The organism is Niabella aurantiaca DSM 17617, from assembly GCF_000374125.1.
Taxonomy (GTDB): Bacteria; Bacteroidota; Bacteroidia; order Chitinophagales; family Chitinophagaceae; genus Niabella; species Niabella aurantiaca.
In genome coordinates, this window is record NZ_KB893630.1 from 57,672 (window position 1) to 115,342 (window position 57,671).

The 57,671-nt window shown below is 49.7% G+C and carries 45 protein-coding genes and 1 pseudogene (2 of these 46 cut by a window edge); 21 read left to right on the forward strand and 25 right to left on the reverse strand.

Annotated features, from left to right (window positions below; all coding sequences use genetic code 11):
* The 3 genes from B160_RS0111005 to B160_RS0111015 all read left to right on the forward strand — a co-directional run.
* Nucleotides 1–1,938: the 3' portion of a glycoside hydrolase family 2 protein gene (locus B160_RS0111005; RefSeq protein WP_018627966.1), read on the forward strand. 150 nt of this gene lie to the left of the window's left edge; 1,938 of the gene's 2,088 nt are visible here — the last part of the coding sequence; its start codon lies beyond the left edge, outside the window; the stop codon is at nucleotides 1,936–1,938.
* 184 nt (nucleotides 1,939–2,122) lie between these two features.
* The gene (locus tag B160_RS0111010; protein ID WP_018627967.1) at nucleotides 2,123–3,631 is read left to right on the forward strand and encodes an alpha-L-fucosidase; all 1,509 of its coding nucleotides are present in this window, start codon (nucleotides 2,123–2,125) and stop codon (nucleotides 3,629–3,631) included.
* Nucleotides 3,632–3,720: 89 nt separating this feature from the next.
* The gene (locus B160_RS0111015; protein ID WP_040679774.1) at nucleotides 3,721–5,340 is read left to right on the forward strand and encodes a beta-N-acetylhexosaminidase; all 1,620 of its coding nucleotides are present in this window, start codon (nucleotides 3,721–3,723) and stop codon (nucleotides 5,338–5,340) included.
* 229 nt (nucleotides 5,341–5,569) lie between these two features.
* Here B160_RS0111015 and B160_RS28920 read toward each other — a convergent pair whose 3' ends face one another.
* Nucleotides 5,570–6,310: a DUF1345 domain-containing protein gene (locus tag B160_RS28920; protein WP_342664363.1), complete on the reverse strand. Its 741-nt coding sequence runs from the start codon at nucleotides 6,308–6,310 to the stop codon at nucleotides 5,570–5,572.
* 60 nt (nucleotides 6,311–6,370) lie between these two features.
* On the opposite strand from B160_RS28920, the gene B160_RS31620 reads away from it, so the two are divergent.
* On the forward strand, nucleotides 6,371–6,922 hold the full coding sequence (locus B160_RS31620; protein ID WP_018627971.1) for an MFS transporter: 552 nt from the start codon (nucleotides 6,371–6,373) through the stop codon (nucleotides 6,920–6,922).
* A gap of 14 nt (nucleotides 6,923–6,936) precedes the next feature.
* Here B160_RS31620 and B160_RS0111030 read toward each other — a convergent pair whose 3' ends face one another.
* On the reverse strand, nucleotides 6,937–7,830 hold the full coding sequence (locus B160_RS0111030) for a LysR family transcriptional regulator (RefSeq protein WP_018627972.1): 894 nt from the start codon (nucleotides 7,828–7,830) through the stop codon (nucleotides 6,937–6,939).
* Between the two features lie 419 nt (nucleotides 7,831–8,249).
* Between B160_RS0111030 and nhaA the strand changes: the two genes are divergently transcribed.
* Together nhaA and B160_RS0111045 are read left to right on the forward strand one after the other, a co-directional pair.
* Nucleotides 8,250–9,455 (forward strand): Na+/H+ antiporter NhaA, encoded by a 1,206-nt coding sequence (nhaA, locus tag B160_RS0111040; RefSeq protein WP_018627974.1) that lies wholly within the window; start codon nucleotides 8,250–8,252, stop codon nucleotides 9,453–9,455.
* A 109-nt stretch (nucleotides 9,456–9,564) separates the two neighbouring features.
* Nucleotides 9,565–10,509: a helix-turn-helix transcriptional regulator gene (locus tag B160_RS0111045; RefSeq protein ID WP_040679777.1), complete on the forward strand. Its 945-nt coding sequence runs from the start codon at nucleotides 9,565–9,567 to the stop codon at nucleotides 10,507–10,509.
* Nucleotides 10,510–10,596: 87 nt separating this feature from the next.
* Here the strand turns inward: B160_RS0111045 and B160_RS0111050 are convergent, their stop codons facing one another.
* The 17 genes from B160_RS0111050 to B160_RS28925 all read right to left on the reverse strand — a co-directional run bounded on the left by B160_RS0111050 (nucleotide 10,597) and on the right by B160_RS28925 (nucleotide 27,812).
* Entirely contained in the window at nucleotides 10,597–11,085 is a 489-nt protein-coding gene (locus B160_RS0111050; protein WP_018627976.1) for a DinB family protein, read from the reverse strand.
* Nucleotides 11,086–11,276: 191 nt separating this feature from the next.
* Nucleotides 11,277–12,509, reverse strand: a complete 1,233-nt coding sequence (gene ilvA / locus B160_RS0111055; protein ID WP_040679766.1) for a threonine ammonia-lyase IlvA — start codon at nucleotides 12,507–12,509, stop codon at nucleotides 11,277–11,279.
* Between the two features lie 67 nt (nucleotides 12,510–12,576).
* Nucleotides 12,577–13,392 carry a hypothetical protein gene (locus tag B160_RS0111060; protein ID WP_157558010.1) on the reverse strand — a complete coding sequence of 272 codons (816 nt, stop codon included), beginning with the start codon at nucleotides 13,390–13,392 and terminating at the stop codon, nucleotides 12,577–12,579.
* A gap of 119 nt (nucleotides 13,393–13,511) precedes the next feature.
* Entirely contained in the window at nucleotides 13,512–14,147 is a 636-nt protein-coding gene (locus tag B160_RS0111065; RefSeq protein ID WP_018627979.1) for a hypothetical protein, read from the reverse strand.
* A gap of 317 nt (nucleotides 14,148–14,464) precedes the next feature.
* Nucleotides 14,465–15,904 carry an ATP-binding cassette domain-containing protein gene (locus tag B160_RS0111070; protein ID WP_211218068.1) on the reverse strand — a complete coding sequence of 480 codons (1,440 nt, stop codon included), beginning with the start codon at nucleotides 15,902–15,904 and terminating at the stop codon, nucleotides 14,465–14,467.
* A gap of 222 nt (nucleotides 15,905–16,126) precedes the next feature.
* Entirely contained in the window at nucleotides 16,127–17,608 is a 1,482-nt protein-coding gene (gene ilvC, locus B160_RS0111075; RefSeq protein ID WP_018627981.1) for a ketol-acid reductoisomerase, read from the reverse strand.
* 58 nt (nucleotides 17,609–17,666) lie between these two features.
* Entirely contained in the window at nucleotides 17,667–18,131 is a 465-nt protein-coding gene (locus tag B160_RS0111080) for a DinB family protein (RefSeq protein WP_018627982.1), read from the reverse strand.
* A gap of 3 nt (nucleotides 18,132–18,134) precedes the next feature.
* Nucleotides 18,135–18,512: a glyoxalase superfamily protein gene (locus B160_RS0111085; RefSeq protein WP_018627983.1), complete on the reverse strand. Its 378-nt coding sequence runs from the start codon at nucleotides 18,510–18,512 to the stop codon at nucleotides 18,135–18,137.
* 10 nt (nucleotides 18,513–18,522) lie between these two features.
* Nucleotides 18,523–19,110, reverse strand: a complete 588-nt coding sequence (gene ilvN / locus B160_RS0111090; protein ID WP_018627984.1) for an acetolactate synthase small subunit — start codon at nucleotides 19,108–19,110, stop codon at nucleotides 18,523–18,525.
* A 13-nt stretch (nucleotides 19,111–19,123) separates the two neighbouring features.
* A complete protein-coding gene (locus B160_RS0111095) occupies nucleotides 19,124–19,708 on the reverse strand; it encodes an O-methyltransferase (protein ID WP_018627985.1) in 585 nt (194 codons plus the stop codon).
* A 74-nt stretch (nucleotides 19,709–19,782) separates the two neighbouring features.
* Complete coding sequence (gene ilvB / locus B160_RS0111100) at nucleotides 19,783–21,546, reverse strand: biosynthetic-type acetolactate synthase large subunit (RefSeq protein ID WP_018627986.1); 1,764 nt, start codon at nucleotides 21,544–21,546, stop codon at nucleotides 19,783–19,785.
* 50 nt (nucleotides 21,547–21,596) lie between these two features.
* Entirely contained in the window at nucleotides 21,597–22,085 is a 489-nt protein-coding gene (locus B160_RS0111105) for a DinB family protein (protein ID WP_157558011.1), read from the reverse strand.
* 14 nt (nucleotides 22,086–22,099) lie between these two features.
* A complete protein-coding gene (ilvD, locus tag B160_RS0111110; protein WP_018627988.1) occupies nucleotides 22,100–23,782 on the reverse strand; it encodes a dihydroxy-acid dehydratase in 1,683 nt (560 codons plus the stop codon).
* A gap of 80 nt (nucleotides 23,783–23,862) precedes the next feature.
* Nucleotides 23,863–24,000: a hypothetical protein gene (locus B160_RS31625; RefSeq protein WP_157558012.1), complete on the reverse strand. Its 138-nt coding sequence runs from the start codon at nucleotides 23,998–24,000 to the stop codon at nucleotides 23,863–23,865.
* 71 nt (nucleotides 24,001–24,071) lie between these two features.
* Complete coding sequence (locus B160_RS0111115) at nucleotides 24,072–25,058, reverse strand: isocitrate/isopropylmalate family dehydrogenase (protein ID WP_018627989.1); 987 nt, start codon at nucleotides 25,056–25,058, stop codon at nucleotides 24,072–24,074.
* 7 nt (nucleotides 25,059–25,065) lie between these two features.
* Nucleotides 25,066–26,496, reverse strand: a complete 1,431-nt coding sequence (locus B160_RS0111120; protein ID WP_211218069.1) for an ATP-binding cassette domain-containing protein — start codon at nucleotides 26,494–26,496, stop codon at nucleotides 25,066–25,068.
* A 155-nt stretch (nucleotides 26,497–26,651) separates the two neighbouring features.
* Nucleotides 26,652–27,812: a 2-isopropylmalate synthase gene (locus tag B160_RS28925; RefSeq protein WP_018627992.1), complete on the reverse strand. Its 1,161-nt coding sequence runs from the start codon at nucleotides 27,810–27,812 to the stop codon at nucleotides 26,652–26,654.
* A gap of 199 nt (nucleotides 27,813–28,011) precedes the next feature.
* On the opposite strand from B160_RS28925, the gene B160_RS0111135 reads away from it, so the two are divergent.
* Entirely contained in the window at nucleotides 28,012–29,577 is a 1,566-nt protein-coding gene (locus B160_RS0111135; protein WP_018627993.1) for a hypothetical protein, read from the forward strand.
* A 42-nt stretch (nucleotides 29,578–29,619) separates the two neighbouring features.
* On the opposite strand, the gene B160_RS0111140 is transcribed toward B160_RS0111135, so the two are convergent.
* Nucleotides 29,620–29,979 carry a hypothetical protein gene (locus B160_RS0111140; RefSeq protein WP_018627994.1) on the reverse strand — a complete coding sequence of 120 codons (360 nt, stop codon included), beginning with the start codon at nucleotides 29,977–29,979 and terminating at the stop codon, nucleotides 29,620–29,622.
* 344 nt (nucleotides 29,980–30,323) lie between these two features.
* Here B160_RS0111140 and B160_RS0111145 point away from each other — a divergent pair, with 344 nt between their 5' ends.
* Nucleotides 30,324–31,745: a tetratricopeptide repeat protein gene (locus tag B160_RS0111145; protein WP_018627995.1), complete on the forward strand. Its 1,422-nt coding sequence runs from the start codon at nucleotides 30,324–30,326 to the stop codon at nucleotides 31,743–31,745.
* A 384-nt stretch (nucleotides 31,746–32,129) separates the two neighbouring features.
* Here the strand turns inward: B160_RS0111145 and B160_RS0111150 are convergent, their stop codons facing one another.
* The 3 genes and pseudogenes from B160_RS0111150 to B160_RS28930 form a co-directional block, all read right to left on the reverse strand.
* Nucleotides 32,130–36,026, reverse strand: coding sequence for an AsmA family protein (locus B160_RS0111150; RefSeq protein WP_018627996.1), 3,897 nt, complete (start codon nucleotides 36,024–36,026; stop codon nucleotides 32,130–32,132).
* Between the two features lie 375 nt (nucleotides 36,027–36,401).
* Nucleotides 36,402–38,519, reverse strand: a complete 2,118-nt coding sequence (metG, locus tag B160_RS0111155; protein WP_018627997.1) for a methionine--tRNA ligase — start codon at nucleotides 38,517–38,519, stop codon at nucleotides 36,402–36,404.
* Nucleotides 38,520–38,670: 151 nt separating this feature from the next.
* Nucleotides 38,671–39,526 (reverse strand): annotated as a pseudogene (locus tag B160_RS28930) (AadS family aminoglycoside 6-adenylyltransferase).
* Between the two features lie 479 nt (nucleotides 39,527–40,005).
* Between B160_RS28930 and mraZ the strand changes: the two are divergent.
* The 13 genes from mraZ (at nucleotide 40,006) to ftsZ (ending at nucleotide 56,781) form a co-directional block, all read left to right on the forward strand.
* Nucleotides 40,006–40,455 (forward strand): division/cell wall cluster transcriptional repressor MraZ, encoded by a 450-nt coding sequence (mraZ, locus tag B160_RS0111165; protein WP_018628000.1) that lies wholly within the window; start codon nucleotides 40,006–40,008, stop codon nucleotides 40,453–40,455.
* A 43-nt stretch (nucleotides 40,456–40,498) separates the two neighbouring features.
* Nucleotides 40,499–41,452, forward strand: coding sequence for a 16S rRNA (cytosine(1402)-N(4))-methyltransferase RsmH (gene rsmH, locus B160_RS0111170; protein WP_018628001.1), 954 nt, complete (start codon nucleotides 40,499–40,501; stop codon nucleotides 41,450–41,452).
* A 140-nt stretch (nucleotides 41,453–41,592) separates the two neighbouring features.
* Nucleotides 41,593–41,943, forward strand: a complete 351-nt coding sequence (locus B160_RS0111175) for an FtsL-like putative cell division protein (RefSeq protein ID WP_018628002.1) — start codon at nucleotides 41,593–41,595, stop codon at nucleotides 41,941–41,943.
* A gap of 6 nt (nucleotides 41,944–41,949) precedes the next feature.
* Nucleotides 41,950–44,082, forward strand: a complete 2,133-nt coding sequence (locus B160_RS0111180; protein ID WP_026309700.1) for a penicillin-binding protein — start codon at nucleotides 41,950–41,952, stop codon at nucleotides 44,080–44,082.
* 10 nt (nucleotides 44,083–44,092) lie between these two features.
* Nucleotides 44,093–45,553, forward strand: coding sequence for a UDP-N-acetylmuramoyl-L-alanyl-D-glutamate--2,6-diaminopimelate ligase (locus B160_RS0111185; protein ID WP_018628004.1), 1,461 nt, complete (start codon nucleotides 44,093–44,095; stop codon nucleotides 45,551–45,553).
* A 120-nt stretch (nucleotides 45,554–45,673) separates the two neighbouring features.
* Nucleotides 45,674–46,951 (forward strand): phospho-N-acetylmuramoyl-pentapeptide-transferase, encoded by a 1,278-nt coding sequence (gene mraY, locus B160_RS0111190; RefSeq protein WP_018628005.1) that lies wholly within the window; start codon nucleotides 45,674–45,676, stop codon nucleotides 46,949–46,951.
* A gap of 3 nt (nucleotides 46,952–46,954) precedes the next feature.
* On the forward strand, nucleotides 46,955–48,292 hold the full coding sequence (gene murD, locus B160_RS0111195) for a UDP-N-acetylmuramoyl-L-alanine--D-glutamate ligase (RefSeq protein ID WP_018628006.1): 1,338 nt from the start codon (nucleotides 46,955–46,957) through the stop codon (nucleotides 48,290–48,292).
* A gap of 14 nt (nucleotides 48,293–48,306) precedes the next feature.
* A complete protein-coding gene (locus B160_RS0111200; protein ID WP_018628007.1) occupies nucleotides 48,307–49,638 on the forward strand; it encodes an FtsW/RodA/SpoVE family cell cycle protein in 1,332 nt (443 codons plus the stop codon).
* Nucleotides 49,631–50,719 (forward strand): undecaprenyldiphospho-muramoylpentapeptide beta-N-acetylglucosaminyltransferase, encoded by a 1,089-nt coding sequence (gene murG / locus B160_RS0111205; protein WP_018628008.1) that lies wholly within the window; start codon nucleotides 49,631–49,633, stop codon nucleotides 50,717–50,719. Before B160_RS0111200 ends, murG begins: the two co-directional genes overlap by 8 nt.
* Before the next feature lies 1 nt (nucleotide 50,720).
* Nucleotides 50,721–52,109 (forward strand): UDP-N-acetylmuramate--L-alanine ligase, encoded by a 1,389-nt coding sequence (murC, locus tag B160_RS0111210; protein WP_018628009.1) that lies wholly within the window; start codon nucleotides 50,721–50,723, stop codon nucleotides 52,107–52,109.
* Entirely contained in the window at nucleotides 52,106–53,392 is a 1,287-nt protein-coding gene (locus B160_RS0111215; protein WP_245562193.1) for a cell division protein FtsQ/DivIB, read from the forward strand. Before murC ends, B160_RS0111215 begins: the two co-directional genes overlap by 4 nt.
* An 11-nt stretch (nucleotides 53,393–53,403) precedes the next feature.
* Nucleotides 53,404–54,789: a cell division protein FtsA gene (gene ftsA / locus B160_RS0111220; protein WP_018628011.1), complete on the forward strand. Its 1,386-nt coding sequence runs from the start codon at nucleotides 53,404–53,406 to the stop codon at nucleotides 54,787–54,789.
* A gap of 81 nt (nucleotides 54,790–54,870) precedes the next feature.
* Nucleotides 54,871–56,781 carry a cell division protein FtsZ gene (gene ftsZ, locus B160_RS0111225; protein WP_018628012.1) on the forward strand — a complete coding sequence of 637 codons (1,911 nt, stop codon included), beginning with the start codon at nucleotides 54,871–54,873 and terminating at the stop codon, nucleotides 56,779–56,781.
* Between the two features lie 368 nt (nucleotides 56,782–57,149).
* On the opposite strand, the gene B160_RS0111230 is transcribed toward ftsZ, so the two are convergent.
* Nucleotides 57,150–57,431, reverse strand: coding sequence for a hypothetical protein (locus B160_RS0111230; RefSeq protein ID WP_018628013.1), 282 nt, complete (start codon nucleotides 57,429–57,431; stop codon nucleotides 57,150–57,152).
* Nucleotides 57,432–57,633: 202 nt separating this feature from the next.
* A protein-coding gene (locus B160_RS0111235; protein WP_018628014.1) for an NAD(P)H-dependent glycerol-3-phosphate dehydrogenase crosses the window boundary here: on the reverse strand, nucleotides 57,634–57,671 show its end. It continues 1,003 nt past the right edge of the window; only the last 38 of its 1,041 coding nucleotides appear in the window; its start codon lies off the right edge, out of view; it ends in the stop codon at nucleotides 57,634–57,636.

The following is a 57,671-nucleotide window of genomic DNA, read 5'->3' on the forward strand; positions in this document are numbered from 1 at the left end:
TTTGGAAGAGATACCAGCTACTTAAATCAGGAGTGGGAAAAGATCTCCGTACCGCATACCTATAACCGTACGGATATGCAGCTCAGTAGGGATTTTTATACCGGGGATGCTTTTTATAAAAAGAAGTTCCTGATCGCGGAAGCCTTAAAAGGCAGGCGGATCTTTCTTCGCTTTGAAGGGGTCGGATCGGTGGCCACCATTTATGTAAACGGGCGGTATCTTACTGCGCACAAGGGCAGCTATGCGGCTTTCTCGTTCGAGATCACCCATTCTGTAAAATACGGCGCGGAAAATGTGATCCTGGTCAAAACGAATAACGCGGCCCGTAAAGACGTCATACCGGTAAACCATAACTTATTCCCGATATATGGAGGTATCTACCGGCCGGTGTCCATGATCATTACCGGCCCGGTAAACATTACAGTGACCGACTATGCCTCTCCGGGCATTTATATAACCCAGAAAAATGTATCGGCGCAAAAGGCAGATATTACCATTAAAGCAAAATTGGAAAATCGGCTGCCGGCGGCCCGTACCATCACGCTGCAAACAGTTGTAAAGGATGCCGGCGGAAGGAAGGTTGCCGCCGTTCATGAAAATGTTGTGGTAAGCCCCCAGGGAACTACGTACATCGATCAGTCGCTGGCGATGACCCGTCCGCATTTGTGGAATGGCGTAAAAGATCCCTACCTGTACACGCTTACCACCGCGCTGATCGCGGATGGAAAAGAGCTGGACGCCGTGACACAACCCCTGGGGATCCGGCGTTTTGAGCTGCGGGCAGGGGATGGCATGTACCTGAACGGGGTTAAATACCCCATGTACGGGGTAACGCGCCACCAGGACCGCTGGCAGTACGGGAACGCGCTTACACATGCGCAACATGCAGAGGACATGCAGATCATCAAAGAGATGGGCGCTACCACCATCCGGCTGGCGCATTACCAGCAGGCGGAGGATATCTATGCACTGGCTGATAAAATGGGCTTTTTGATCTGGGCCGAGATCCCGTTTGTAAATGCCACCTCTTATGAAGAAGATGACAATGCGAAGCAGCAAATGACCGAGCTGGTGCGGCAGAACAGGAATCACCCCTCCATTTATATTTGGGGCATGCACAACGAAGTATATTCCAAAACCCCGGATGAGCATGTGCCGGTACTTACAAGAGCGCTGAATGATATCGCCAAAACAAACGACCCGGACCGGTACACGGTATCGGTAAGCGGTTATGGAGAAATGAACCGCCCGGCCAATCTTGCGGCGGATGTACAGGGGATGAACCGGTATTACGGCTGGTACGAAGGCCGGATCGGCGGCCTGGAAAAATGGGCTTCAGGACTGGAAACAAAATATCCGGGTTATGAAGTAATGCTGACAGAATATGGAGCAGATGGCAATATAGACCAGTCTTCAGAAACCCTGCCGGATCCTTCAAAGATCGATCCCATAAACGGAAAATTTTACCCGGAGAACTACCAGACGGAAACCCATATCCAACAATGGGCCATCATCGAAAAGCACCCATATATTCTTGCTTCTTATTTATGGAACACCTTTGAGTTTGCTGTTCCGCTGTGGAACCGGGGAGGAGTGAATGCCCGGAATTTAAAAGGGCTGGTTACCTTTGACCGCAAAAGAAAAAAAGACGGGTTTTTCTGGTACAAGGCCAACTGGAACCCGGAGCCGATGCTTTACCTGGCAAACCGCAGAGACAGTGTCCGCACGCAGGAAGTTACAAAAGTGCAGGTTTTTTCGAACCTGAAACAGGTAAGGCTTTTTGTAAACGGAAAAGAGATCAGGGGGCACAATGGGGTCAACAGCAGGCATTGGGTTTTTGAAAATATAAAATTGAAAAAAGGTGTCAATAAGATAAATGCGATCGGTTCCGCAAATGACAAAATATTAAGGGATACAATGACGTGGTTGCTGAAATAGGAATGCGGAAATTTGCGAATGTGGGAATTTGAAGATTTGAGAATCTGAGAATGTGGAATTGTGGAAGTGTGGAAATGGCGATCCTGGCGCGGGATCCATACCGGAAAGAGCACTGTCGGCAAAATAAATTCCATTTTATGTTATATGTTGGAAACGGATTATACAGAAGGTTAAAAAGGAACAAATGAAACAGAATATTAAAAAAATAGGCATCATTCTTTTTTCAGGACTTGTGGGTTTTACACCTTTCGTAAATGCCCAGTGGACCGGTCCCAAGAAAAAGCCGGATAGTTTGAGAACGATCCAATACGGCCCGATCACGCCGGCCCACCGTACCGATCCGCAAATGACGGCATTCCGCAACTACGGTCTGGGCCAGTTTATTCACTGGGGCTTGTATGCCATACCGGGTAATGAATGGAATGGGGTAAGCGCAAGGGGCGGGGCCGCCGCATCCGAATGGATCCGTTCCTGGGGAGGGCCCACTGCGCCTAAAGACTGGAAAAATATTTACGACAACTTATATAAACAATTTGATCCAAAAGCCTTTGATGCAAAGCGTTGGGCAAAACAGGCGAAGCATATGGGTGCACGCTATGTGATCTTCACTACCAAGCACCATGACGGATTTGCCCTTTGGCCTACGAAATATTCCGGTTACAATATTTCTAAAACGCCGTATAAAAAAGATATTGTTAAACAGGTGGTGGATGCATACACTGCGGAAGGGATCGATGTGTATCTGTATTTTTCTGTACTGGAATGGAACAACCCCGACTATATGTCGCGGGCTCCGAAAACCGGTGATGAAAAAAAGCGTTTTGACCGGTTCCTGCAATACACGCGTAATCAGCTTTTGGAGCTGGTAAATAACTATCCGCAAATAAAAGGATTGTGGTTCGACGGAACCTGGGATGCTTCCTGGAAAAGTGCCTATGCGTTTACTTATAAACTGGAAAAGGAATTGCGGGACAAGCACCCGGGGCTGATCATTGGCTCGAGGTTCCGTAATGACGAGTTTGGCGCCCGGCATTTCGACAGCAACGGGCGTTTGCTGGGCGATTATGAGCAGGGTTGGGAACGGAAGATACCAGGAAGCTTTGAATGGCTGGACGGGAACGATTGGGATTGCGTGATGACCATCCCGCCCAATGGCTGGGGGTATATGAAAGACTGGTCCGGGATCTATACCAAAACAACGGATGATCTCCTGGAAATGCTGATGCGCTGCCGGTCTATGAACGGTAATTTCGTGATCAATTTCGGCCCCGACGGCAATGGGCGGATGCGGCCGGAGGAAGACCGGATCGCAGCGGAAACGGGAGCATGGGTAAAGCAGAATGCGCCTGCGGTTTATGAGGCGCGGCATTCGGCGTTCCCTGCTTCCAATTACGGTTATTTGACACAAAAGGACAGCACCCTGTACCTGACGGTATTTAACAGGCCGGTGAACAATATCCTCCGCATTGCGGTTCCCAAAGCGTTTAAACGGGTTCCGGTTGCGGCCTCTTTGCTGCAGAACGGCAGCAGACTTGAAGTGAAGCGTGCCGACATCGGACTGGACCTGGATAAGAATACCTATTACGATGTAGTGCTGCCCTCCGGTTACGAGGCTACCCGGGCATTTGTGGTGGAGATCCGTTTGGGCGCGCCTGTAAAAAAAGCCGGTAGGCTGATGGATGCAAAGATGTGAACTTCCGGGTGTGCAGGGATACAGGAACCCGGAAGATCTGTAAAGTGGTGCGTATTAAAAAGTCCTATCTTACGGCAAAATATTCTGTAATGAAGAAATTGTATGCTGCTTTTTTATTATCAATGACAGTGATTGGAGCCAGTGCACAGGCGCCCTGCCCGGTGATACCCGCCCCGGTAAAGGCGGTATTAACGGATGGATCTTTCATCCTCAGTAAATATACCCGGATCTATACAGAAAGCCCTTCTTTAAAGGATGCTGCGGCCTACCTGCAGCAGGAACTGGTACAAAAGGAATTGATGCCGCTTGCGCTTACGCAGGAGGAAGCCGCCCCCAATACTATACTGCTTACGCTGGATAAAACACCGGCGGAAGGTGATGAAGGCTATACACTGCATATTACCGGCAAACAGGTTCGGATTACAGGAAACGCTGTTGGCGGGGTGGTGAACGGCATTTCCAGCTTGTTGCAGCTGATCCGCCTGCAAAAAAATAGTGCCGGCAACATCCGGATCGACGGATGGCAGATCACCGATGCGCCCCGTTATCGCTGGCGTGGATTTATGCTGGATGAATCCCGTCATTTTATGGGCAGGGAAAAAGTGCTGCAACTGCTGAACTGGATGGCTTTTTATAAATTGAACCGGTTCCACTGGCACCTGACCGATGAGCCTGCCTGGCGCCTGGAAATTAAAAGGTACCCCCGGCTGACCCTGATCGGCGGCGCCGGCAGCTTTACCAATCCACTGGTGCCCGCGGCGTATTATACCCAGCAGCAGATCGCTGAGATCGTTCATTACGCAGCGCAGCGTAACATTACGGTCATCCCGGAAATTGATATGCCGGGTCATGCCACTGCTGCCAACCGGGCCTACCCGCAATACAGTGGCGGCGGCAATGCACAGCATCCGGACTTTACTTTTGATCCGGGCAATGAGCATACCTATGGGTACCTTACCAATATTCTCCGGGAAGTAAATATGCTGTTTCCTTCGGGTATGATCCATCTTGGCGGGGATGAAGTGAGCTTTGGTACCGACCAATGGCTGAAAAACACGGGCATTAAAAAGCTGATGGAGCAGCATGGACTAAAGGACCTTAAGGCCGTAGAACGCTATTTTATGGAGCGGATGGCAGACTCTGTATATGGTATGGGCGCGAAATTGCTGGCCTGGGATGAAATGGCAGAGGTCAGTCTTCCCAAAGACAAAACCATTATTTTCTGGTGGCGGCATGATAAGCCGGCACAGTTGAAAATGGCGCTGGAAAACGGCTATGATGTAGTGGTATGCCCGCGGCTTCCCTTCTATTTCGATTTTGTCCAGGATAGCCTGCACCGCATGGGCCGGAAATGGGGAAAAGGATACAGCCCGCTCAAAGATGTGTATGCGTTCTCCCTGGCTTCGCTGGTAGCGGAAAAACAGCAGGGGCAGATACAGGGACTGCAGGCAAATTTATGGACGGAGACCGTTACCAATTTTAACCGGATGGATTACCTGACCTTTCCGCGCATCGCCGCACTGGCAGAAGCCGCCTGGTCAAAAGAGGAACGGAAAAACTATGAAGATTTTACCGGACGGCTAAAAAAGCAATTGGCACTTTACAGGGATGAAGACATTTATTTCTACAATCCCTTTAACCCTTCTGAGATCCCGGAACCCGTTTACTTCCGGAAAGATAAACGGAACCTGTCGGCGCAGGAGAATTGAACGATCAGCTATCAGTGCTGTGTTCCAGGTTTAAAGTTTCAGGTTGGTATCTTGTTTCACTCCTCACAGGCCGCTGGATGGTTTCTTGGTTTGCTATTGTTTGAAGACTGCTTCAGCTATTAGGCCTTAGAAGACAGATTTGAGTATCCTCTATTGTTTGTTGTCTAACGTCTCATATCTGTTTTGATATTGATTGTCATTTCCACGTTTTCAAATTCAAATCCGGCCACTAATGGATCAGTCCCGAAACGATATTGATCGTCAGCGCCACTAAAAAAGTGTTCAGTGCAAAGGAAATAAGCCCGTGGTACATGGTTACCTGTCTTAGCTTTTTGGAAGTGGTATCCACATCCGAAACCTGGAACGTGCAACCCATGCAAAGGGAATAATAGGCAAAATCGCGATAGTCCGGCCGTTCCCCACCCGGGAAATGCAGCCCGGAACCCCGTTCCCCGTCCTGGTAGTAAAGATGTGCATAATGAAAAATATAGATCGTATGAACCAGCAGCCAGGAGGCGATCATGGCGGCAATCGATACCGGCAGCCATAAGTACTGGCTGATATTGCTTGCTGCCGCATTGATCACAATGCTCAGAACGGCGCCCAGGCAGGCAAAGCAGGCCAGCACGATAAATATAAAAACGAAGATTCTGCTGCCGTCCTCTATCGCTGCTCTTTTTAAAATGTATTCCAGCGGAGCGGTATAGATCACATTCCAGCAAAGTAAAAGGTAACAAAAACAAAAGGCCAGCCAGCCCGTAAGGATTTCATCATTAGCGGAAGCTGAAGAAAATGAAGCGCAAAACCGGTAATGCTGCCGGCGGCAAGCGATAAATACACCCGGTCGATGGCGCGCAGCCGGTGCACAAATGTAGCCCTGAAGGAAGGTTTGTTTTGCATGCGATGGCAGGGCAGGCGCTGGGAACATGAATTCCGGATCACGGGGAGCCGGGTATTCGCAGAGCGGCATCCTGTTCTTTTGTGTAATTGCTGCTGCTCCGGTTCTTTGCGGTTAAGCACCCTTTACCAAATGTACTGCATTATTCATGTTTTTTGTGGTAGCTTTGCCGCTTTTTCATTTTCGATGGGGATCCTGCGTATCTATATAAATTCATTCAAAGGGCTGTCAAAAGAGGCCTGGATGCTGGCGGTGGTCATGCTGATCAACCGCTCGGGCTCCATGGTATTGCCTTTCCTGGGGGTGTACATGACGGATCATCTTCATTTCGGATTATTCGGTGCACTGGGCACGGCGGTGTCCTATTCCATGCTCATCATCGATCACAATATATGGCTGATCCTGGTGTCCATAACCGTGCTGAGCCTGGCGGAGATCCTGGTACTGCCTTTTATGTCTGCCATAACAGCCGTCCGGTCGGGAAGAGGCAATAAGGGGTCCTATATGGGATTAAACGGAATGGCGGTCGCTATCTCCTTCATCATTACGCCTTTTCTCGGAACAAGGATCGCCAGCGATTTCGGGTTCAGTGTATTGTGGGCAGGAACCGGGGTGGTATTGCTGGCCGTGGCCATTGCCCTTTATATTTCTGTTCGGAAAATGATGCCCGGGCGCGGTCATTAGTATGAGATCTGCTCCTATTTAAAGTTGTAGTGCCGGATAAAATTCATAAAGAATACCGGGATATCCGCGGCACCGCTGTGCAACTGAATGAACTGGAAATAACGTTCAATTTCCAACCCCTGCACGTCAATGATCGCCAGCGCGTTGCTGTTCAGCTCTCCCAGGATAGTGTGGATGGAAAGAAAGGATACGGCCGGTGAATGGGCAATATAGGACTTGATGCTTTCCGAGCTCTCCAGCTGTATCTCCCTGTTGAGCTGCGAAAGTTTGATGTCCTTTGCTTTAAGGTGTTTGGCGATCACCTCTAAAGTTCCGGAGCCGGGCTCCCTGAGAACCATAGGAAGCGCCTGGAGCTCTTTTAAAGTGATCCGTTGTTTTTTGACAACCGGATTCTTGCCCGAAGCTACCAGAACGATCTCGTCCTTTGTGAAAGGGGTATATTTAAACAGGCTGTTCCTGGGCCGCCCTTCGATCATGCCAAAATCGATCTCATTTTTTTGAAGCAGCTGCTCAATATGCTCCGTGTTGCCACCCGACAGGTTGATGGAGATATCCCTGTACCGGTTTTTAAACGCGGCAAGGGCCGGTGGCAACAGATATTCTGCAATGGTAGTGCTTGCGCCGATCCGCAGCGTGCCTTTGTGTTGTTCGGCAAAGGAGTGGATCTCCAGCTCCATTTTCCGGTAAATGCTGAACAGGTCTTCTGTATGCCGCAACAATACTTTACCGGCTGCAGTTAATGCGATCCGGGACCCGTTCCGCTCGAATAACTTGGTTTTGAAATAATGTTCGATCTCCTGCACGTGCTTTGTAGCTGCCGGCTGGGAGATGAACAGTTCCTCCGCCGCACGGGTAAAGTTCAGCCGCCGGGCCACCGTATGAAAAACCTGTAATCTGAAATCAAACATGCTTCAAAGTTAAGATTATGATCAAAGACCTGTAAATGGAATAGCTGGTTTAAAAGCGCATGACCGCAGTGTGTATTTGTAAAAACAGGCTTTAACCCGGTTAAAAAGGTTGATCAAAAGCCGTTTTTATATTGGCGGGGGATGACTAAAAGGTCCTTTCCCCGCCGGTAAGGGGGTGAGACAGCAAGTTTTAAACGACTGATGAATAGGATAAGCAATGACTTTCCGTTTTTCCGGATCCCCCGGCTGATCTTTAGTTTGCCGCCTTTTGGTCAGCCCGGGCAGGCTTTTGATACAATCGCCTATCATCGTATCGCGGCGATACCGCTCTTTATAAAATTTACATGCGTTTTTCCTGGTGAATACAACATCCGTATCCGGAGACAAGAAATAAGAAATGGGAATTGGCGAATTCAAGTATGCAATTCGTACTTTTATGCACTATGCTGAAACGGATCTATTTAGACACATTTAAAAAATATGTCCACTCCAACTCTGTGGGTGGAATTATTCTGATCGGATGTGTGTTGCTTTCACTGATCATTGCCAACCTTCCTGCGGGCCGCTCGTTTGAAAACCTGTTGAATACCCCGTTGGGATGGCAAAATGAAGTCATCGGTCTTCGCTTCCCGGTCCTGCACTGGATCAATGACGGCCTGATGGCGGTTTTCTTTTTACTGGTTGGGCTGGAGATCAAACGGGAATTGGTGGAGGGAGAGCTGTCCTCGCCCCAAAAGGCCATGCTTCCGGTAATTGCCGCATTTGGCGGGGCCGTACTGCCGGCGGTCATTTTTGCGGTGCTGAATAAAGGAACTGCTACGGCTCCGGGCTGGGGCATCCCGATGGCTACGGATATTGCATTTGCGCTGGCCGCCATTACACTGCTTGGTAAAAAAGTACCCGGCAGCCTGAAGATCTTCCTGGCGGCCCTGGCGATCGTGGACGATCTGATCGCGATCCTGGTGATCGCGCTGTTCTATTCGTCCGATATCCATTTTGACTACCTTTTATATGCAGGTGTGCTCTTCGTGCTGCTGGTGGTGTTTAACCGTCTCAAAGTAAAAAGCCTTTGGCTGTATCTTGTTCCCGGAGTTTTTATATGGTATTTTGTGCATCATTCGGGCATCCATGCTACCATTGCGGGCGTGCTGGTGGCTATGACGTTGCCTACAACACCGGATGCAACACCTTCGCCGCTCGAAAAGCTGGAGCATGCCCTCACGAAACCCGTTAATTTTTTTATCCTTCCGCTTTTTGCACTGGCTAACACCAATATCAGGTTTGCACCTTCCATGCTGCAGGGGCTGGCGGAGCCGCTGGGCCTGGGCATCATTATTGGCCTGATCGCAGGCAAAAGCGCCGGCATCTTTTTATCGACCTGGCTGGGCGTTAAGCTGAAGATCGGAAAATTGCCCCGGCAGGCAACCTGGCTGCATATGACGGGGTTGGGGTTGCTGGCCGGCATCGGGTTTACGATGTCTATTTTTATAAGCCTGCTTTCTTTTGATGATCCGCAGATGGTTGCAGAAGCAAAGCTGGCGATCCTTGTGGCTTCGGTGCTGGCCGCCCTGCTGGGATGTATGATGCTGACCAGCATCAGCAAAAAGGCGGCAGGGAGTGCCTGATGGCGACCGGGTGGAGCTGTTTTTCCGGAATGGCCGGTTGTACGGTTTCCTTTTTGGCGCATGAGTTTTATATATAACGATCTATAATTCCAAAAGAATGGTGGAGACCATGAACAAATTCGACCGTATTGTTTCGATCCTGATCCAGTTACAATCACGGCGTATCGTAAAGGCCCAGGACCTGGCAGACCGCTTCGATGTGAGCCTCCGTACCATTTACCGCGATATCCGGAGCCTGCAAACAGCGGGTGTGCCTATTTCCAGCGAAGCTGGTATCGGTTATGAGCTCGTGGAAGGGTACCGGCTGCCCCCGGTCATGTTCACGCGCGAGGAGGCCTCCAGTTTTGTAGCTGCTGAAAAGCTGATGCAGAAATTCATTGATAAGCGGCTGGGCGATCATTTTGCCTCGGCGATCGCAAAAATGAAAGCCGTGCTGCGGATGGCCGATAAGGATTGGATCTCTTCCATTGAAGCCCAGGTGCAGGTACGGCCCGGACAAAGCATTTTTAATGAAAAAGTGCCGGAGGCCATGTCGGTGCTGTTCGACAGTCTTGCGCAGAAAGTGCAGGTAGAGATCCGGTACCAAAAGATCGGATCCAGTGAGCCGGCTATCCGTAAAATTGAGCCGGTGGGCGTATTCCACGAAAATGACTTCTGGTATATTATGGCCTACTGCCACCTGCGGAACGATTATCGGCGTTTTCGCACAGACCGGATCCATGGCATAAAAAAAACGGATGTTCCTTTTATAAAAGAACATCCGGAATTAAATAGCTTCCTAAACCAGTCCACAGATGTTCCCCGTACAAAAGTGCGCATCGCTGTGGATCCCAAGATCGTCCGGTACCTGCAGTGGAACCGGAATCACCACGGCTTTATGGAGGAAAAGAAGACCCCGGAAGGCATCGAAATGACCTTTATGAGCCGGTATCCGGAAAGCGATTTTGCCCGCTGGTTCATGGGGTTTGGCGATTATGCAAAGATCCTGGAACCGGAGTCGTTAAAAGCATGCGTCCGCTCCATCGTAGAAAAACAGCTGGAAAACCTGAAATAATACAATTGAAAAAGGGCACCGGTCACAATGAATTTACAGCGCACGGACCGGGGCCGGTCATCTGCAGTATGTTGAATATCCCGTTGCTTAACGCTCCCAGAAGAACGGAGGCTGGATACCCAGAGCCCTCAGGTACACATATCCCTGTCCCCGGTGGTGGATCTCATTGTCGATAAAATACAGGACGTTCTCATAAATGGGAAATTCGTACTGACCGAACAGGTTAAAGGTTTGGGAAAAATCCTCCTCGGGGATCTGGCTAAAATATTCGTTGATGGTGCTGGTGGCCGTGTCCCACAATGCCAGCAGCTCCTGTTTGGTGGTTGCTGTGATCCCTTCTTCACTGTAAGGTGTATTTTCCCGGCTTGCAATGGCCTTTAGCGCAGGGCCGCCAATGGATAGTAACTCGATGGCCAGCTGGCTGAAGGGGCGCATGCCTCCTACGGAAAAATCAAATAATTCTTTTTCGGGAAAGGCTTCGATGACCCTTCGGGTCAGGTTGCGGTGTCCCTGCCAATGTTTTAATAATTGCGCTTTGCCAATAACGTTGCCTTGTTGGATTGTTGCGGTGGTCATATTGATTTTGTTTTATCTCTCAAAACTATAACCGGGTAGTGACAACCCTCTGTCAGCAGGGATTGAAAGATTTTTATTTTTTTACCGCCGCTCCGTGTTGAGCATGGTCCTACAGCAGGATGGGAGGCGCCGCAGCGCAGATCTGAAGCAAGATAATGTCTTCCCGCCATTAAAGCAATAATAATGGATGATCATACCAGGTAGCTGAACAGGGTATTGTCCTTGTTCAGTTCTGTGAATTCGATCTGCATCTTCTCCAGGTTGCGGATCAGCGGCGGATAGTCTTCCCGGTTCTTCAACTCGATGCCGATGAGGGCAGGCCCGCTTTCTTTGTTGGTCTTTTGCATGTATTCAAAACGGGTGATGTCGTCACCGGGGCCAAGCACATGATTTACGAATTCTTTCAATGCCCCCGGGCGCTGGGCAAAGTTTACAAGAAAATAGTGTTTCAGCCCTTCATATTGCAGGCTGCGCTCTTTTATTTCCTGCATCCGGTCGATATCGTTGTTGCTGCCGCTCACGATGCATACTACATTTTTCCCTTTGATCTCTTCCCGCATAAAATCCAGGGCCGCTATGGACAGCGCCCCTGCGGGTTCGGCAACAATGGCGTCTTTGTTGTACAATTGCAGGATGGTGGTACATATTTTTCCCTCGGGCACCAGGCGCATTTCATCAAGATGCGCTTTGCAGAGCGCATAGGTAAGCTGGCCTACTTTCTTTACAGCCGCCCCGTCTACAAAGCGGTCGATGCTTTTTACCTCAACCGGTCCGCCGCTTTTTAGTGCCAGCGTCATGGATGGAGCACCTTCCGGTTCCACCCCGGTAATTTTTGTTGAAGGGCTTACAGATTTGATATAGGTGCTGACACCTGCACACAATCCGCCGCCGCCGTTGGGAATAATGATGTGATCAATCTTTTTCAGATCGTTCCAGATCTCCACGCCCACGGTACCCTGTCCTTCAATGATCCGCTCATGGTCAAAAGGAGGAATAAAGATCATCCCATTCTGTTCGGTATACGCTTTTGCTGCAGCGGCGCAGTCATCGAATGTATCCCCCGTCAATATGATTTCAATATTGGCTTCTCCAAACATTTTCGTTTGATCGATCTTCTGCTTGGGGGTAATGCTGGGCATAAAAATGACACCTTTCACCCCAAGACGGTGACAGCTGTAGGCCACACCCTGCGCATGGTTGCCGGCGCTGGCGCAAACAACGCCCTTCCGCAGCTCAGATTCCGTCAGACTGCTCATGGCATTGTATGCGCCGCGCAGCTTGTACGAGCGCACGATCTGCAGGTCTTCGCGCTTCAGGTACACATTACAGCTGTATTGTCTGGAAAGGTTCTTATTGTATTGTAACGGCGTTTTGGTAACGACGCCTTTTAATCGCTCCGTAGCTTTTTCAAATTCGATGTGCATGCCCAAAGGTAAAAAGGAATCCACAGTTTGCCACTGCCGCAGGCAGATTTAATTGCGTGCCGCTGCCTTAAAGTTTTAAGCCGGCGCCCACTGTAAGATAGAACAGATTTTTTCCATGCTCTCCGTCTGATAAATTTTGTGGAAGTACATAGGCGGGGATCAGGGTGGCAAAGAATTTTCCGGCTACCATCACCAGCGGCACAGAGGCTTCGCAGGCCAATATATGAAAGCGGTCATAGGTTTCTGTATGGGCCTTTTGGGATACGGGTATGCCCAGCAACTCTTTTTGCTCCATATAGCTCCTGGTAAATCTTTGTGTTCCGGCATACAGGTACAATGAGGGGTCTATAGCAAATGCGGTACGGCTGTCTGGTTTGTGAAGGATAAACAGATGATCGGCTCCAAGCGTGGCGCCGATATCCGTTTGACCTTTGGTGAACTTCAGGTCACCGCCGGCGTTGATCGTAATAATGGGTGTGGTGTACGCTGCGTTAATGCCGGTTTGTCCTTTTAACGCGGACTGGGGCAGGGTGCTGTTGTCGCTGTACAGGACCTGCATATAAAAAATATTACCGCTGAAATGCTCCGAAGGTTTGAAGCGGTAACCGCCTTCGAGGGTCGCTCCTGCGTAGGCGGTGGACGTTTCCTTGTTTTGGGTAAAAATAAAATTGCCCTGTACGTACAGGCCGTTTTTTAACTGGAAGCCGATGTTGGGAATGAGACCGCTGCTTTGCATACTATCCGTTCTACCAAAATAATGCAGCCTTGTCTGGAAGTTAACGCCCACTCCGAACTCGTTTTTTTTTGTGCTGTCTTTCTGACCCGAACAGGAAAACGGGATCAGTAAAGCAAAAAAAAGGAACTGTACGGTTTTTCGCTTCATATTTGCAATGGTTTCAGGATAATCCGGATAAAAGGATTGAGGCTGTATCAGGCTTTCCTTTGGCTGCTGTATTGACCGCCAGGCATTGCTTTGATACAGCCTCAACTGCTGCTGAAAAATTATTTTGCTTTTACACTGCCCGATGCGCTTACATCCGCAGCAGCGGATGGCCGAACGCTTTTGGCTTTACCTGCTCCTTTTTTTGCGCCGGATTTAACAGCCTTTGCCGCTTTTTTCATTTTTGTGGCTGAAGCCTTGGCGCCGGCTTCTGCATCTTCTTTAACAGTGCCGGAAAGGCTGCTTCCTTCCTGTACGGCAGATTGCTCATTGGCGTGCTCTTTTGCCTGCTCATTGGCATGAATGCCCGCCTGTATTTCTCCATTTGAAGTGGCCTCTGCTTGTGCTTTTGAACCTGCCTGTACATTTGCATTGGTACCGGTGGCTACCTGCACCGAGCCGCCCGCATTTTCTACTGCGCCGGCGGTCTTATCAACGGCAACGCTTGTGGCGGTCTTTGTTTTGTTTACTGCGTTGCTTGTCGCTGCCTTTGTTTTGTCAACTGCGGTTGCCGTAGCAACGGATACTTTGTTTGCGGCTTTGGTAGCAGCAGACGCGGCCCTGGCAGCATTTACGGAAGAGGATACAGAACCACCAACGGTAGCCTTAACAGCAGACCCCGCACCAACCTGGGCATTTGCAGTGCTAAAGAACAGTATAGAAAAAGCAGCGATCGAGATTCTCAGATTTTTTTTCATAAAAACGGAATTTAAAATTTTAGGGATAATGACGGGGTTCTAATTCCAATGACTGTGCCAAAAATGTTGAAGGAAAATGAAGAATGAATGAAGAGGACACTATTGGCGGCGCTAATGAATTTATTGCCAGCGGTATAGTTTAGCGGGGGATAGTGCGGTGGAAGAAAAGTTATTTTTCCGTCCCCGTTCTTTCATGAAATCTTCATTGTTGCAAACACTGCGCACATTGAGGTCGGCTCAAAGCTATTTTTGCGCTGGTCATTATTAGGGGCACTGCATTCAATAGCAGGAATCCGTCGTTGTGATACCGATACTATCTATGCAACCGGCTGATTGTACAGGGTTTTTCCGTTTTCTAAAACAAGCTTATGGCTGATGCAGGATGGCAGCTGCGTTTCAAAATGTCCCACATAAATTATGGTAACACCGTTCTTGCTGATGGCATCTACCAGGTCGTTAAAATACCGCGTCTGCTGCTGATCCAATCCCTGGCAAGGCTCATCCAGCACCAGCAGCTGCGGATTTTTGATGATCGTGCGGCCCAGTAATGCCAGGCGTTGTTTGCCCAGCGGCAGCGTGGTCAGCAGCTCATCCCGGACATCGTAAAGCTCCAGGAACTTCAGCAGTTCATCCAGCTGCTGTTTCTGCGCATAACGCAGCTGGCGGTACAGGCCGTTGCTGTCAAAAAAACCGGATGCAAGACTTTGCAGAACCGTAGCACTGGCATCGAAGTACCAGTGCAGCTCCGGGGAGATCAGGCCGATCCGCTTTTTGATGTCCCAGATACTTTCTCCGCCACCGCGTTGCACACCAAAGAGTTTCATGTCATTGGCATAAGCCTGCGGATGATCACCGGTGACCAGGCTTAGCAGGGTCGATTTTCCTGATCCGTTATGTCCCTGCAGTAACCATCGCTCACCGGCGTTCACTTCCCAGTTGATGTCGGACAGTACATACACGCCATCGTACCGGACGGAAGCATTTTTCATGCTGATGAGGTTTTGCGTGGTGTATGACGGCCTTTCTTTTAAAAAGGAGGGGAGTGGTTTTAATGGTTTTTGGGGGATATTGAAGCTTGCTTCGCCGGCGATCAGCTGTCCGTTTGATAAGGTGACAAAATGGTTGATGCAGGCGGGCAGCTCGGTATCATTGCTGAGGAGGATCAAGGTACCACCTTTGGTTGTATAATCATTTAAGAGTTGGTTAAGGCGGGCCCTTGACCGGGTGTCCAGCCCGGTGTAAGGCTGATCGATCATTAATAGTTGCGGGCTTAGCCACAGCGCTTTTATCAGCTGCAGCTTTTTGTGCTCACCGCTGGATATTTCAAAAAGCTGTTCATCCAAAACCCTGGAATAGTCCAGCGCTGCGATCAGCTCGTTTAAGAACCGGGGAGCCAACACATTTTCCCGGCCATACAATTCCAGCTCACGCGCTATGGTGATCGTATCCCTTCGCTGCTGATGATTGTAGCGTTGCTGGTAATAGAAATTCCGGTCGCCTTCCAGGTTGGTAAAGCGGTACCAGCTTTCCACCAGGTGCGTTTTGGGATGCAGGCTGCTGCGGGGGTCAAAACTGATCTCCAGGCTGCCGGTATATGTTGCCTGGCCGGCAATGGCTTTTGCCAGTGTTGTTTTACCGCTTCCGCTTTCGCCTCGGATCACCATGCCTTCACCCTGGTTGACGGTAAAGGACAGGTTGTGCAGAACGGTTTTGGAGCCGTAGTGTACGGAAAGATCTTTTATATTGAGAATGGGCATTGTTTTCATTCTTTTTCATATCGAATGGATCCTCTGAAAGGAGACCGTAGTGGTGGGCCGACCTTCGGCTGCGTTAAAAAATTGCGCGCCGGAGGCGCGCAATTGGTCTCGTTTATAAAGGATGATGTATATGCATCCGTACAGGTGTGCGACGCAACCGGGATGATAGTAGCACCGGGCCGGTTTCATAAAAAATGGCGTCAGACGGAGCTTGCCAAAACCTTATGCGGTTTTGATCGCCTTCATTGCGGTCATTGCTTTGCGCAATACAGTACCTACCTGCTCTACAGGATGCGAACGGAGGGCTTCGTTTACCTCTACCAGCTCCTGGTTGTCCACGGCTCCATCTTTTCCTTCATTGAAGTTCTTGCCCACCAGGTCGGTATCTACGGTTTTCATAAAGCCGGCCAGCAGGGGCTTGCATGCCTGGTCAAACAGGTAACAGCCATACTCAGCGGTATCAGAGATCACCCGGTTCATTTCAAACAGTTTTTTGCGTGCAATGGTGTTGGCGATCAACGGAGTTTCGTGCAGCGACTCATAGTATGCGGATTCCGGTTTGATGCCGGCTTCTACCATGGTTTCAAAAGCCAGTTCCACACCTGCCCGGATGAAGGCAACCATCAGCGTATAGTTATCGAAGTATTCCTGCTCGCCGATTTTTACATCCCCTGCAGGTGTTTTTTCGAAAGCGGTCTCACCGGTTTCGGCTCTCCATTTCAACAGGTTGGCGTCTCCGTTCGCCCAGTCTTCCATCATGGTGCGGCTGAATTCACCGCTCATAATATCGTCCTGGTGCTTCTGGAACAGCGGGCGCATGATCGTTTTTAATTCTTCGGAAACCCTGAATGCTTTGATCTTGGCTGCATTGCTCAGGCGATCCATCATGCCGGTGACGCCTCCATGCTTCAATGCTTCGGTGACCACTTCCACACCATACTGCACCAGTTTAGATGCGTAGCCGGGGTCGATGCCTTTTTCGATCATCTTGTCGAAAGAAAGAATGGAACCGGTTTGCAGCAGGCCGCAGAGAATGGTTTGCTCGCCCATCAGGTCCGATTTTACTTCTGCAACAAAAGATGATTTTAATACGCCCGCACGGTGTCCGCCGGTGCCCGCGCAGTATGCCTTGGCCTGCTCAAAGCCCTTTCCTTCGGGGTCGTTTTCGGGGTGTACGGCGATCAGGGTCGGAACACCAAAGCCGCGTACATATTCGGCCCTTACCTCACTGCCGGGGCATTTGGGAGCCACCATGATCACGGTAATGTCCTTACGGATCTGCATGCCTTCTTCCACAATGTTGAAACCGTGTGAGTAGGAAAGGGTAGCGCCTTGCTTCATCAGCGGCATTACGGCATTCACTACCTGGGTATGTTGTTTGTCCGGTGTCAGGTTGATCACGACGTCGGCAGCCGGGATCAGCTCCTCATAGGTACCCACCGTGAAGTTGTTGTCCGTGGCATTTTTCCAGCTGTCTCTCTTACCTTCGATCGCTGCTTTACGCAGGGCATAAGAAATATCCAGACCACTATCTCTCAGGTTTAAGCCCTGGTTCAGGCCCTGTGCGCCGCAACCGACGATTACGATCTTTTTCCCCTTCAGGGCATCCACCCCGTCTGCAAATTCATCGTTGCTCATGAACTCACAAACGCCTAATTGGTTCAGCTGCTCTCTCAGCGGTAGTGTGTTAAAATAATTCGCCATTGTTATTTGTTATTTAGTATTTACGATTTAGTAATTATTATTTGAGATTTGAAGTTTGTTATTTGTTTTTTAGCATCCGTGCATAGTCCCGCATCGATTGCCAGTGCAGGGTGTCGTGTGCAGCTACGGTGGTGATCATATCTTCGATCGTTGTTACGGGCAGCCCGAAGGTATCCGTTATGTATTCCGTGATCTGATGAAACCGGTCTGCTTCCAATGCCACCTTTACAGTCTGCGTAAAAGTGTTGGACAGGCGGATCAGTTCTTCAACCTCCTCCCGGGTTACAGGCTCACCGGGCCGGCTGCCTTTCCTGTATTTGTCCTGGAGCGGAATGACCAGACCTGGATCCACCTGTGTGGTCTTAAATACAAGACCGTAGCCGCTTACCACAAGGTGGCCAAAGTTCCATATAATATTGTTGTTGAAGCCATCGGGGATCCTGTTGAGCTCCTCCGGCGATGTTTCGTTGATGAGCGCAATGGCCTTTTGCCGGATGCTGTCGATGATGTCTAATGCGTACATGATTTAATTTTTATCCTCCGGTATCTTTTCGTTAAAGGATATCCTGTTGTTGAAGGGGTCATTGACCGTTACGGACCAGGCACCATAAAAGGTCTTTTCCAGCCCGGGGCGGTTATATTTATACTGTTTGCCGGTGAGCACGCCATGGTACGCCTTTAATCCTTTGCACCAGATGAATACGTGGGTGCCAGGTGTGCCATCCCCGTGATGTTCGCTTAAGTGCAGGGTAATGCCTTCTTTTTCTATTTCCATGTAAACGGGCGTGTTTTCTTCAAACCGGTGCTCCCAAACGATGGCAAACCCCAACCAGTTTACGTAAAACTCAATGGCTTTATAGTAGTCAAAGATGCGCAGTACCGGTATGATCTTTTCGGCGGTCATGCTCTTTTCTTTACATGCTGAAAACCTTGTCCTGCTCACTCAGGTACTCGTTTTCCACTACTTCTTCTCCCGGTTCGCGGGCTTCAAATTCTTTGATCTTTTTATGAAAGCCTTCGCTGCTTTTAATGATGGCCACGCGGCCGCCCCGTACAAATTCGATCAGCCCGTACTCTTCAAACAGTTTTACGAGCCGGTCGGTCTCCTCCCGGTGTCCGGTGCATTCAAAAACGGTATAATCACTGTTGATGGATACTACACGGGCGCCATACTCCCGCAGCACGCGCTCTACCACCATTTTTTCGGTTACCTGGCTTGTAGGCACTTTATATAGTGCCAGTTCCTGCCAGATGATCTCATCGTTCAGGTTGTAGTAAGCTTTCAGCACCTCTACCTGTTTTTCTATTTGCTTGCAAAGCTTTTTTACCACTTCCTCGGTTTCATCAATAACGATGTTGAACCGGTGAATGCCGGGTATTTCAGAAGAAGAAGTATTGAGGCTGTCAATATTGATCTTTCTGCGGGAAAAAATGATCGTGATGCGGGCCAGCAACCCGATCTGGTCTTCCGCGTAAACGGTTATGGTATATTGTTGTTTCATTCAACGTTGATGTTTAAAGTTTATTGTTTGATGTCTTTGTAACGATGATGATCCCGGTAGACCAGTTCAGCTTTGTAAGTACCAGGTCTGTTCTGGATTCAAGCATTGTAATAAAAGCCGCTGCCTTTTGGGCATGCCCCTCCGGCCAGTTGGGCTGGGGCAGCATGTCGTCGATAAAATAGATGCCGCCTGTTTTGAGCAATGCAAATGTTTCCTCAAAAAGATCATACTTGCCCGGCATCGCATCGGCGAACAGCAGATCGAACGGCGCTCCGTTATAGCTCCTGATCCATTCGTAGCCATCCGCGCATACGAATTCGATCCGCTCGTCTTTGAGTTGTTCCTGTGCCACGCTGACCAGTAATGCATTATTGTCAACAGAGATCAGCCGGGATTGCGGGTCCATACCGCTCAGAATCCAGGAGGTAGCCAGCCCGGTACCGGTGCCCAGCTCCAGGATCCGGCTACCGGGTTTTGAGGCCGCCAGGGTCTTTAACAGGCTTCCGGTTTGCAGGTCGGAGGGCATATCAAAGCCCAGCGCTTTTGTTTTGAAAACAATCGCTTCATATTGAGCGGGTATATCCTTAATACGGTTCATTCGTTCTTTTACTGCCGAAGATTATTATTCATTCTTCTGCGTTTGTCTATTCACTGCATGACTACTGCCTGTTTTTATTTCAGCCGGATCTCCGCTACGCTGCTGCCCTGGGGTACCATTGGGAACACGTTGTTCTCTTTGCCCACTTTTACTTCGAGTAAATAAGCACCGTCGTGATCCAGCATTGTTTTTAATGCGGCCTTCAGCGCAGCGCGCTGGTCGATGGACTGTCCTTCGATGCCGTAGGATTTTGCCAGCATTACAAAATCCGGGCTGGTAATGTTCACAAAGGAATAACGCTTGTCGTGGAACAGCTGCTGCCACTGGCGCACCATGCCGAGGAACTCGTTGTTCAGGATCAGGATCTTTACCGCTGCCCCAAATTGCATGATGGTGCCCAGCTCCTGCAAGGTCATCTGAAAACCTCCGTCGCCGATAATGGCAACAACGGTCCTGTCCGGAGCGCCATACTTTGCGCCGATGGCTGCGGGCAGGCCAAAGCCCATGGTGCCCAAACCGCCGGAAGTGACATTGCTCCGGCTTTTGGTGAATTTGGCATAGCGGCAGGCTACCATCTGGTGCTGTCCCACATCGGTAACGATCACTGCATCGCCATTGGTCAGCTCATTCAGGGCCGCCATTACTTCCGCCATTGACATTACATCGCCTTTGGGATGCATTTCCGGCTGAATACATTCCTTATCTTCTTCCGCAGCATAGGCCGCAAACACCTGCAACCATGCAGCCCGGTCCTTTTTTTCGATCAGTGCCGTAAGCAGCGGCAGGGTTTCCTTACAATCGCCCCAAACCGGTACGGTGGTCTTTACATTCTTATCCACTTCTGCGGGGTCAATATCCAGGTGGATCACTTTGGCCTGTTTGGCATATTTATCCAGCCGGCCGGTTACGCGGTCATCAAAGCGCATACCCACGGCGATCAGTACATCGCATTCATTGGTGAGCACGTTGGGGCCATAGTTGCCATGCATGCCTAGCATGCCTACACCCAGCGGATGGTCGGAAGGCAATGCGCTTTCGCCCATAATGGTCCACGCTGCGGGCAGGTTCCCCTTTTCAATAAAGGTTTTGAATTCATTTTCCGCTTGTCCCAGGATCACGCCCTGACCAAAGATCACAAATGGTTTTTGGGCTTCGTTGATCAGCTTTGCAGCTTCCGTAATGTATTCTTTGCGGATGATGGGTTTGGGCCGGTAGCTGCGCACGTGGTGGCATCGCTGGTACCCGGGATATTCAAACTGCTGGATCTGCGCATTCTTGGTAATGTCTACCAGTACGGGTCCGGGCCGGCCACTTCGGGCTATATAAAAAGCCTTTGCAAGTGTATTGGGAATTTCGCTGGCATCCGTAACCTGGTAATTCCATTTGGTTACGGGCATGGTCACATTGATCACATCGGTTTCCTGGAAGGCATCGGTTCCCAGCAGGTGTGCAAATACCTGGCCGGTAATGCATACCAGGGGCGTGGAGTCGATCTGCGCATCCGCCAGGCCGGTAACGAGGTTGGTGGCGCCGGGGCCACTGGTGGCAAAAGCCACGCCTACTTCCCCGCTGGTGCGCGCAAAGCCCTGTGCAGCATGGATGCCGCCCTGCTCATGCCGTACCAGTATATGCTCCAGCCGGTTTGTATAGTCATACAGGGCATCATAAATGGGCATGATGGCCCCGCCCGGGTAACCGAAAATGGTGGCGACTCCCTCTGCGATCAGGGCTTCCATTACGGCCTGGCTTCCGGTAATGGTAGCGCCGGGTTGAATCGTTTTTTCTGCTTCCTTGGCTGCGTTTTTTTGTTCTTTATCTTTTATCCGGATCGTTTCCATACTTAATGATTTTGTTTGTTATTGATTGTTGTTGAAGACCGGCCCTGTGTTTATTCCCGGTAAAACCCGATCAGATCGGTCGATTGTACGGCGGTAAAACCAACCTGCCGCAACAGGGTTACTAACTGGCCACGGTGATACGTAGCGTGGTTGACGACATGCGCAAATACTTGGTAGTAGCGCGATGTATATTCCTGTCCGTTAAACCGCCGGTAGCTGAAGGGCTCCTTTAATTTTATTGCATCAAAGCCTTCCATCCAATCCCTGAACTGCCGGGATGTTTGCTCCCACAGCGCCAGGAGCTCCGGCCGGGAGCCCGGGAAGTCCTGATCCAGGCGAACCACGGGTTCTTTTTTCAGGCGTTGCAGCCAGGCGTTTTCAGCGTTTACCACGTGTAATGCGGTGGCACGGATGCTGTTAAAACTGCTTACAACGGGCTGCTGCCATTGTTCATCGCTGATCTGCTGCAGCCACGAGCATACTTGGGCCGTACTTGCCCGGTTAAACTCAGCCAATTCTGTAAAATATGTTTTATCCATTGTTGCGGCTTCCATTAATCTTCATCCGTTACGCATCCTTCCGAAGCGTCTTTTACCAGCTTTGCGTATTTATACAACACACCGTTCTTCACCTTTAACGGTGGCTGTTGCCAGCCATCCTTCCGCTTTGCTATTTCTTCGTCCGGTACTTTTAAAGTAAGGGTATTGTTGCCGGCGTCGATCTCTATTATATCATCGTCTTTCACAAACCCGATCAGCCCGCCCTCAAAAGCTTCAGGGGTTACGTGTCCTACTACAAAGCCGTGTGTTCCGCCGCTGAACCTTCCATCGGTGATCAGCGCCACGCTTTTTCCCAGCCCCGCTCCGATGATGGCGGATGTGGGCTTCAGCATTTCGGGCATACCCGGCGCCCCTTTGGGTCCTTCGTTCTTTATAACGACAACATCTCCCGATTTTACTTTTCCGCTGGAAATGCCAGCGATCAGGTTCTTCTCTCCGTCGAACACCCGTGCCGGTCCTGTGAATTTTTCACCTTCCTTTCCGCTGATCTTGGCCACGCTGCCCTTTTCTGCGAGGTTCCCGTAAAGGATCTGCAAATGCCCGGTTGCTTTGAGCGGCCGTTCAAGTGGGTACACGATGTCCTGGCTTTCAAAATCAAGATCCGGAACATTTTCCAGGTTTTCGGCGATCGTTTTACCCGTTACGGTCAGGCAGCTGCCGTCGATCAGCCCTTGTTGCAACAGGTATTTCATTACTGCAGGAACACCACCCTTGTTGTGCAGGTCTTCCATCAGGTATTTGCCGCTGGGTTTAAAGTCGGCCAGCACCGGGACGCGGTTGCTGATCGCCTGGAAGTCGTCCTGTGTTAACGGCACACCCACACTGCGGGCCATTGCAAGTAAATGCAACACGGCGTTGGTGCTTCCGCCCAGCACCATGATCACGGTAATGGCATTTTCAAAGGCCGTCCGGGTCATGATATCGCGCGGTTTTATATCCTTTTCCAGGAGCAGGCGGATGGCCTTACCAGCGGCGGCGCATTCCTTCTTTTTTTCTTCGCTGAGCGCCGGGTTGCTGCTGGAATAGGGAAGGCTCATACCCATGGCTTCAATAGCGGAAGCCATCGTATTGGCCGTGTACATGCCGCCACAGGCACCGGCACCGGGACAGCTGTTTTTTACGATGCCCATAAAGTCGGCTTCATCCAGCTGGCCGGCAATTTTTTGACCGAGTGCCTCAAAGGCGGAAACGATGTTCAGGTCCTGTCCTTTATAGTGCCCCGGTGCAATGGTACCGCCATATACCATGATGGAGGGCCGGTTAAGCCGTCCCATGGCAATGATGGAGCCGGGCATGTTTTTATCACATCCGGGAACGGTGATGAGGCCGTCATAGTATTGCGCGCCGCATACCGTTTCAATGGAATCGGCAATAACGTCGCGGCTGACCAGCGAGTAGCGCATTCCGTCGGTGCCATTGCTCATGCCATCGCTTACCCCGATCGTATGAAAGGTAAGCCCTACCAGATCCTGCTCCCATACGGCGTCCTTTACATGCTGGGCAAGACCGTTCAGGTGCATATTACAGGGGTTGCCGTCATAGCCCATGCTGGCGATCCCGACCTGTGCTTTCTTTAAGTCTTCTTCCGTTAAGCCAAGCGCGTATAACTGCGCCTGCGCCGCGGGTTGCGTGGGATCCTGTGTAATGGTTCTGGAATACTTGTTTAACGCTGTCATGCCGATTTACTTATGATTTAATAATTCAATAAAAAACCCGCCTTTATAAGAGGCGGGTCCTGTTTAAAAATTCGTTTATTTTATACAATTAACCCTCCCCCGTACCGGCAGCTAATGACAATGACGATCACCACAAGAATATTGCGGAAGAGCGGAACATTGTAATTGTGATTGCTGATCATAAAACGAAGGAGCTTTTTGCGAATATAAAGCCTCATTTGTTGTGATCAAAATTTTTTCTCCTTTCAGGAAGAAAACATCTTGCTATAAAAAGAACTACATAGCGGGGTTATATGATCGTTGACTTCTGCAACGCCATATTTTCCCCTTTGGCAAAACCCGGTATGGTGCCCCGTATGAAATCGCTGATCAGATCACCGATCGTACTGGTGGAATAATTGTTTACCGGATCAATATCTTTTGTCACAAATCCGTGCAGCAGGGTCCAGCTGACAGCGGCTCTGATGATCATTGCTTCTTCTAACAGATTGAAATAATTCATCATCATGGCCACGGAAAGGATGGCGCCAATAGGGTTGGAGCTGTTGCGGGCGCTCTCTTCCTGGTGATCATATCCGAATGCGGGGCCAAAAAAAGGCATTGCGCCCGCCACCCTTACGGAGGGGATCATGAGCGGGGCGCCGGTAATGGCGGCAGCCTGGCGGAACAGGTATTGTCCTGCGGCAGCGCCGGCGATCACCACGTCAAAATCGGCCGGCTGCAGCAGCATCCGGTCCCATGCCTCCTGTACCGGCATTTGCCCGGTCCGGATATTACTGCCGAACGCTTTTCCGGCTTTTTCGAAAATGGCTGTCCAGGAAGGCGGTTCCTGCTCCTCCTCCGGATGGTCGATGACCGTGATCTTCTTCTTTCGCCGGATGGCTTGCTGTAAGGCAGACTGCGCGATCCGGAGCCGGCTGCTTTCGTCGGCTCCCGGCGTTTTTTCCTGGTACAGCAGCAGGTTGAGGCCCTCGCAGTGTTTGGGTTTCAACGGCGACAGGTGCTGCAAAGAAGGATACACCGTCACGGGCTGTACGGTTACGAGTACCGGCAACGTATCTTCTATGAGGAGCTGTGTAGCGGCGCTGCTAAGCAGGATTGCGTCGTTGCCGGCCTCTGCCGCGCTAAAAACGGCGGGCGCTGCTTCGGGGCGGATGCCGGAAATATCAAAATAATGATCGTACTGCTCTGCAACGGCCTGCAACACCTTCACGGCCTGCGCATCTGTCTCCCCGGCTGCCCCTGTCTCTTCGATGATCGCGATCTTTTTTTTCATTTTATGTTTATGATAGGCTCTGGGTTAATGCATGATTCTTTGATAAGGCAATGGACGGCCGGGCTACTTTTTTGTAAATCGTCGGAACGCCGTTCTCCAGCTCCATAATGTGTTTGACACAGGATGGAACTTCATCTTCATAGTGGCTGATAAAGAGCAGGGTCATCCCCGTTTCCGAGTGAATGCGCTCCAGCAGCCGGATCACCATCCTCGACTGGCTGTCGTCGAGTCCCTGGCAGGGACCGTCGAGCGCCAGCATTAAAGGATCCTTGATCAGCGCTCTTGCAAGAAGTACCAGGCGTTGCTCACCGCCGGAAAGAGAGGTCATCAGACGGCCGGCTTCATCTCCAAGCGAAAAAAAAGAAAGCCACCCGTTCACTTTTTGGGTCTGGGCTTCATCCAGTGGCTGGAACAGCCCGATGGTATCAAAAAAGCCGGAACCGACTGCCTGAAAAATGGTGATGTTACGGTCGAAGAAGTTTTGCAGCTCGGGAGATACAAAGCCAATGCGGCGTTTGATGTCCCATACACTTTCACCGCTGCCTCTTTTTTTGCCGAATAAAGAGATCTGCTGTGTATAGGCCTGCGGGTTATCCCCGTTGATGAGGCTGAGCAGGATAGACTTGCCGGCTCCGTTATGCCCTTTGATCAGCCAGCATTCCCCGTTATTTACCTGCCAGCTCATATTGCGCAGCAGAACCGTGTCGCCACAGCGGATGTTGACCTGTTTCATGGAAATAAGCGGTCCGATATGATAGGCTTTTTTCAGTGGGGGAAGTGGTGCCTCAGTTTCCCGGGGACGCATCGAGTTCATAAAGCCGAGCTTTTCCACCGGCGCATAATTGATGACGGCGCCCTCGCTCATTTCAGCAAAGTGGGTAATGCTTGCCGGCAGCTCATGACTATCGGTAATTAAAATGATGGTAGTGCCGCCGGCAGCCAGCTGGTTGATCACCGTATGCAGGATCTTCCGGCCTTTTACGTCCAGCCCGGTAAATACGCGGTCGAGGATCAGGATATCCGGTCGGGTGAGCAGATGATGGATCAGCTGCATCTTTTTTAGTTCTCCGTAGGATAGCTGAACCAACGGTATATTGCTGCGGTGGGCCAGCCGGAATTTTTCCAGCCATTGAGCTACGGAAGTGGCATCGCCCTGCACTGACAGCGCTTCTGCAAGCGTAGTGCCACCTTCTTCTGTATTGATAAAGCGTTGCTGATAGTAAAAATTGTTTGCCGGGGAACTGTTCTTGAGCGGATGCTCGGCGGGTACATAGGCAACAACCGGCTGTACCGGCCTGTTTCCCTGTTTGTAAATAACCGAACCGGTATGGGCCAGCGCTCCCCGGAGCGCTTTTGCCAGCAGTGATTTTCCGCTGCCGCTGGCGCCGAATACGGCAAGATGCTCACCGGCATTTAATGTGAAGCTGATTTGATTCAATAAACGCCTTCCAGACTGTTTTGCTGTTACATTGTTCAATATGATACTGCAATATTCTTCCATTACTGCTGTTCCGGATGACGTGGTCCCTGGCTGGATGTAAACCTGAAACCTGTTTCCGGTATCAGGGTCCGCTGCTGCCAGGTACTCAACAATTAAACAATTGATTTTATTTTGTCGGCCATTTCTTTCAGATCATTGTCTCCTACTTCTTTTTTTGCATCTGCAACATCCAGGAACTGCTGGTACAGCGCATCTACCTGGTTGCGGTCAAACTCATACCCCAGGTTCTTGAACCGGTATGCCAGTGCACTGCGGCCGCTGCGTGCGGTAAGCACGATGCGCGATGTATCGGCGCCCACCTCGTGCGGGGCAATGATCTCGTAGGTGGTGGCCTCTTTCAGGAACCCGTCCTGGTGGATGCCTGAGGAGTGGGAGAAGGCATTGTCGCCGACGACCGCTTTATTGGGCTGGACGACCATGCGCATGGTTTCTGCCACGATATGGCTCATGGGCAACAGCTGTGTGGTATCCACATCTGTATGAAGATCCAGTTCCGGATGCTTCTTGATGGCCATTACCACTTCTTCCAGGGACGTGTTCCCGGCGCGTTCGCCAATACCGTTGATGGTGCATTCTATTTGACGGGCACCGGCTATAGCGCCTGCAATCGAATTTGCGGTGGCCAGCCCAAGATCATTATGACAGTGACAGGAAAAAATAGCCTTGTCTGCATTGGGCACATGATTTAGCAGGTAAGTGAATTTTTCGGCATATTGATGGGGCAGGCAGGAGCCCGTTGTGTCCGGGATGTTTACCACCGTTGCACCGGCATTAATAACTGCTTCTACCAGCTGTGCCAGGAACTGAAGGTCGGCGCGGCCGGCATCTTCCGCAAAGAACTCGACATCCGGTACCAGGTTACGGGCCAGCTTTACTGCAGCAATGGCCCGCTCAATAATGTTTTCGCGGGTGGTATTGAATTTATATTTGATATGATTGTCGGAAGAGCCGATACCGGTATGGATCCGGGGCCGTACTGCCGGCTTCAACGCAGCCGCAGCTACTTCGATGTCTTTTTGCACGGCGCGGGTAAGACCGCAAACGGTAGCGTTCCGGATCACTTTCGAGATCTCTTCCACCGACGAAAAGTCCCCGGGGCTTGAAATAGGAAAACCGGCTTCAATAATGTCTACACCAAGAGCCTCCAGTTTCAGTGCCAGCTTGATTTTTTCTTCGGTATTCAGTTTGCAGCCGGGTACCTGTTCTCCGTCTCTTAATGTAGTGTCAAAAATAAAAACCTTGTTATCCGCCATAATTCGTTTATTTAATTTAGAATTGTTATTTTCAATACCCAATCCGCAACATGAGGAAGAGGTTTCTTGTAATATCTTTAAAAATAACCCCATATTACCAAATCCGGAAACCAATTTGTGGAAATACTTACATTGAATAAAAGGAATTGATGAATTATAATTTATTGATAATCAGTATTAAAAGAAGGAGTAAATTACGATGCCCAGTAAGTCGACAGACGCGCTATTTCAACTGATAAAGTCACTGGAAAAATCAGAAAAGCGGAACCTCAAGCTTTTTGCGGGGCGCAACTCCGGGGCGGAGTCACTAAAGAGCATGCAGCTTTTTAATGCCCTGGATAAGCTGACGGAGTACGACGAAAAACAATTGTTAAAGCGGGTACCCACGGTAAGCAAGCAGCAGCTTTCCAATACCAAAGCGTTGTTGTACAAGCAGATCCTGGGCAGCCTGCGGATCATACGGGAAGACAAGAATGCAGACATGCAGCTGCGTGAAATGATGGACAGCGCCCGCATCCTGTTCAATAAGGGGCTTTACCTGCAAACACTGAAAGTGCTGGATAAGACCAAGGAATTTGCCCGCACCTGGCATCAGCTCACCTACCTGCAGCAGGCCCTGTTCTTTGAAAAGAAGATCGAGGGGCTGTACATAACCCGCAGCATCCAGAACCGCGCGGATGAGCTGGCGGAAGAAGCCGATGTGATCGTGGAAAAGATCGCCCACATCAATACACTCTCCAACCTGGCGCTGCAATTGTACAGCTGGTACATTCAGAACGGGCACGCACGTAACGAAAACGATGTAAAAACGGTAAAACTTTTCTTTGAGAAAAGCCTTCCCAAAAACGCGGCGCAGCTGGACGGGTTTTATGAAAAACAATACTACTATCAAAGCTACGCGTGGTATGCGTTTATAAAACTGGACTTCCTGATGTTTTACCGGTATTGCCAGAAATGGGTAGACGCTTTTGAAACAGAGCCGCACATGATCACGGTTGAGACCACTATGTATATAAAGGGAGTGCACAACCTCATGAGTGCACACTTCGACCTGATGAACCGAGACGGGCTGGCGGCCTGCATCAAGAAGTTCAAACATTTTGTACAAACGCCGCTGGTACAGGATAACAACAACAACCGCATCACCGGTTATGTGTATTTATATACGGCAGTGATCAACCTCCATTTTCTGGAGGGGACCTTTCACAAGGGTTTGAAGATGGTGCCCTACCTGGAGGAAATGCTGGTGGAGCACGGACGCTACCTCGACCGGCACCGGGTGATGGTGTTTTACTACAAGATCGCCTGCCTGTATTTTGGAAGCGGCAACAATAAGAAAGCGATCGATTACCTGAACCGGATCATTCACCAGCGGGATGATCTGCGGACCGACCTCCAGTGCTACTCCCGTTTGCTGCACCTGATCGCACATTATGAACTGGGCAATTTTGATCTCCTGGAATACCTGATCAAATCGGTTTACCGGTATATGGCAAAAATGGAGAACCTCAGCAAAGTAGAGGAAGAAATGTTCCGGTTCCTGAGAAATGCATTCAAGTTCAATACAAAAACCATCCGGCCGGAATTTGAAAAACTGCTGGGCAAGCTAAAAAAATACCAGACAAACCGGCTGGAAGCCAGGGCCTTTGCCTATCTGGATGTGATCAGCTGGCTGGAAAGTAAATTGTCGGGTGTGAACGTGCAGGACCTGATCCGGAAAAAATACCTGCGGGAAACCCGGGCTGTAAAAAAAATCGCTCCCTGATACAAGGAGCGATACATTTCTTATAAGCGCCGACCCATCGAATTACCGGTAGAAATTTCTCAAGGATTCGTTCGGGTTAAACGTAAACCGGTTCAATACCACTTTCTTTTTGTAAGGCACAACATAAGTATTGGCCCCTTTCTGATAAGAAATGGAAGTATTCAGGTTAATGTAGTTACTGTTGTTCGTGCTTGTGTTTGTAAGCACCCGATCTCCTCTGTACTGGTAGTCAGACCTCAGGGAAAAAGAAGAAAGCTCTTTTTCAAATTTTTTCTCTGCCACATATCCACTTTTGGGCTTATCTTTCCCGTGATCAGCTTCTGTAACAGTATTTTCACTTGCAAACGAAACACCCCCTACAGCCACGACAAAGAGCACAGTAAGTAAGAAGGTTTTCAACATTTTTTATTTCTTTTAAGAATTTAAACGAATACAAAGGTATAATATAATTGTAAGAATGGAAAATTTTAATTTTTTTTTAACCAGCATTCCCGTAATATGAACGATTGAAGACCGTTCTTCGGTCTTTTTAGAAAATATTCAATCGGTTTTTACGACTGGTATTATTTTAAGTTTCTGATGATCAGTGTTTTAATACAAATGCAACAAAAAGGGCGGCAATCGCCTCTTATAAGAAAGTTGTACACATAGGAGGATAACTTGTAGGCGCCGGCAATAGCAATATTTTGCTATATTGAAACAAATTAGTGGTTTTGTGGTTTTGATAATGATATAAATGAGCAGATATGAGAGAGTATTCGCATCAAAGCGAGGAGCGTAAGGAGGACATAGAGGAATTATTACAACGCTATGAAAATCTGAAGACTGGTCAATCCGCATCCTACCTTGAAGAAGAAGAATTTGAACGGATCATCGGCTATTTTGAATCCCGGGAGGCATTTAAAAAAGCCCTGCAGGCTACTGAGATCGCTATCGAACAATACCCTTATTCCGCGGGGTTACTGATAAAAAAAGCCGACCTCGTTCTGAATAACCGGGCCTACGACATTGCCCTGGAATTACTGGATAAGGCATCGATCTTTGATGGTAACAACATCGACATCTATATATTGAAAACAGAAGCGCTGCTGGCGCTTGACCGGCAGGAAGATGCGGTAGTGATCCTGGAAGAGGCGCTGAGCCTTTTTGAGGGTGATGAAAAGATAGAGCTGCTTTTTGAGCTGGCGGATGTGTACGATGATTATGAAAGTTTCGACAAGGTTTTTGACTGTTTGAAATGGATCCTGGAGCTGGAACCGGCAAATGAAGAGGCGCTGTACAAAATATGCTTTTGGACGGATTATACCGGCCGGAATGCTGAAAGTATTGAGCTGCACCAGAAGATCATCAATGAATTTCCTTATTGCGAGCTGGCCTGGTTTAACCTGGGTGCGGCCTACCAGGGAATTAAACTTTATGAAAAGGCCATTGACGCCTATAAGTATGCCATCGTTATTGATGAAAAGTTTGATTATGCTTACCGGAATATCGGGGATGCTTATATCCGGCTGCGGAAATATAAGGATGCGATCGAATACCTGGAGCGGGTGCTGGAACTGGCCAAACCGGAGGACGTGATCTATGAAGCCATCGGCTATTGTTATGAAAAGCTGAAGAATTACGCCCAGGCACGGTTCTACTTCCGTAAGGCCTCGCACCTGAATGACGATAAAGGAGCCTTGTTGTACAAAATGGCGCTTACTTATTATAAAGAAGATAAATTTGAACTTTGCATCCGTCAGCTGGAGGCGGCGCTGAAGATCAAGAGCAATACGCCGGAATACCTGCTGCTGATGGGACAAAGTAAACTGGCGCTGGGATCGGATAAGGAGGCCCTGCAGTATTTTTTAAATGTAGTACGGCTGCGTCCGAAACAACTGATGGGATGGGAAGCCCTGATCATTGGTCTTTACAAAGCGGAACAGTTTGAACAGGGACTGGAACAGATCCGGAACGCGGTTATCCGGATCGGTGCCGACAAACCCTTGTTCCATTATTACAAGGCGCTGTTCTACTTTGGCCTGGGGCAACCGAAGCAGGCGCTGATCGAGCTGGAAGAAGGATTGCAGAAAGCACCCCGTCAATTGAAAAAGATCCTGGAGATCGAACCGGCGCTTTTACAACGACCGGCGGTAACGGCGTTGATCGTAAAGGTAAAGCGGAAGTGATTTTTGTTTCAGCCTTGATATTCATTGTTTCAAGGTTCCGGTGCTCAATGTTTTGTACGCCCAAAGCTGAATGCATACAACCACTATTGGGTTTATGGTCTTCATAATATCACCGGCGGATGCTGTATTTAACCAATTAGCGGAAGCGTATGAATAAGAGATATTATCGTCTGGCGGTTATTTTATTCCTTTTAATTTGTTGATTGATTCGACGGGGCGCATCGTGCGGATGAATATTGACCCTTCAGGGGTGGCCATCTTCCTGCAAAAAAATATTCCATAAGATCTGTTGCCCGGGGGCCTTTCGTTTTCGATCCCGGGGGGGAGCATCCACCTCTTCAAATTGCCCGATAACCGAAGGTGGACCACTGGCGTGCCCGCAACTCAATGCTTCGTCTTTCGCATATACCTGCGTTCTTTTCCCCTGACACCCGGTATCCCGATGCTGGATTTGATGCCTTCCAGGGCCGATTTGATCAGGAAATTAATAGGGGATTTATCTTTCAGCCTTTCAAAGAAAAGCGGCGCCTTTTTGCCCTTGTTGTTTTTGCGGAGGACGAGCGCATTGGCGGCCCAGCTGATGATCCGGTTCTTAAAACTCTGTTGGGTCTGGTCTTCCTTATTCATCAGCCGCAGTTTTAATCCCTGGTAATACATTTGCATGGAGCCGGTGGAGTAGTCTTCATTGCCGATAGCGGTCATGCTCAGGCTGTCCAGCTGCCCCCTTAATACTTCGGCGCTTATCAGCGGAAGCAGGGCGCTGTTCCATTGCTTCAGATCGAGCGGGCCGGTACGTAACTGCATGCGGAAGCGCCCGAGGGAATCGGTATAAGACTGCTGTACCGACAAACGCGTGTTCAATGCCCCGATAACGTTGGCCTGGGCGTTTATGTAAAGACTGTCTGCAGGATGGAGGTCATAGTTCCGCACCGGGTACAGCTGCGCATTCAGATCGTGTACGGGGATGATGCCCAGTTTATTGGTGACCGGGTTGATCTCCCAGTATTCCACATATGCGTTGGATACTCCAACCGTATCGATATTGATTTTGATGGGAATATTCAGGATCTGCCCCACCGGCAGACCTTTGTATTTTTTTGCTGTGTCCGGCTGTGTTTTATCTTTAAACGAAAGCAGCCGTATCGAATCCGCGTTGAGGATTCCTATTTTTAAAATACTGTCTGTACCATATGCCTGGTTGTCGAAGGGGCCGCCGCTGATGGCCCCGGTGTGCAGCCGGAGATAATCTTCATTGAAGGCCTTTGCCTTTCTGTAGTCTTCGATGCGCTGAACCGGTACCAGGTTGAAAGAGTCCACTTTGAAAAAGCCTTTGTCAAAATTAAAATTGTACCAATGCAGGTCATTTTTAGCCGTGGTATAGCTGCCCGTTGCATGGCCAATATACAGACGGTTGCTTGCCTTGATGACCTCTCCGATGTTTCGCAGATCCCGTGAATTCAGGGAGATATTGCGCACCTCACCGGTGTCCAGTTTTAAGACCGCGTTCTTCTTTCCCAGGCTGTCAAACACCAGTTTGTCCATGGAGTGCACGCTCAGTAACGTGCTCCAATCCAGTTTCCCTTCTTCATTTTTACCGGCTTTGAACTGGTCGAGGGCGATATTCAGTTTGTTATAATTGGTTGCATACCGCTTACCGTTGCTGTTGTTCAAAAATTCAAAATTGGTCAGATAGGCCTGCAGGTTCCGGATGCTGAGCGGTGCATGCTCGGAGGATCGCAGGTCATGAATATGGAGATAGCTGTTTTCCGGTACGCCGTCCCAGCGAATGGTATTGGTCTCGTTCTTTTTATTGACAAAGCTCAGTTCCAGCTTTGGACGCTCCAGCAGCGCCTCCCCGAGAATGACGCCGGGAGCGTTCTTTTTTTCTGGAGAAGGGTCGTTGTCCTTTTTTCCGAAGTGCCCCGTAATGTCCGGATCGGAGAGAACCATCTTTTGCAGCTGCAGGTTCCCGTTGATGATCCGGTTGATGTAGGGAGTGAATACCGCCCGCGGGATCTGTACGCGGATGGAATCGGTGTCCGTTGTTTTTTCAAACAGGAGGTTGCTGAGAACGCTGCTCGACTCATCATTCAAACGGATCTGTTCCACCGCAACGTGCTGCCCGGGGGCGTTCATCAGGATATCATTCCCGGAAAGCGCCAGCCCCTTCAGAACAATGCCGGCATGTTTTTTCTTGCGGAGCTCTTTTACCGCAAGCGAGCCGAAGTAACCACGGATCTCTTTGTTGTCTTCCTGGTATTGGAGGGAAGTGTTTTTTCCTTCCAGGTCTTTTATCAGGAAATGATTCAGAGCCTTTTTTTTAGGCGCTTTTTCAATGGAAGGTTGTTTGTTCACACGGATAACGGCACTGCCCCATCGGATGCCAAAGAGTGATAACCGCTGGTTGGTACTGTCGAGGATGAGGTCTCCGATCCGGGTATCCTTTACATCCGCCCGTATGCCGTTACCCCGTACTACAACACTGGCAGCATGTATGCCTTTTTGTTCATCCAGAGCGGCCTGGTTCAGGGTTACGGAAAGTCCGTCTTTCCGGAACAGGCCCTTATTGAAATTGAACTCTTTAATAGAATGCTGGATATGTTTTACTTTCCTGGAGGCCGTCAGCTCGTCCGGAATTACCGAAAGGTTGGCATCGGTAAGGTTAAGCGTTGCATTTTTTCCGAGGTTGAGCCGGATGTTCCCGTTTTTGATGCCGAGGGCGTTCAGGTTCATAACGGAGCCAATATTGCTGAGCGTATGGAAGATGCTCTTGTCTTTTTTGGTCTTAGGGGGTTTTAGGGAGTATTCAATTTTGGGATTGAGGAACAGGGCGCTGTTGGCGCTGAAAAAGTTGTCGTACAGCAGGGACTCCCAGGAAAGCCCTCTGAGCTCAAAGCGGGGCATCTGTATATTGTTGATCAGCTTTCCTTTGTCGTATTCTTTGAAGGAAAATTTGGTAAGATTGATGGCATCGTTCAGAAACTGGATGCTGTCGAATGCCAGGGCATACCTGCCGTCCTGTAAGCGGGTCTCATAGTTGTGGAGCGTCATCAGGAATTTGTCCACTTTTACCACCTGGTCAAAGCTCTGGCGGATCATCAGGCCCTGTAACTCAAAATTGTTATGGCTGGAAGAAAATGTGTTGACCTTGCCTTTCCGGATGGTATTGATGTTGATGCCGGCATTCTGTACGATGACGTAATTGAGCATAACGTCGCCAAACAATTGCTGCAGCAGATCGTCGATCTTCTGGATCTTTTTATTGTTGTGCCGGGATATTTTCTGATCGCTGTCAATGTCCAGGAAAATATTGGGATTGGTGCTGTAAACGGAATCCGCCTGTACCACTTCCTCGTGATAAAGGGTATCGAAATTGATATTGGTAAGCCGCAGCTTGTCGAAGTAGATCTTAAAAGCACTTTTTGAGCTGTCGTCCTTTGTTCCCCGGATAGTACAGCTGTCAAATTCCACCCGCTGATCCTGCAGGGTGAATTTAAAGTTTTTAAAACTCAGCATGTAACGGTTCCCGGGAAAAATAATGTTCTGGTCGTGCGAGCGAATATAGATCTCGTCGGTAAAGGGGATCTTTCCGCCTGAGTTCTGATTTTTTCGCGCTGTGGTACTGTCTACCTGGAGGCCATCCAGCCGCATGTCGATCTTGTTGACGACGAAGGGTGTTTCCCCGGGCTTGGTATTATCGATCAGGGACAGGCTGCCATCGTTCAGGACAAACCGGTTGATCTTTAGTTCATTGATCGCGTCATTGATGGAGTTGGACACTTTCCCCATTTCGAGCGCCACGGAAAATTTTTCGTCGGCTGAAGGCCCCGATGTGCTCCGGTTCTTATCAGCCCTTCTGGTTCGCCGGTTGAGCCGGGTAATGGTCACCGCCGGCGTATAGAGGTGGATGGAATCGATGAGGATCTGTTTCTTGAACAACAGGGGCAGAAATCCCCGCGCCTTTACCGTAATGCGTTTAACGTTGACGTTGTAAAGCGATCTTGCGGAGCTGTCGGTAGAATAGAACAGGGCATTCTGCAGTTCGATCCTGTTCCTGATCCAGTTAAATTTGAACTTGTCGACCTTTAATTTCAGCCGGCCTTTTGATTGCCGTTCTACGATCTGCTCCAGCGCAGATTCCGCATGATCGATAAACCAGAAGTTGAAGGCGGTGATGACGGTAGCCGCGATGCCAAGGACAATTAGCCAGAAGCGATATCGCCTTCTCCTGAACCGGAGGTTCAGGCGTGGTAGGTCTTTCAGACGGATCCGGGTCTTCAAATTCTTGCTGGTTTATCCTTAAAAATAACGAAAAATGCGGAATGTACCTACGGAGTAACAGTATAAATATCAATGTATTAACATTGCGCTTTGAGTGGGCTAAAAGCGCCTGGGGCAAGCGGCAGAGGCACTGAAGCACAGGTGATTCTGCATTTTGTTGTAACAGGCTACGGAGATCTGAGACACAGAAGTTGTTTGCCGGAGGTTTAATTTCCGGAGATTATCGTGATCCGGCCCGAGACTATATCGCCGGCTATCCGGGTAAAACTTTTTTAGGGGTTTGTTAAAATTTTTGGATACACGTGTTGAAATATACCAGAGAGGCGCAGAAAACACCGGATCTTTATGTTCTGAGCCTCTCTGACGTTATTTTTTTTAGCTGATAGCCACTCCATTAGGCGCCTTTTCATCAGCGGCTACAAATACCAGCTTGCCTTCTGCGTCTTCCGCCATCAGGATCATGCCGTTGCTTTCAATGCCCCTCATTTTGCGGGGTGCAAGGTTGGCCACCACTACCACTTTTTTGCCCGGTAAGGTTTCGGCGGAGAAGTGCTGGGCGATGCCGGAAACGATGGTCCGTTGCTCGAAGCCCAGGTCGATCTCCAGCTTTAACAGCTTATCGGCTTTTTCAACTTTCGCAGCGGTGAGGATCGTTCCGGTACGCAGATCGATCTTCGCAAAATCATCAAATGAGATTGGAGATTTGAGATTTGAAATCTGCAGTTTGTGATCCGGTGATTGCTGATCGGTAACAGCTGGTGCCTGACTGCTGACAACTGGCTGTTCGCTGCCGGCCTTCAGCTTTTGGAGCTGTGCTTCCACTTCTGCATCCTCGATTTTCCGGAACAGCAATTCCGGCGCCCGAAGCGTATAACCTACGCTCAAGAGATTGAGCTTTCCCGCATTCTCCCAGTCGAGCATCCGTTCTACCACCTTCATCATGTGCAGCATTTTTAATGCGGTTGTGGGCAGGAACGGGTTGATCAGGATCGCAAGATTTGCCGTCAGTTGCAGGCAAAGGTGCAGGCAGTTATCGATCCTTTGCTGAACGACTGCTTTTTCGGAGTTGTCTGCCGTTAATTGTTTGGCCAGGATCCAGGGCTCTTTTTCCTGCATGTATTTGTTGCCCTTGCGGCTCAGGTCGATCACCTCAAAGAGCGCGTCGCGAAAACGGAAGTTCTCCAAAGCGGTCTGCACCTTCGCTTCGGCCTGCTGAATATCCGAGATGATGGCTTTGTCCGCGTCATCGAGCAGCTCTGTATGCAATTTCGGAACCTTACCGCCGCAAAGCTTGTGCATCAGTACAAAAGTGCGGTTCACAAAATTTCCAAAGATCGATACCAGTTCATTGTTGTTCCGGTCCTGGAAATCCTTCCAGGTAAAATCGTTGTCCTTTGTCTCCGGCGCATTGCTGCAAAGGACAAAGCGTAACGCGTCCTCGCATCCGGGAAAATCCTTTATGTACTCGTGCACCCAAACCGCCCAGTTACGGCTGGTAGAAACTTTTTGCCCCTCGATGTTCAGGAATTCATTCGCCGGCACATTATCGGGCAGTACAAAATTGCCGTGTGCTTTTAACATAGCCGGGAAGATGATGCAATGGAAAACAATATTGTCTTTTCCGATGAAATGAATGAGCCGTGTATCCTCCTGGCACCAGTAGTCGGCCCAGTGATCCGTAAGCTCTTTGGTGGCGGAAATATAGCCGATGGGCGCGTCAAACCAAACGTACAATACTTTTCCTTCGGCGTCCGGCAACGGCACTTTAATACCCCAGTTGCTATCGCGCGTCATGGCCCTGGGCTGCAAACCGTTATCCAGCCAGCTTTTGCACTGGCCATACACGTTTGCCTTCCATTCTTTATGATCTTCCAGGATCCATTGCTTCAGCCACGCTTCGTAGTTCTGTAACGGAAAGTACCAGTGCTTTGTTTTTTTCTTTATGGGCACGGCATCGCTGAGCGTGCTGCGTGGGTTGATCAATTGCTCCGGCGACAAACTGCTGCCGCATTTTTCGCATTGATCGCCGAAGGCGCCGGGATTGCCACATACCGGGCAGGTACCGGTAATATAGCGGTCTGCTAAAAACGTGTTGGTTTTTTCGTCATAGTATTGTTCCGTTTCCCGTTCTTCAAACAGTCCTTTATCATAAAGCACTTTAAAAAAGTCGGCTGCCGTTTGATGATGCACGGGGTTGGAAGTGCGGGAATAAATATCAAATGAAATGCCCATCTGTTCAAAGCTTTCTTTGATCTGTGCGTGGTATTTGTCTACGATGTCCTGGGGACTTACACCCTCCTTCATGGCCCGTATGGTAATGGGTACGCCATGCTCATCACTGCCCCCGATAAACTTTACATCTTTTTTCTGCGCTCTTAAATAACGTGCATAAATATCCGCCGGTATATAACATCCCGCCAGGTGGCCGATATGCACCGGTCCGTTGGCATAGGGCAACGCTGCTGTAATTAAGGTTCTTTTATATTCTTTCATTGATTGTACTTGAATTAGCCTGCAAAAGTACGATGAATTGAGTGATTTGCACGGGATCGACCGGTAGAAGGCTATTATGATAGATCGCAGAAGGCGATGGTGTAATGGTGTGAGGCGGAAGGCCTCACACAACGGATCGCAACACGAACGGTTATCCCGCTTTTACCTCGTGCAGGTAGGCCCGGATGTCCTGTTCCAGCTGGTGCGGGTAAGGGTACTGCAGGCGGGTGGCCAATGTGGTGCCCAGCTCATGACCGAGGTCGGCATAAGCAAAAGCGGCGTTCCAGTTATCTTCCGGCAAAGGTTGCCGTAATCTTTTGCCACATTTCTTTTGAAAGATATTTTTCAAACAGTCTTCCTTTTTTATTGGTGGTAACGGTCCAGTGGTGATCGCTGGCAATGAACCATTCCAGCAATGGGATCAGGTATTGGGTACGGATATTGTCTTCGGTCATGAACCGGGCATAGAACAGGTCGCCCCGCTTTAAACATTTGGCCACATAGGTGAGGTCCCACCAGAAATCGTTCAGGACCCGAGTGAATTCCTGCTCGCCCGGTTTTCGGATCACTGCACAGGTGTAGGTAGGGGACTTCATATTGGTCGTGAGCCCGTCTTTGTCTACCAGTACCCGGTAGCCAATATCCCAGTCCGCACACAGTGTTTCCTGGTTCACTTCCTCTGTAAACTTTTCTATACAGTACAGCTTAAAGTCCACTTTCACATAATCGTGGTACAGCACCATGCGCATGGCGTGTTTGCCCTCAAAGGCTGTTTCCGGCTCCGCGACCAGGGCGATGGGTCTTCCGAACTGCTCCAGCCAGCGGTCGTCGTTCAGAAAGGCCGGCAGGTCTGCCAGCACCAATTCAATATCCAGGTCGCTGAAATCGTCCACAGGTGCCTGCGGATTTACCAGCGAGCTGGTCAGGAGCGCGCTCCTGATACCCGGATGCTCCTGTGCCCAGCGGGTGATCTTTTTGAGTGTTTCCTGACGATGTGCTGCATTCATTTTTGACGGGTTGCAGGAACGAATGTAACGGTTGTCCGCGCAGGAACCAATTCGGTTTTCGGACGCCGGGAAGCAGACACAGGCTGGCTGCGGGAGCGCAACCGGGATCCGGGACTGTAAACAGCGGCGGCCAAAAGGCGTTGTTTGTATCAAATGTGGATAAGCTGGGGCGCCAAGGAACGTTTCCGAATGTTTTTATAAATTATTGATTTTTATACAAGTCAACCGGGTTTTAAAGTGAGAAGTTCTTTTATTTGCACATTTTATACGGCGATTTTGGCAGGTTATGCACATTTGTACATAGGATATGCACACCTAAAACTTCCAAACAGTCGTTACAATCGATGAAACTCAATACCATAGGGCATCACAGCCTGTTTCGATTTGTGGATAAATGAATTAGCGGGAAATTTGGTATGTAAGTGGGAAAAAGTGTTATTTTGTGTTAAGTTTAGTGAAAATTTAAATTTTCCCGGTTTATGACAGGTTTTCTCGGCGAATTCGAGGCAACAGTAGACGCAAAAGGGCGCTTTCTTCTGCCGGCTGGTTTCAAAAAGCAGCTGCAGCCAGAGGATGCGGACCGGTTTGTCATAAACAGGGGGTTTGAAAAATGTTTGAGTCTTTACCCGCTCAGTACCTGGAGTCCGCTGGCGGAAAAAATAAACGGGTTGAATGACTTTGATCCGAAAGTGCGTGCCTTCAAACGCTACTTTTTAAACGGAGCTACCCTGGTGGAACCCGATACCGCCGGCAGACTGTTGTTGCCGGCCACCCTTAAAGAGTACGCAGCACTGGGTAAGGATATCGTGCTGGTACCGGCGGGCAACCGTATGGAGATTTGGAACACTACACAATACAAAGAGTTCTTTGACTCATTTTCACCGGATGCGTTCAGTGATCTGGCCGGTCAGGTCATGGGAGGGTTATAGCGGATGGGTTTTAGAAGTTAACAAGTTTAAAAGTTGACAGGTTATGACAAAGAATAAAAATGAGAGCAAGCCTATCCATTTGTCAACTGATCCATCTGACCTGTACCATGTTCCTGTATTGCTGCATGAAACCGTTACGGGGCTGAATATACGCCCCGGTGGTGTTTATGTGGATGCTACGTTTGGCGGCGGAGGCCATTCTGCAGCCATTTTGCAGCAACTGGGCAACAACGGAAGGCTGGTAGCATTTGACCAGGACGCGGATGCTGCTCAAAATGTGCCAGATGATGAGCGGGTATTGTTTATACCGCAAAACTTCCGGCACCTGAAACGCTTTCTCCGTTTACATGATATTAATGGAGTAGACGGGGTGCTTGCCGATCTGGGCGTAAGCAGCCACCAGTTCGACGAAGCCGAACGCGGGTTCAGTACCCGGTTCAATGCCGACATGGATATGCGGATGGACCGCCGGCAGCCGGTAACAGCTTTTGACGTACTGCAAACCTATACGGAGCAGCAGCTGCACAAGTTGTTTGAAAAATACGGCGAGGTGACCAATGCCCGTACGCTTGCCCGGACCGTTGTTGAAGTAAGGGGGCAGGTATCGCTGAAAACCATCGACGCGTTTAAAAATGCCTTGCGACCCGTGGTAAAGGGCAACCCGAACAAGTATTTTGCCCAGGTGTTTCAGGCACTGCGCATAGAAGTGAACCAGGAGCTGGAAGCGCTGAAAGAGCTGCTGGAGCAGGCAAAGGAAGTGGTAAAGCCGGGTGGGCGCATTGCCATCATCACCTTTCATTCCCTGGAAGACCGGCTGGTGAAACAGTTTTTCAGGGACGGAACCTTTGAGGAGAAAGAAGTGAACCCGTTCGTACAGCATACGACGGAAAAAGTGTTTCAGATCATCACCCGCAAACCGGTGACCGCAGGGGAAGAGGAACTGAAAAGAAATGCAAGATCGAGAAGCGCAAAGCTGAGGGTGGCGGAACGGATTTGAGATTTGAAGTTTTGGGCCTTAGATTTTAGATGTTTAGAGATTAAACTGGCTTCTCAAAGCTGCCAGCTGATGACTGATAAAGCGCTGAAGGGAGTGACACAAGGAAGATAATAGAAGTACAAAAGCCGAAAAAATAGAAAGTGACAGAAAAGAAAGGAAAAAAATCCGGATGGGACTGGAAGAAGGTGTTGAACTATCAGTCTATTGTAAAGCAGGTGCCGTTCCTGTTTTACCTGGCTTTTTTAGCGGTGATTTACATTTATAACGGGCATATGGCAGATAAAACGGTGCGTAAGATCAATGCTACGGCAAAGGAAGTGAAGGAGCTGCAATGGGAATATAAGAGCCTGAAAAGCGAAGTGATGTTCCGCAGCAAGCCCAGCGAGCTGGCAAAAGCGCTGCAGCCGCTTGGATTGAACGAGTTGCAGGAGTCGCCCTATGTTTTAAAGGACTCGCTGGAAGAATACATGCAAACAACACACAAATACTAAGAGGCATTGGAAATAAAGAAGGACATATTGTGGCGGGTGTATCTCTGTTTTATCGGGATCGTGCTGCTTTGTTTGCTGGTGCTGGGGCGGGCCACCGTCATTCAGCGGGTACAGGGCGAGCACTGGAGAAGCATGGGCGATAGCATGCATCAGAAGATTGTGGAGATCAATGCCGACCGGGGTACCATTTTTAGTGAGGACGGGCAAATGCTCAGTACCTCCCTGCCCCAGTTTGATATTTATATGGACTTTATGGCCGAAGGGCTGCGGCTGAAAGACGGGAAAGTATACCGGGAGTATATCGATTCTTTTGCGGTGGCCATGGCAGATTATTTTAAGGACAAAACCGCCCGGCAATACCGGAAAGAGTTTGATGAGGCCTATAAAAAAGGCAGCCGCTATTATGCGTTAAAAAAGAAGATCTCCTTTGAAGACTTTAAAGCACTGCGCGAATTTCCGCTCGTCCGCATGGGTAAGAACAAAAGCGGCATCATCGTGGAAGAGTCCAGCAAACGCATTGCACCCTTTGGATTGCTTGCCAACCGGACCATCGGGCTAAGCCGGGCCTATGTGAACAGCGAAGGCAAGATAAAAAAAATGAATGTAGGGCTGGAAATGAGTTATGACAGCTTGCTGAACGGGCAGAACGGGCAGCGGGTGGTGCGTTATATTTCCGGAGGCGCGGTGCCTGTGGAGGGGTTCCAGGTAGAGCCGGAGGATGGGAAAGATGTGTACACGACACTGGATGTAAATATGCAGGATATTGCGGAAACCGCCCTGCTGCGGATGCTGCAATCGACGCATGCCGAATATGGAACCGCCATCTTAATGGAAACCAAAACGGGAAAAATAAAGGCCATTGCGAATCTTGGCCGCAACCCCAATGATACCACCTACTGGGAAAATGATAACTATGCCCTGCGGGTTACAGAACCGGGCTCTACCATTAAAATAGCTACTTACCTGGCAGCGCTGGATAAGGGCACTTCAAAACCCGGTGACCTTTTTGAGGTGGGCAGCGCTGCCCGGATGCAGGTAGGCCCGCGGATCATTTCGGATGCGCACGCCATGCCCAGGCCGGTCATGACGATCGAAGAATGTGTTGCGCACAGTTCCAATATCGGAATGGGAAAAGTAGGCATGAAGGCTTTTGGAAAGGACCCGGAAGAATTCAAGCAATACCTCGCCAAATACCACCTCGATAAAAAATCGACCATTGATCTCAGCGGGGTGCCTCCACCGGGGATCGCTCCCCTGAAAAAGGACCACGGCGGGCTGATGAACCTGATCACCATGAGCTTTGGCTATGCCATCCGGGTAAGCCCGATGCAGCTGTTAACGCTGTATAATGCCATTGCGAACAACGGGGAAATGGTGAGCCCCTACCTGGTAAACAGCATCCGGAATAAAGGAGTGATCGTAAAACAAATGGAGCCCCGGGTACTGGAAGAAGCCATTGCAAAACCCGCTACCATCAAAGCGGCTCAAAAAAGCCTGGAGCTGGTGGTTACCGAGGGATCCGGCAAAAAAGTGTTTGAAGGGGTGCCGTTCCAGATTGCGGGTAAAACAGGCACGGCGCATGTGGCCGATGGAAATACCAAGTACGGACATGGTGTTTACCAGGCGTCATTCGCCGGTTATTTCCCTGCGGAAAATCCACAATACTCCTGCATCGTAACCATCCGTACCCGGGCCGGTGCCGGAATGTACTATGGAGGACAGCTGGCCGCCCCGGTATTCCGGGAAATCGCCACAAAAGTGTATTCCATGTATGTGGAGCGCAAGACTCCTAAAAGCTATGAAGGCGCCAGAGACAGCACCAGCTACTTTTATGCAGGCAGCGCAAAAGCTATAAAGAATGTACTGGCACTGCTGGACATTCCTTTTGTGGATTCATTAGCGTCCAGCCGGTGGGCAACCATGTATGCAAAAAAATACAAGCCGGTGGTTACCGGCAGCGTGGTACGGAACAGTGTAATGCCCAGCGTAAAGGGCATGGGGCTCAGGGATGCGATCCGGTTGCTGGAGCAGATGGGATTGCGCGTAAAAGTACAGGGTAGCGGAAAAGTGCAGGGGCAGTCGATTGCTCCAGGTACTTCTTTTGCAAAAGGACAGGCCGTAACATTAAATCTGGCATAAATAATATTAAGTGCAGTTACAGGAAATATTATATACAACCCAATTACAGGCGGTACACGGGAGTACGGCCGTTGACGTAACTGTGGTGGCCATCGATTCCCGTAACATAAAGCCCGGGGCGGTTTTTGTGGCAGTGAAAGGAGGAACGGACGGGCACCGGTTCATTGACAATGCCGTTCAGAGTGGGGCGGTTGCAGTAGTATGCGAAACGCTTCCGGAAACAATGCGTGATGATGTGGTTTATGTGCAGGTTGCTGATACTGCCGCCGCGGCCGGCATTATGGCACATAATTTTTATCAGCAGCCTTCTGCCCGGTTACAGCTGGTAGGGGTTACCGGTACCAACGGCAAAACGACCATTGCTACCCTGCTCTATCAGTTGTTCAGCGGTCTTGGTTTTACCTGTGGCCTGGTCAGTACCGTACAGAACCGCATTGGTGGCGATACACTGGAAGCTACCCACACAACTCCGGACCCGGTAAGCCTGAACGCCCTGCTGGGCCAGATGGTGGACAAAGGCTGCAGCTATGCTTTTATGGAGGTCAGCTCACACGCCATACATCAGCGCCGGATAGCGGGGCTGCAATTTGCCGGGGGGATCTTCAGCAATATCACGCACGATCACCTGGATTATCACAAGACCTTTGACGAATACATCCGGGTAAAAAAAGCTTTTTTTGACCAGTTGCCAAAAGAAGCGTTTGCGCTGACCAATGTGGATGACAAACGGGGTATGGTGATGGTTCAGAATACCCGGGCCTCTGTAAAGACCTACAGCCTGAAGGCCAGCAGTGATGTGAAAGGAAAGATCCTTGACAATAATATTATGGGACTGCACATGATGGTGGATGAGCAGGAAGTGCATTTCCGCCTGATCGGGGAGTTCAACGCCTATAACCTGCTGGCTGCTTATGGTGCAGCGGTCTGCCTGGGCCAGGAAAAAGTAACGGTATTGCAGGCGCTGAGCGTGTTGAATGGCGCAGCGGGAAGGTTTGAATACCTGATCGCTCCAAAGTCGAATGTGATCGGTATTGTAGACTATGCGCACACACCGGATGCATTGCTGAATGTGCTGGCTACCATCAAAAAATTAAGAAAAGGGTTTGAGCAGGTCATTACCGTTGTGGGCTGCGGTGGCAACCGGGATAAAACAAAAAGACCGGTTATGGCAGAAGTGGCCTGCGAGTACAGTGATAAGGTCATTTTTACCAGTGACAACCCCCGGAACGAAGATCCGCAGGAGATCATAAAGGAAATGGAGGCCGGCGTGCCGGCAGGCAGCAGGCGGAAGTGCATCTCCATTGCAGACCGGCGGGAGGCGATCAAAACGGCGGTCAGCCTGGCCAATCCGTCAGACATCATACTGGTGGCCGGCAAAGGCCATGAAACCTACCAGGAAGTGAATGGCGTACGGAATCATTTTGACGACCGGGAAGTAGTTCGGGAAGTATTTGAATTGCTGGAGAAGTGAAGGATCTTTTGAGGTTTAAAGTTTAAAGTTCGAGGTTTTACGTTTGAAGTTGAGTGCAGGCATATTACTGAAAGACTCATTTTCAAATTTTCAAATGAACACATTAGTACATTAATAAGTATGTTATATCATTTATTTGAGTGGTTTAAGCAAAACGGTATCAATTTCCCCGGCCGGAACCTGATGGAGTTCATTACATTCCGGGTGATGATGGCGGTGCTGCTGGCGCTTACCATTACGCTGATATATGGTAAACGGCTGATCAATATCCTTCGTGCCAAACTGGTAGGCGAGTCGGTAAGGGATCTGGGCCTGGCGGGAGAACAGGCGAAGAAAGGGACCCCCACTATGGGTGGGATCATCATCATCCTGGGCATCCTGGTGCCTACATTGCTCTTTGCACGGCTGAATACGGTGTACATCCTGCTGATGCTGTTTGCCACTGTCTGGCTGGGCGCCATCGGTTTCCTGGATGATTATCTGAAATTGAGGGCCAAGCGCATTGCCCGCGAAAAAGGAGAAACCTACAAAAAGCAGGACAAGGACGGGCTGGCCGGATGGTTCAAGATCTTTGGCCAGGTGGTACTGGGCATTACCGTAGGCTCAGTGCTGTATTTTAACAGCAATGTAAAGATCTGGCGCGAATACATCGGTACGCCCAACACCGCGGAAACGGAAGTGATCACCAAAACGGTCAACAACCGCACCAAGCATTTTGTGGCCACGAAGGCCCCGATCACTACGATCCCGTTTGTAAAAAATCATGAATTTAATTATGCGCGGCTGCTGCCGAAGGCATTGGAACAATATACCTGGGTACTGTATATCCTCATTGTGGTCTTTATCATTACGGCAGTATCCAACGGGGCAAATATTACGGACGGGCTCGATGGGCTGGCAACCGGCACTTCGGCGCTGATCGGGGTCATGCTGGGGATTTTTGCCTATGCCAGCGGCAACTTCAATTTTGCGGATTATTTAAACATCATGTACATCCCCAATCTTGGAGAGCTGTCTATTTTTCTTGCGGCCATGATCGGCGCCTGCGTTGGATTTCTCTGGTATAATTCATACCCCGCGCAGGTCTTTATGGGCGACACGGGAAGTCTGACCCTGGGGGGCATCATTGCGTCGGTGGCTATTATCGTTCATAAAGAATTGCTGATCCCGATATTCTGCGGCGTATTCCTGGTGGAGGTGCTGAGCGTTTCACTGCAGGTGACGTATTTTAAATATACGAAACGGAAGTATGGAGAAGGGCGGCGCATCTTCCTGATGAGCCCGCTGCATCATCATTACCAGAAGCTGGGATATCATGAGGCAAAGATCGTAACAAGGTTCTGGATCGTGCAGATCCTGCTGGTAGTGGTGTGTATTGTAACCTTAAAGCTGCGATAGGAAATGGAAAAACGGCTGGTCATATTGGGTGGGGGTGAAAGCGGCGTGGGAGCTGCGCTGCTGGCAAAGCAGCAGGGCTACACGGTTTTCCTGTCAGACGGAGGTTCTTTGAAAGAAATATACCGCAGTGAGCTGCAGCAGGCGGGGATCGAATGGGAAGAGGGCGGGCATACCGAAGCCAGGGTGCTGGATGCCGGTGAAGTGGTAAAGAGCCCGGGCATCCCGGAGAAGAATGCGCTCGTAAAAAAAATAAGGGCAAAAGGGATTCCGGTGATCAGTGAAATAGAACTGGCCGGCAGGTTTGCAGGCAACAGCCGGATCATTGCCATTACGGGTAGCAACGGTAAAACCACCACCACCTCCCTGATCCATCATATCTGCAAGACCGGCGGGCTTGATGCGGCATTGGTGGGGAATATCGGTACCTCCTTTGCAAAGCAGGTGGCCCTGGATCCCAGGCCGGTGTACGTAGTGGAAGTGAGCAGCTTTCAGCTGGATGACATTGAAACGTTCCGGCCGTATATCGCGGTGCTCACCAATATTACCGAGGATCACCTGGATCGCTATGAATACAATTTTAATAACTATATAAAAAGCAAGTTTCGCATTATTGAGAATCAGCAGGCAACAGATTATTTTATATACAATACAGACGACCCCGTAACAAAGGAATCAATAGACAAATTCAATATTCAATCAATTCAACTACCGATTAGCATGGAAAGAGAAAATAACGCGGCTTTTATCAAGGATGGCGATATGTATGTAAGAACGGGTGAAGACTTCATGAACATGAGTATTTACGACTTTACACTAAAAGGTAAACATAACCAGTACAACACTATGGCAGCGTGTGTTACAGCAGCAACAATGGACATCCGGAAGGAAAAGATCCGCGAGGCGGTTCAGACGTTTCAGAACCTGGAGCATCGGATGGAGCATGTGGCCACCATCAGGGGTGTGGAGTTCATAAACGACAGCAAAGCCACCAATGTGAACTCCACCTGGTATGCGCTGGAAAGCATGGATAAACCCACTGTGCTGATCCTGGGCGGCGTAGACAAGGGGAATGACTATTCGCTGATGACGGATCTTGTGAAAGAAAAGGTAAAAGCCATCATTTGCCTGGGGACCGACAATACCAAGATCCATGAGGCGTTTAAAGAAAGCGTGGCGGTGATCATCGACACCGATAGCGCTGCAGCAGCCGTAGGTGCGGCTTTTGCCCATGCAGAAAAAGGAGATGTGGTATTGCTGAGCCCGGCCTGTGCCAGCTTTGACCTGTTTAAAAATTATGAAGACCGGGGTACGCAATTCAAGCGCGCGGTCATTGAGCTATAAAATCGTATTTGAAAATGGCAGCAACAGCAGAAATAGGATCCGAAGAAAAAGCAGCGAAGGTCAGCAGCTGGAAGGGAGGGCTGGATCAGCATGCCCGCGGCGACAAAGTGATCTGGGCACTCGTCGTGTTGCTCACGCTGGTTTCCCTGCTGGCTGTGTACAGCGCTACCGGTTCCCTGGCGTATAAAAAATACAAAGGCAATACTGAAGTGTATCTGTTTAAGCAGGTGGTCTTCATCCTGCTCGGTTTTGCCATTGTGTATTTTGCGCACCGTGTCAATTATACAATCTACTCAAAAGTAGCGCGCATCCTGTTTATACTGAGCATTCCCCTGCTGGCGTACACGTTGTTTTTTGGCGTAAAGATGAATGAGGGTAGCCGCTGGATACGGGTGCCGTTCATCAACATGACCATGCAGACCTCGGATCTGGCGAAGCTGGCGCTGTTTATGTACCTGGCCCGCCTGCTGAGCAGGAAGCAGCAGGTGATCAAGAGTTTTAAAAAAGGGTTCCTGCCGGTGATCATTCCCATCGGGATCACCTGTTTGTTGATCGCACCGGCCAATCTGTCTACCGCACTGCTGCTGGGTGCCAGCTGCATGATGCTGTTATTTATCGGGCGGGTAAGTGTGAAGCATTTACTGCTGGTGGCCGGCCTGGCGCTGGTGCCCATTATGATGCTGGTGATGGCCGCGGTTGTGCGCCACAATAGCGGAAAAGATGTGGATACCACCGAAACCACTCAGGCGGTAAAAAAGGCAACGGGAGGACTGACCACGCGGGTGGATACGTGGATCGGGCGTGTGGAGAATTTCATGTATGGAGGCAAAGAGGCGGATAATGATGAGATGTACCAGGTAAACCAGGCCAAGATCGCCATTGCAAAAGGCGGCTTTGTAGGAGTAGGGCCGGGTAACAGCACCACAAGGGATTATCTTCCACAGGCGTACAATGATTTCATCTTCGCCATTATCATCGAGGAATATGGTCTGATCGGCGGGGCATTTATCCTTTTCATCTATATCGTATTCCTGTACCGCTGCATCCGGGTCTTTAAAAGATGTCCGTTTGCATTTGGCGCATTCCTGGCCCTGGGGCTGAGCTTTACCCTGGCCATCCAGGCAGTGGCCAATATGGCTGTAACGGTAAATCTTTTTCCGGTGACCGGGGTTACCCTGCCGCTGGTGAGCATGGGAGGTTCCAGTTTTTTGTTCACCTGCCTGGCCATTGGCATCATCCTGAGTGTGTCCCGGAATGTGGAGAACCTGGAACGGCCGCAGCTGGCGGCGGAAGAAGTATCCGAAGAAGTGGTGGAGGTGGAAATTGCTGAAAAAACAAATGCATAAAAAAATCATCATAGCAGGCGGTGGAACGGGGGGACATATTTTCCCTGCCATAGCCATTGCCCATGCACTGCAGCGAAAAGATCCTTCCATACAGATCCTGTTTGTGGGTGCGAAGGGAAAGATGGAAATGGAGAAAGTGCCGCAGGCAGGATATGAGATAAAAGGATTGGATATTGCGGGCTTTAACCGCGGCTCTTTGATAAAGAATCTGGCACTGCCGTTTAAGCTCATAAAAAGCTTTTTCCAGGTGCGGAAGATCTTCGGCGCTTTTACACCGGATGCGGTAATTGGCGTAGGAGGCTATTCCACCTTCCCGGTATTAAAATATGCACAGTCCCGGGGGATCCCTACGTTTATCCATGAATCCAATTCGTTTGCCGGTAAAGCCAATATCCTGTTGGGTAGGAATGCTACAAAAGTATTTACGGCAACCGATGGTATGGAACGGTTCTTCCCGGCAGATAAGATCATGGTAACGGGCAACCCGGTAAGGCAGGCCATTGCGGCTATGAATACTACCCGTGCGGAAGCATTGCAGTATTTTTCATTGCCCCCGGAGAAGCTGACGGTGCTGATAGTGGGCGGAAGCCTGGGCGCCCGGTCAATCAATGAGGCCGTGATCGCACATGTGGGAGCCCTGTTAAAAGCCAACCTGCAGCTGATCTGGCAAACCGGTAAGACCCTGTCGAAGGAAGCGATGGAAATTGCAGTGGAGCACAAAGAGATCTGGGCCAACCCCTTCATAACGGAAATGCAGTACGCTTATGCAGCTGCGGACATCATCATGGCAAGGGCGGGTGCCATGACGGTAGCGGAAATTTGCGTAGCTCAAAAACCGGTCATCTTTGTACCGTACCCTTTTGCAACGGAAGATCATCAGACGGTGAACGCCCTGCAGCTGGTGAACAAAGGAGCAGCCTGGATGGTAAAAGACAATGAGGCAAAGGCTGCGGCGATCGCAAAGGTGATCGAACTGGCAGGCGACGGAGCAACGCGGAAACAGATGAACCAGGCCCTTTCGGCATTGTCGGTAACGGATGCGGATGAACGGGTGGCCAACGAAATTTTAAAAACCATATAACGTGCAGGAAAAAACAATAGGGGATCTGAAAAGGATCTACTTTATCGGGATCGGGGGAATTGGAATGAGTGCCCTCGCGCGTTATTTTTATTCGAGAGGGGTTGCGGTAAGCGGGTATGATAAAACAGAAACGGCGCTGACAAAAGCCCTGGTATCGGAAGGAATACCTGTTCATTATAAAGAGGATCCGGCACAGGTGCCTGAAGATGTGGACTGGGTGGTATTTACGCCGGCAATACCAGCGGACCACGCAGAGTTGAATGCGTATAAAGCGAAGGGATACCCGGTAATGAAACGAAGCGAGGTATTGCAGCGGATCACGGAAAGTTCTTTTAACATATGTGTGGCGGGCACCCATGGCAAAACGACCACTACCACCATGATCGCGCACCTGCTGCGCGACAGCGGGTATGGATGCAATGCCTTCCTGGGAGGGATCTCGGCAAACTATAATACCAACTTCTGGAGCAGCGATAAAGAGGTTTGCGTGATCGAGGCGGATGAATACGATCGCAGCTTTTTAAAACTGAGCCCGGATGTTGCGGTGGTCACAGCCATTGATCCGGATCACCTGGATATCTATGGGACCGCAGAAAATGTGCGGCAGGCATTTGCCGACTTTACCGGGCGCCTGAAAAGAGGAGGGCTGCTGATCCGGAAACTGGGCATCGGCCGCGAGCTGAAGGCAGAACGTATGTGGCAATACAGTTTGCAGAATGACCAGGCCAATATTTATGCCGCCAATATCCGGCTGAATGACGGTGGCTATACGTTTGACCTGGTGCTGCCGTCGTCCACCATGGAAGGCCTGCATCTGAATATGGGCGGGATGCACAACATTGAGAATATGGTAGCCGCCGTTGCGGTGGCAGGTTCTTTGAATATTGGCCCGGAAAAAATAAAAACAGCAGTTGCGTCATTTAAAGGGGTAAAGCGCCGGTTCGAGTACGTCATCAAACAAAAGGACCTGGTTTTTGTAGATGACTACGCGCACCATCCGGAAGAGCTGAAGGCGTTAATAAATAGTGTAAAAACCCTGTTTCCCCAAAAGAAATGTACGCTAATTTTCCAGCCACATTTGTACAGTCGTACAAAAGATTTTGCCCAGGATTTTGCTGCTGTTTTGAGCATGGTTAACAAGGCGGTTTTACTGCCCGTTTATCCTGCGCGGGAACAACCGATACCCGGAATTGAAAGCAATACCATTGCTGATTTGATGGACGGGGCGGATCCTGTATTGATGACAAAGGAAGCATTGTTGCAGTGGGTGGCAGATGATTTTTCAAAAAACCGGGAACGGGAGTTCGGAGAAGTGATCATTACCGCGGGTGCGGGGGATATTGATAAATTGGTTGAACCGATTAAAGAGCGTTTATTAAATACAAAGTGAACAGGAAAAGGGCTATAAAAAGAATGTTGCTGACACTCATGTGGCTGGGTGTGGGAGCCGGTATGTTTACACTGATCGCTGCTGCTATGCGGGCACAGGACGGCAGTACCTGTAAGGGATATGCGATCAGCATCCGGGGTGCGCAGGGAGGAAGCCTGTTTAGCTCCAAAGAGCAGATCGCAAAATTACTGAAGGAGGCGTCCGGCGGGGCAGTGAAGGGACAGCGCAAAATCGGATTCAATCTGCCGCGCATCGAAGACCTGTTGGAGCAGAGCTCCTGGGTGTACAACGCCGAGCTGTATTTTGATAATAAAGATATTCTTCGTGTAAACGTTACGGAGCGTAAGCCCCTGGCACGGATATTTACCGGCAACGGAAGCTCTTTTTATATTGATGAGGCCGGAAAGCAGATCCCGCTTTCGGATAAGATCTCGCTGGACGTGCCTGTGTTTACCGGCTATCCGAATCCGAAGATCATGAATGCGGTGGACAGTGCCCTGCTGGAACATATGATCGCAGCAGCCTCTTTCATCAGCAGTGATTCTTTTTGGGTTTCCCAGGTATCGCAGATCGACATTCATAAATGCGGAGCCGGGTGCTGGAATATGGAAATGATACCGGTAGTGGGCAACCACCGGGTAGACCTGGGCGACGGCAGCGATATCGCTTCTAAATTTCACCGCCTCTATCTGTTTTACGACCAGGTGCTGAAACGTACCGGCTTTGATAAGTACAAGCGGGTAGATGTGCAGTACAACGGCCAGGTGATCGGGATAAAAGGCGATTATTCAAAACTGGACTCGCTGCAGCTGCGCAAGAATATTGAAGAGCTGCTGCAGCAGTCGCGCAAGGCCAATGACCTGATCGAGGTGGCACAAGTGGTTCCGGGCCTGCAACTGCCTAAGGCGGATACGGCCATTGATATAAAACTTCCTTACGAAAGGCTGGAAGATGAGGAAGATATGGGCGCGCAGGACATGGAGGCAGCCGATGAAAAATCGCAGCTGGTGGCCGCAGCGGCTGCGAAGAAAGAGATAGCGCCGGCCAGCCGCAAAGCGGATGTAAAAAAAGAAGCGTCGAAGAATACGGTGCGGAAACCCACGGCGCCGGCAAAGCAGACCCAGAAAAAGGAAACCTCCGGGCGACCGGCAACAAAAACAACGGATCGCAAAAGGACGGCGGTAAAGGAAAAAACGACCGTAAAGAAACCGGCAGCGGCAAAGCGGAAAGAAACCGCTAAAAAAGTTGCAGCCAAAAGAACATCCACAAAAAAGAACAACTAAAAACGAAATATATGAATCCTGAACAACCCATTATCGTAGGACTGGACATTGGAACCACCAAGATTGCTGTTATTGCCGGGCGCAAAAACGAATTTGGAAAACTGGAGATCCTGGGCTTCGGCAAAGCAAACTCCAATGGAGTAAAGCACGGCCAGGTCCTGAATATCGATGAAACGATCAAAGCCATAAAGTTGGCACTGGAAAACTGTTTGTCGCTAAATCCGAACCTGAATATCGGGGAAGTATATGTGGGCATTGCAGGGCATCACATCAAAAGCCTGCAAACCCGCGGCGATATTGTTCGTGAAACTGAGGAAGAAGAGATCTCCCAGGCGGAGGTAGACCTGCTGATCAGCAAACAATATAAGACCTATATTCCGGCCGGGGATCAGATCATTGATGTCATTCCCCAGGAATATACCATCGATAACATGCCCAATATTGTACGCCCCATTGGTTACAGCGGCGTGAAGCTGGGAGCTAACTTCCACATCATTACCGGCGACAAGAACGCGATCCGGAACATCAACCGCAGCGTGGAAAAAGCCGGTTTATATACCAAGGACCTGGTATTACAGCCACTGGCATCTGCGGCAGCGGTAATGGGGCAGGAAGACCTGGAAGCGGGTGTGGCCATTGTGGATATTGGTGGTGGCACTACGGATCTTGCCGTATTTGCCGACGGCGTATTGCGCCATACCGCCGTGATCCCCTTTGCCGGTGAGAACATTACCAATGACATTAAAACCGGTCTGGGCGTATTAAAAAGCCAGGCAGAGCAAATGAAGACCCAGTTCGGAAGTGCCCTGGCCAATGAAGCCAAGGCCAATGCTTACATTACCATACCCGGGTTGCGGGGCATGCCGGCAAAAGAGATCAGCGTTAAGAACCTGGCCAACATCATCCAGGCCCGGATGAGCGAGATCCTCGATTTTGTGACCTATCATTTAAAACAGATCGGCATGGATAACCGTCAGCTGAACGGAGGTATCGTGCTTACGGGTGGTGGTTCCCAGCTGCGTCACCTGATCCAGCTGACCGAATATGTTACGGGATTGCCGGCACGGATCGGGTTGCCCAATGAGCATCTGGCTGCGGGCCATATCGAAGAACTGGCGAAACCCACTTATTCTACCTGTCTGGGACTGATCCTGAAAGGGTATGACGATTTTGAGAATAACCGGAAGGTGTTTGAAAAAAGCTTTATCAATATCCCGGTGCCCCAGGACCTGATCAAACAGGGTGCCGTGGCCGGTGCTTCCGAAGAGGTATTGATTGCGGAAGAAAATGTGGCTGCTGAAACGGTGGAAAAACGACAGCCGCTGAAGAACTTCTGGGACAAATTTAAAAATGGCATCATCGATATCTTCAAGGAAGAAGAGGATGGCCATTTATAAGAACAACAACGAACAACAACTATAATTAACCCATTTTACAAAACAGGTTTTCATGAAAGGGAAACCACAAATTTTTAAAAGATGATACATTTTGATTTACCTAAAGAACAGTCCTCGATCATCAAAGTGATCGGCGTGGGCGGTGGGGGCGGCAATGCCGTTAACCATATGTTCAGTCAAAACATCGACGGAGTGAACTTCATTATTTGTAATACAGATGCCCAGGCCCTTTCAAACAGCCAGATCCCGAACCGGATCCAGCTTGGCCCCCAGCTGACATCTGGTTTAGGTGCCGGAGCAAACCCCGAGATCGGCCGTCAGGCCACCGAGGAGTCTCTGGAAGAGATCAAACGTATCGTTGAAGTAAACACCAAAATGGCATTCATTACCGCCGGCATGGGTGGTGGAACCGGTACGGGTGGTGCTCCGATCATCGCAAAGATCTGCAAAGACCTGGGGGTGCTTACGGTGGGGATCGTTACCATGCCCTTTGCATACGAAGGAAAGAAACGTCATAAGCAGGCAGAGGAAGGCATCAAGATCCTGAAACAATATGTAGATACCCTGCTGGTGATCAGTAACGATAAGTTAAGGCACCAGTTTGGAAACCTGAAGATGCGCGAGGCATTTGAGAAAGCAGATAATGTGCTGGCGACCGCTGCAAAATGTATCACGGATGTGATCAACAGTACCGGCCAGATCAATGTGGATTTTGCGGATGTTTGCACCGTTATGAAAAATGGCGGGGTGGCGATCCTGGGCAGTGCTACGGCTTCAGGAGAAAACCGTGCACAACGGGCCATTGAGGAAGCATTGAGCTCGCCGTTGTTGAACGACAACGATATCCGGGGTGCTAAATGGATCCTGATCAACATCAATTCGGCCGAGGGTGATTCCGAATTTACGATGGATGAAGTAGAGGTGATCCAGGCGCACCTGTTAAGCCAGGCCGGGGAAAACACGGATGTGATCCTGGGGCTGGGATATGATAATTCACTGGGTGATGAGATCGGCATTACATTGATCGCGACCGGTTTTGAAAACAAAGATCCGTTTGTAAAACCGATATTGAAAAAAGAAGAACAGGATGAAGGGAAGATCGTAATGACCCTGACCCCGCAGGAAAACCCGGCTCCGAAGATCGAACCTAAGGTGGAAACGCCGGAAGTGATCGAGCACGAATTAAAGGAAGCAGAAAAGAGCCTGGGACTGCAGGTAGATCCCCTGATGCCGAAACTGATCGATGAGGCCCAGTATTTTGATGCGCCCATGCCAACACTGGAGGATATGGACGATACGGGCTTTGGAAAGGAAACGGCTGATGTGCATTACACATTATCTGCAGCAGACAATGAAAAAATAGGCGTACCGGCAGAACCGGAAGCAGCTAAAGAAGAGACGATCGTGGAAATTGTGGCAGCCGAAGAGGAGGCATTTTATTCTCCCGCGTTGCCCAGTGAGCACCGGGTTATGGAAGAGCCGGCGGCGAACGTTCCGGAACCGGAGCAGGATCTTTCTGCAGGCGTGGGCGTACGCAGCTATCTGGCTAAGCCTTCCAACATCTACGCGGAGCCAAAAAGAGAAGATGCAGTGGCAAAAACCCCGGTACCCGACCCGGTGGCCGACGAAAAAATGGAACTGGTAGAAAGAGCGGAACTGCCGAAAGAGGAAATAAAAGTTCCTCAGGACCGCACGGAAAAAGAAGCGCCGGTACAATTACAGCTCAGCCAGGAAGAAGAAATGCAGCTGCAGAAGCGCAAGCAGGTAGAGCGGCTTCAAAAGCTGCGCAATCTTTCCTTCAACGTCAATGTGAGCGATCCCAACAGCGAATATGAGACCGTGCCGGCGTATATCCGCCGCAATATGGAACTGCAGGACAATTCCAATCATATCGAAAGTTATTATAGCAAGTTTGAAATCAGCTCCGATGATAAAAATCAGGGTCAGATCAATACCATTAATACCTTCCTGGATGGTAAAAAACCAGACTGATTCCTGTGAAAATTCGATTTCCGCCATCAGGCGGGATGCGGAGTTTGGGTGTATAGTTTATAGTTGTGGCCCCGGTAGTTATCTATCGGGGCTTATTTATGCAACGGGCCGGTTGGTTTTGCGTGGACTGGCATTGAGGGCGGGCGTTTTTGCTGCAGACCTTCCGGATGATTCTTTATAATGGACCGGTATTTAGTTTATTAAAATGTGCAATATCTTAAATGGCTTGTAGAGATACGGCTATGGTTCACACCACGGCAGTGTTGTCATCATAGCCGTCAGCTTAAGCGAAAAGCGGGCCTACGGCACTGATCTCCTTCTTTCCGGGTCTCCTGAAAGGGACCTGAAAAGATGGGGAACACCTTCGGTTACAGACCTTCCCTGTTTTTTACTTCCCGGGCAACAAAGTCTTCAATTTCTTCAAACAGCGTCCGGTTACGCGGCAGGTTTTTGGTCGCTTCTTCAAACTTATCCGTCAGCTCCTTTGCCAGCTGGTAAAGCCCTTCTGAGGCGCTCCGGTTCAGCATTTCACTAAAACTCTTTTGCTGGCCCGGCTCTTCAATATCCCGTAAATAGCAAAGGGCTTCTACCACCTCGAAGTGGGTTTTCTGCCAGGAATCGAAACCATTGGGAAATATCGTTGCAGACATATAACAAACATTAAAATGAAACAAATCGGATCTTATGACAATATAATAAAAATAATGTATTTGGCCAAAGTATGGTTTCGTTGTGTGAAATAGCCACAGGAGGCACTGAAACACTGGAGATTATCCATATTGCCGAACTCGCCGGCAGTGGCAAATGCCGTACCCGCTGCTCTTTGAGTCGCTGCGTGAAACGCCGCCTTGCTCAGATCAGAAATCCTTCGATCCTTTCGAATCCTTTGG

What these genes read in the sequence shown, in the direction of transcription:
- B160_RS0111010 (WP_018627967.1), top strand. Translation starts at nt 2,123, where the DNA reads ATGAAACAGAATATTAAAAAAATAGGCATCATTCTTTTTTCAGGACTT.
- B160_RS0111015 (WP_040679774.1), top strand. Translation starts at nt 3,721, where the DNA reads ATGAAGAAATTGTATGCTGCTTTTTTATTATCAATGACAGTGATTGGA.
- B160_RS28920 (WP_342664363.1), bottom strand. Translation starts at nt 6,310, where the DNA reads ATGCCGCTCTGCGAATACCCGGCTCCCCGTGATCCGGAATTCATGTTC.
- B160_RS31620 (WP_018627971.1), top strand. Translation starts at nt 6,371, where the DNA reads ATGTACTGCATTATTCATGTTTTTTGTGGTAGCTTTGCCGCTTTTTCA.
- B160_RS0111030 (WP_018627972.1), bottom strand. Translation starts at nt 7,830, where the DNA reads ATGTTTGATTTCAGATTACAGGTTTTTCATACGGTGGCCCGGCGGCTG.
- nhaA (WP_018627974.1), top strand. Translation starts at nt 8,250, where the DNA reads ATGCAATTCGTACTTTTATGCACTATGCTGAAACGGATCTATTTAGAC.
- B160_RS0111045 (WP_040679777.1), top strand. Translation starts at nt 9,565, where the DNA reads ATGAACAAATTCGACCGTATTGTTTCGATCCTGATCCAGTTACAATCA.
- B160_RS0111050 (WP_018627976.1), bottom strand. Translation starts at nt 11,085, where the DNA reads ATGACCACCGCAACAATCCAACAAGGCAACGTTATTGGCAAAGCGCAA.
- ilvA (WP_040679766.1), bottom strand. Translation starts at nt 12,509, where the DNA reads ATGCACATCGAATTTGAAAAAGCTACGGAGCGATTAAAAGGCGTCGTT.
- B160_RS0111060 (WP_157558010.1), bottom strand. Translation starts at nt 13,392, where the DNA reads ATGAAGCGAAAAACCGTACAGTTCCTTTTTTTTGCTTTACTGATCCCG.
- B160_RS0111065 (WP_018627979.1), bottom strand. Translation starts at nt 14,147, where the DNA reads ATGAAAAAAAATCTGAGAATCTCGATCGCTGCTTTTTCTATACTGTTC.
- B160_RS0111070 (WP_211218068.1), bottom strand. Translation starts at nt 15,904, where the DNA reads ATGCCCATTCTCAATATAAAAGATCTTTCCGTACACTACGGCTCCAAA.
- ilvC (WP_018627981.1), bottom strand. Translation starts at nt 17,608, where the DNA reads ATGGCGAATTATTTTAACACACTACCGCTGAGAGAGCAGCTGAACCAA.
- B160_RS0111080 (WP_018627982.1), bottom strand. Translation starts at nt 18,131, where the DNA reads ATGTACGCATTAGACATCATCGACAGCATCCGGCAAAAGGCCATTGCG.
- B160_RS0111085 (WP_018627983.1), bottom strand. Translation starts at nt 18,512, where the DNA reads ATGACCGCCGAAAAGATCATACCGGTACTGCGCATCTTTGACTACTAT.
- ilvN (WP_018627984.1), bottom strand. Translation starts at nt 19,110, where the DNA reads ATGAAACAACAATATACCATAACCGTTTACGCGGAAGACCAGATCGGG.
- B160_RS0111095 (WP_018627985.1), bottom strand. Translation starts at nt 19,708, where the DNA reads ATGAACCGTATTAAGGATATACCCGCTCAATATGAAGCGATTGTTTTC.
- ilvB (WP_018627986.1), bottom strand. Translation starts at nt 21,546, where the DNA reads ATGGAAACGATCCGGATAAAAGATAAAGAACAAAAAAACGCAGCCAAG.
- B160_RS0111105 (WP_157558011.1), bottom strand. Translation starts at nt 22,085, where the DNA reads ATGGATAAAACATATTTTACAGAATTGGCTGAGTTTAACCGGGCAAGT.
- ilvD (WP_018627988.1), bottom strand. Translation starts at nt 23,782, where the DNA reads ATGACAGCGTTAAACAAGTATTCCAGAACCATTACACAGGATCCCACG.
- B160_RS31625 (WP_157558012.1), bottom strand. Translation starts at nt 24,000, where the DNA reads ATGAGGCTTTATATTCGCAAAAAGCTCCTTCGTTTTATGATCAGCAAT.
- B160_RS0111115 (WP_018627989.1), bottom strand. Translation starts at nt 25,058, where the DNA reads ATGAAAAAAAAGATCGCGATCATCGAAGAGACAGGGGCAGCCGGGGAG.
- B160_RS28925 (WP_018627992.1), bottom strand. Translation starts at nt 27,812, where the DNA reads ATGGCGGATAACAAGGTTTTTATTTTTGACACTACATTAAGAGACGGA.
- B160_RS0111135 (WP_018627993.1), top strand. Translation starts at nt 28,012, where the DNA reads ATGCCCAGTAAGTCGACAGACGCGCTATTTCAACTGATAAAGTCACTG.
- B160_RS0111140 (WP_018627994.1), bottom strand. Translation starts at nt 29,979, where the DNA reads ATGTTGAAAACCTTCTTACTTACTGTGCTCTTTGTCGTGGCTGTAGGG.
- B160_RS0111145 (WP_018627995.1), top strand. Translation starts at nt 30,324, where the DNA reads ATGAGAGAGTATTCGCATCAAAGCGAGGAGCGTAAGGAGGACATAGAG.
- metG (WP_018627997.1), bottom strand. Translation starts at nt 38,519, where the DNA reads ATGAAAGAATATAAAAGAACCTTAATTACAGCAGCGTTGCCCTATGCC.
- mraZ (WP_018628000.1), top strand. Translation starts at nt 40,006, where the DNA reads ATGACAGGTTTTCTCGGCGAATTCGAGGCAACAGTAGACGCAAAAGGG.
- rsmH (WP_018628001.1), top strand. Translation starts at nt 40,499, where the DNA reads ATGACAAAGAATAAAAATGAGAGCAAGCCTATCCATTTGTCAACTGAT.
- mraY (WP_018628005.1), top strand. Translation starts at nt 45,674, where the DNA reads ATGTTATATCATTTATTTGAGTGGTTTAAGCAAAACGGTATCAATTTC.
- murD (WP_018628006.1), top strand. Translation starts at nt 46,955, where the DNA reads ATGGAAAAACGGCTGGTCATATTGGGTGGGGGTGAAAGCGGCGTGGGA.
- B160_RS0111200 (WP_018628007.1), top strand. Translation starts at nt 48,307, where the DNA reads ATGGCAGCAACAGCAGAAATAGGATCCGAAGAAAAAGCAGCGAAGGTC.
- murG (WP_018628008.1), top strand. Translation starts at nt 49,631, where the DNA reads ATGCATAAAAAAATCATCATAGCAGGCGGTGGAACGGGGGGACATATT.
- ftsA (WP_018628011.1), top strand. Translation starts at nt 53,404, where the DNA reads ATGAATCCTGAACAACCCATTATCGTAGGACTGGACATTGGAACCACC.
- ftsZ (WP_018628012.1), top strand. Translation starts at nt 54,871, where the DNA reads ATGATACATTTTGATTTACCTAAAGAACAGTCCTCGATCATCAAAGTG.
- B160_RS0111230 (WP_018628013.1), bottom strand. Translation starts at nt 57,431, where the DNA reads ATGTCTGCAACGATATTTCCCAATGGTTTCGATTCCTGGCAGAAAACC.